The organism is Pseudomonas sp. F007, assembly GCF_057814275.1.
The window spans coordinates 1-57,671 of the sequence record NZ_JBVATA010000008.1; the positions used below are offsets into that span (position 1 = coordinate 1).

A 57,671-nucleotide genomic window follows, 5' to 3' on the forward strand; every position below is an offset into this window, starting at 1 on the left:
ACTCTCGGTCGACGCCCAGGCCGCCAGCGCCGATCCGGCGGACGTCGCAGCGCAGTTGAAGCTGCTGCGCGAGGACCTGACACAGCTGCAATCGCAAGTCCTGCTGCTCAGCGCGCCCAAGGGCATCACCCTCACCAGCGGCCAACACCTGCAACTGGCGGCCCAGCACAACCTCATGCTCAACGCCGGCGGTCAGACCGATCTGAGCGTGGTCAAGCGCCTGTTCATCGGCGTCGGCGAAGGCCTGAGCCTGTTCGTGCGCAAGCTCGGGATCAAGCTGATCGCCAACCAGGGCCCGGTGCAGATTCAGGCGCAAAACGACCGCCTGGAATTGATCGCCCGCCATGGCCTGGAGATCAGCAGCAGCGAGGATGAAATCCGCATCACCGCGAAGAAAAAAATCACCCTGAATGCCGGCGGTAGCTACATCACGTTGGATGAGTGCGGTATCGAGTCGGGGACGGTGGGGGATTATCGGGTCAAGTCGGCGATGTACTTCTATCTACCGGGCAAAGCCACCCAGGTCGCGCACATACCCAAGCTGCCGACCCTGATCAGCCCGCCACTCAAGTTCGACGAGCAATTTCGCATCTTCACCAGCGACGGTGAGCACCCCTGGGCCAATGTGCCCTACAAGATCACCGCCGCCTCCGGCAAGGTCTGGAAAGGCGCCACCGACAGCCAGGGTTTTACCGAACGGGTATACACCGCCGAGCCCGAGGAATTGTCCCTGAGCTATGACATGGAAGAAGAGGACGAGGAAGAAGAGTTCGAAGGCATCACCTTGCGTATTGGTCTGTTCTTCGACGGCACCGGTAACAGCCAGGCCAACTCCGCGACCACCGAACAATGCCGGCGTGACGACCTGGCGCTGTTTGACCAGAGCGAGCTGGCGAGCATTGTCTCCCACTGCACGCAATACGGCTTTGACCAGTTTGACGGTGAGGGCTTCAATCGTGCGCCGGATAACAGTTACGGGAATGCGCCGAGTAATGTGGTGCGTTTGCACGAACTTTATCCGGATCATGCGACCGATGGGATTCCGTCGGGTGCTGATATTGGTTACATCAAAATCTATCTGGAAGGCATTGGCACCCGCGATGGCGGCAAAGATTCGTTGGTTGGTATGGGGTTGGGGTTGGGTGAAACAGGGGTCGTGGCGCGAATCAAACAAACGCCTGCGGCTATCACAGAACAGCTTCGGGATTTTGTTTCGGCCAACCCTGGCATCTACATTCGCCGGGTTGAATTCGACATCTTCGGCTTCAGTCGCGGCGCTGCCGCAGCCCGGCACTGTGCCAATGAATTGCTCAAGCCGGGGCGCGGGGTCTTTGCTGAGCTGCTCCAGGCTGGGCGCTTTACCCTGCTGACCACCTTCGATCCCGCCGTGGACGTCGGCCTCAACCTGATTGGCCTGTTCGATACCGTGGCAGCGGTTGCTGATATCGCCCGCGGCGACATAAGCGTTGCCAATGAGCATAACCCCGGGGTCAACCTGTACTTGCCGCCTGATTGCGCGCGGCAGGTGATCCAGCTGCAGGCCCGTGACGAGTGCCGGCATAACTTCGCCCTCAATAGCGTACAGCGTGGCCATCGCCAGATTGTCCTGCCCGGCGCGCATTCCGACATTGGTGGAGGGTACCTGCCGCGCGCCCGCGAGCGGGTCTGGCTAAGCAAACCGCAGCGGATCAATGTTTCAAAAAAGGAAACGGTGCAGCTCCATGCGCAGTGGACATTGGCTGTCGAACGGATCAACGCCCTGCGCGCCACTGGCCTGGCGGGCGACGGCACCATAGAGGTCACTGCCTGGCCGATTGCCCAAGCGGCCCCTGGCAAAAACGACCTTTACGGCCACGAACCGTACTTTCTGACCCAAGTGCTGGAACGTACGGTGCGTGGGGAACTGGCCTTGATCGCGCTGCGGGTCATGCGCGAGCTGGGTGTGCGTCATGGTGTGCCGTTTAAAGATATCGAGGCCCGGCCAGATCTAGCCTTGCCCGAAGACTTACAGCCCATCGGGGCGCAGATTCTTGATCAGGTGTTGGCCGGTAACGAAGTCAGTCTTGACGCGGATCAGGAACGCCTGTTGTTGGGCCGATACATCCATCGCTCGGCACATTGGACGCCTGTAGCGTCGTTATTGGTCAACAAACCCGCGGCCGACAACAAACGCAAGGTCCATCCGAACGAGCCACAGCAGGGCTATCCCCAATGAAGCGTCTGACGTTTTTGATGGGGCTGGTACTCAGCCTAAGCGCCTGCGCCAGCGGCCCTAAATCAGTGCCGGCCCCAAAACTACCCTATGACAGCTGGTACGTTGGCTTTGCGGCGCCGCGTCACATGGAAGTCTGGGTGGAAACGGTGGATGTGCTCGATCAACGCGGGTTGCCGTTCTTCCGAGTGTCGGCGGGGGTGGCCGGTTATACCCGCAAACCGGAAGGTTGGCACAAAGGCGGCGGGTCAATGAAGCCGGTGCTCAACGTCGACCTGCCTGAGCGGATCTTCCTGCGCTGGCAATCCCTGGTGGAGCTGCAGGCCTACAAGATCCGGATTCCGATTCCGCAGTGGGTGCGTGATGAGATGGTCAGGCCACAGCGAGTGTTTTGTGAAGCGGATCAGCGGGACGTGACGCTTTATCGCAACAGAATAACGCTGGGCATGGCGCCCGGTGGCATCGTCAAGGTCTGGGTCGGAGCGGGTTGCCTGGGATTCACCGAAGTCGGCCGCTACCAGGCGGAGATCGAGCCGCTGGGTCCCTATAGAGGCAAGAGCAACGGTAAATACATTCCTCTGGAACCCGAGAACAAAGCATACGTAGACCAGCACGGTATCCCCTATGGCACCTGGTAAAGAGTTACTCAGCGTGGGACGCCTGACGCTGTTGGCCTGCCTGCTATTCAGCCTTGGCGCATGCGCCAGCGGCCCCCAATCCGTGCCGGCCCCAAAACTACCCTATGACAGCTGGTACGTTGGCTTTGCGGCTCCCCGACATATGGAGGTCTGGGTGGAAACGGTAGATGTGCTCGATCAGCGTGGGTTGCCGTTCTTTCGTGTGTCGGCAGGGGTGGCCAGTTACACCGGAAGAGTGGAGGGCTGGCACAAAGGTGGCGGGAAAATGATGCCGGTGATCGACGTCGACCTGCCCGAGCGCATCTTTCTGCGCTGGCAATCCCTGGTGGAGCCGCAGGCCTACAAGATCCGGATTCCGATTCCGCAGTGGGTGCGTGATGAGATGGTCAAGCCGGAGCTTGGATTTTGTCATTGGTCCAAGGCCTGGAAGGAGGACTATCGAGACTCCATTACCTTAGGTATGGCGCCAGGGGGCATTGTCAAAGTTTGGGTGGGAGGCGCTTGTCTTGATTACAAGGAAGTCGGCCGCTTCCAGGCAGAGGTCGAACCGCTGGGGCCCTATAGAGGCAAGAGCAACGGCAAATATATTCCTCTGGAGCCCGAGAACAAAGCATACATAGACCAGCACGGGATTCCATACGGCACCTGGTAAACGCAACTCAAAATTTATAGCTCGTCGGCGCTTACGCGGCTCGAAATCCGCACGCCTGCAACCTGGTAAGAAGGAGATGCCATGCAACACGTAAAACATGCAGGAAGCACCAATGGTACGGACGGCACCGTGACCAAGGTTGTGACTGCTAAAAGAACATTAAGCTGGATTGCGCCGGCCGAAAATTCTGTGTTCAACATTAGCCAGGACGGCGAACTTCCGGTTTTGTTTTTCGAGTTTCAAGGCCAGGTTGCAGGTGAGTATAAATGGACGTGGCGCATTACTTGGGAAGCGAAAGTCAGCGGATTGCGTGAGCGAGTTCGCACCGGCACAGCTCTGAAAACCTTTGATGAGTCAGGCTCTTTTGTCAGTGGCGAAACTCGTTGGCAGGTCAATTTTTCCGATAAGGTCCTGGGCGGCACGTTAACTGTGAACGTTACAGTCAATGGAAAGACCTTGACTCGCTCCGTGGTTATCAAGGGTCAGAATCCGGATGCCCAGAGCGTCAGTGACTATGTCGCGAGCCTGGAAGATATGGCGGGCTTCGAGAAGTTACTGGAGCAGGAAACAAACTCCAGGCATTTCATCAATTTCGATGGCGAGCCAATAGTTGCCTTTGACAGTGGCTATGGCATTACGCAAATGACCAATCCGGCACCGTCATATGAGCAAGCCTGGAACTGGAAAGCCAATATTCTGGCCGGTTCAGAGCTTTATCAGGAAAAAGTACGACAGGCCAAGGGGTTTCTTGGGCAGGAGGGGCGCGCCTATACCGACGATCAACTGCAGCACGAAGTCTTCAGCCGGTGGAATGGTGGTTCCTACCATCAGTGGGATGCCGCGCTTGGGGCATGGGTCAGGAAGAAAAATATTCTGTGCGACTCCAACACTGGAAACATAGGTTGGTCGATGGACAAAGAGAAGAACAAGGAAAAAACCGAAGCGCAGTTGCGTGAACGTGACAAAGACACTTATTCAAAAGGTTCCAAGGGACAATCGGATGATCACCCATGGGCTTATAAAGGAGTGTGTTATGCCGATCACGTACTGGGTCAATAAGCTGCCCATGATGGGGGTGTCCGTGTTGCTTTTTTTTGCAGGGTTTAGCTTTGCTTATGACGAAGTCGAACTCACACCTGTGAATAGCAGAGAGGGAATGCTGTGGCTGCCAATGACGGATGGGACTGAGTTTAAGGTTGCTCCCTTCGCCGACAGAGATACCGTTTTGTATGACAGGAACAAGCACGCTGTCGACGGCGCCGAGTTTATTTCTTTATTTCGAATTTCACCCGCAAATCCGAACAAGCCTATGGGCTTCTGTGGCGCGGGTAACGAGGCTTGGTTGCATGTCTATCGTGTGGCCGGTGTAACGCTAACAGAGGTTATAAATACCTTGATTAGTAGTTGTTTGCATTCTATCTCAATGGCCAGCCAGAACTCCGGGGCAGACACGCAGGATGATGATTTCTCGTCGGTGCGTTGGAGTAGTCGTGGCTTTTCCATTGACTGGTTTGAGCGTGTTGATGCTGCGGGTAATTCGTTAAAGCGATCGGACTTTTTCCTGCATGAAGGTGTTTTCTTGCAGCAGGATATTTTCACTAAGACCGATCGACGAACGGCAACTACCGATCAATAAAAAAGGAGCTGGATATGCAAGGCATCATGCGTGAGGGAGACAAAAATACTGGCGGCGGAACGGTTGTTTCCGGGGCTGTGAAAATGCAGTTTGATTGCATCGGCGTGCCGGTCGCTTGTGCCGTTCAACTCTATTCGTGCGGTTGTATGTTGAGGTCCTCATTGCCTGTCGCGGGGGCAAATTAGTCATGGCGGTCAGACTGGATCGCATTCCGGCCGTGGCGTTGCGCCCCGGGCGTCCGCGCGCCTGGCTGTGGCTTGGCCTGTTGGCATTGTTCCTGTTGATGGGGATGGCGCTTGCGTGGGGGCTTTCGGCTCCAGCCATGAGCGAACAGCCGCAGACTTTCTGGAGCATGGCATTGGGCGCGCCTCTGGCGTGTTGGTGCCTGATGGGGTTCTGGCGAATGGCCTTTTACATCGGGCAGCATCGAGTGGCTGATGGCTGGGATGAAGCGCGACACGACGACTGGGTACGCAATACCCGTGCGGGGCGGCGCTCTCAGCAAGTGTTGGGCGTCAGTCTCTACACAGCGTTACGGGCTCCGGGGGAAACGCTTGCCAGTCAGCTTGAAAAGGTGCTGGAAGGGACGTCTGCGCTGGCAGTTCAACCGACGAGAGAGGGCGCAATTGCGCTGCGTCACAGTTATTTGCCGGGCGCCGCGCAAGAATCGGAGTTGCTGTTGTTGCAAGTGCTGCAGCAGGTGCTGGATGACCTCAAACAGACCCTGATAAAGGTGCCGGAGCACGCACCGCTGGCCTTGTTGCTACAGGTGGAGAGCGGTTTGTCCGAGAGTCTCTTGCGTCGCGTGTGGCGACACGCCTGGCAAACCTCTGGCATCCGCCAATCCACCGTCCCTGTCGAAGGCCAGGGCCTGGATGCGCTGGACCAATGGCTCGACCAACGTATCGACGATCAGGCCATGCTGCTGGTGGTGGCCGTGCAGTTTGCCCCGGAATATCCCGAGGGCACCGCAGAGGCTGCGGTCGCCGTCTTGCTCGGCAATCGTCTGACGCAAAACACCCTGGCACCGATTGCCTATCTCCATCGTCCGGAACAGGAGCGTGAGTCGAATCCTGACCCTCTGCTCTACGCCGCACGGCAGGCGCTGGATTGGGTGCCGCTGCCTTCGAGCGCAATCGAGCGGGTGTGGCGGGCCGGGGTCGACGGAGCGCGCAGCACCGACTTGGCGCAGGTGGCGACGCAACTGGAATTGCCCAGCAAAGACACACAAAACGTATGCAATCTCGATGAGCTGCTGGGGCATGCGGGGTCGGCCTCGCCCTGGCTGGCGATTGCCGCAGCGACGCAGACCATCGAGCGCGGCGCCGGCGCGCAACTCATTTTCAGCGGCGGTGAAGATTCCGCTGCTCTCTGGGGCACGGTATTGACGCCTGTGCCACCGCTTCCAAGGCAGGAATAACCCATGCAGGTTAGACGCACGACAGGATTTTTCGGGTTGCTGGGGGCGCTGTTGCTCACCGGTATGGGATTGGCAGCACTGGTGTGGCGGCATCCGCACGTACTGGATCTGGTGGCGGGTAGCGATCGGCAAGCCTTTTGGTTATGGGCGATCGCCGTCAGCACGTGTGTCCTGCTGGTGTTGCTCGTGGGCTATCACCTGCTGGGGCATAAAATGGGGCGTTCCCAATACCGCCAGCTCGACGCCGATGACGTCCCGGTTCCGGTACGAGCGCCGCGCACGTTGTCCATGGGTGAGCAGACAGTGAGCAAGCTCAAGGCAGACCTGCGCTTCCACCACGGCCCCCGCTGGCGCTCGAAAACCCGCCTCTACCTGGTCATCGGCGAACCCGAGCAAATCCAGGCCATCGCCCCGCACCTGTCCCAGGACCACTGGTTGCATGGCGAGTACAACGTGCTGCTGTGGGGCGGCAGCGTACAAGTACCACTGACCCCCTCGGTCACCGAACTGTGCCAACAGCTAACCCGCCGGCGGGCTCTGGACGGGGTGATCTGGGCCCTGACACCCGCGCAAAGCCTGGAACAACAGACCCTCAGTCATGGTGTGGCGCGCCTGAGTGAACTGGCCCACACCCTGGGCTGGTCGCTGCCGCTGCACGTGTGGCAGGTCTGCGACAGTCTGCGCCCAAAACAATCGCCTCTGACCCAACCTGTGGGCTGTGCGCTGGCGGAAAAAACCAGCGCACAAGCCCTGGAAGATGCGTTGCAGCCCCTGATCCAACCGTTGCGCCAGCAAGGCTGGGCAGCGCTGGCCAAGGGTACTGATCACGATTTCCTGCTGCGCCTGTCGCGGGACCTGAAGGTCGAAGGCATCGCCCGTTGGCGCCAGGCCCTGGCGCCGTTGTTCGGTCGGTACGCGGCCAGCGTTTCGTTGCGCGGCCTGTGGTTCAGCCTGCCGCTGCCCGGCGGCAAGAAAACCGATGACCACCACTGGCCCCATGAGCCGGCCTGGTCCGGGATTCTGGATGGACAGAGGCGGCGCAGTCGGCGTCTCGGCTGGCCGGCGACGCGGATGGCTTATCGGTTGGCCTTGGGTTTCGCCTTGGTCTGGGGGCTGGGCATGCTGCTCTCATTTACCAGCAACCGCACGCAAATCGCCCATCTGCAAAACACCCTCGCGACCCTGCAAACAGCGGAGCAGGGCGACCCACAACTACGGGCGTTTTCCGAATTGACCCGCGAACTCGACCGCCTGGACTACCGCGCCACCCACGGCACACCCTGGTACCAGCGCTTCGGTCTGAACCAGAACGACGCCTTGCTCAATGCCCTGTGGCCGCGCTACGTCGAGACCAATCAACGCCTGCTGCGCGATCCGGCCACCGCCAATCTCAAGGCTGCGCTGAACCGCCTGATCAAACTACCGGCTGACAGCCCGTTACGCACCCAACTGTCGGCCCAGGCCTACGACCAACTCAAGGCCTACCTGATGTTGTCGCGTCCGGACAAGGTCGACAGCGCCTTCCTCGCCAAGACCCTCATTGCTGCCGAAACCGAGCGCGAAGGTATTTCGACCGGCCTCTGGCAAGCGCTCACGCCTGATCTCTGGAAGTTCTACGCCGAGCAACTCCCCGCTCATCCAGACTGGCGCATCGAAGCCGACCCCAAGCTGGTCGCGCAAGCCCGGCTAGTGCTGCTCAGCCAACTCGGCCAGCGCAACGCCGAAGCCAGCCTCTATCAAAAACTCCTGGCCGACGCCGCCACCCAGGCCCCGGCCCTGCGCCTGGCGCAGATGGTCGGCGACACCGACGCTTCGGCCTTGTTCTCCAGCCGCGCGGAAGTGCCCGGGGTCTTCACCCGTCAGGCCTGGGAAGGCCAGGTGCGTCAGGCCATCAACGCCATCGCCGAGCAGCGTCGCGAAGAAATCGACTGGGTGCTCAGCGACCAGCATCACGAAATCGCCGCCGAGTTGACCCCCGAGCAACTGCGCCAGCGTCTCACCGAGCGCTATTTCCAGGACTACGCCAACGCCTGGCTGGATTTTCTCAACCGCCTGCGCTGGCGAGAAGTGAAGAGCCTGGGCGAGGTGATCGATCAGTTGGCGTTGATGAGCGACGCCCGGCAATCGCCGCTGATTGCGTTGATGAACACCTTGGCTTATCAGGGCCAGGCCGGTGCTCGTGGTCCGGCGTTCAGTGAATCGCTGGTCAAGTCGGCGCAAAAACTCATTGCTCAGGATGCGGTGGCGGGCATCGATCAAGCACTACCCGGAGCGACCAGCCCGCTGGACCCAACCTTCGGCCCCTTGCTCGCGCTGATCGGCAAAGAAAGCGAAAACCCCGACCGCCTGAGCCTCGCCGCCTTCCTCAATCGCGTCACCCGGGTACGCCTGAAACTGCAGCAAGTCAGCAACGCCACCAACCCGCAGGAAATGACCCAGGCGCTGGCGCAAAGCGTGTTCCAGGGCCAGAACATCGACCTCACCGACACCCAGTCCTACGGCAGCCTCCTTGCCGCCAGCCTAGGCGCCGAGTGGGACGGCATCGGCCAGACCCTGTTCGTGCAGCCGCTGGAACAAGCCTGGCAGCGAGTCCTGCAACCCTCGGCGGCCGGCCTCAACAGCCAGTGGCAACGCTCGATCGTCAACGAATGGCACGCCGCGTTCGCCGGCCGCTATCCCTTCGCCGCCACCACCAGCGACGCCTCGCTGCCGATGCTCGGGCAAATGATCCGTGCTGACTCCGGACGCCTCGAACAATTTCTCCAACAACAGTTGGGCGGCGTGCTGCGCAAGGAAGGCCAGCGCTGGGTCGCTGACACCCGCCACAGCCAGGGCCTGCGTTTCAATCCGCAATTTCTCGCGGCGATCAACCAGCTCAGCCAACTCGCCGACGTGCTGTTCACCGACGGCGGCCTGGGTGTGAGCTTCGAGCTGCGCGGCAAAGGCGTGCGCGACATCGTCGACACCACCTTCATCCTCAACGGCGAAAAGCACCACTACTTCAACCAGCGCGAACGCTGGCAGCGCTTCACCTGGCCCGGCACCAGCAGCCACCCCGGCAGCCGTTTGCTGTGGACCAGCGTCTACACCGGGGAACGGTTATTCGCCGACTACGAAGGCACCTGGGGCCTGATCCGCCTGCTGGAACACGCACGCATCACGCCGTTGAACGACAGCGACAGCCAGATGCGCGTGCAGATCAAGGCGCCGGACAATCTGGAGCTGACCTGGAATTTGCGTACCGAGCTGGGGACTGGGCCGTTGGAGTTGCTCAAGCTGCGGGGCTTCACGTTGCCGACTGAGGTGTTTCTACAGGAGGAAGCGAAAACCAAACCGGTGGTGAGGAAAAAGAAGACCGGCTGAACGGCTCAATGCCCCACCAACTCCTCCAACAACCGCTCTTTATACCCCTGCAACACCCCACACGCCCGATCCCTTGGATGGGGCAAATCCACGCGGATCTCATGTTTGATCCGCCCCGGGTGGGCATCCATGACGATCACCCGATCCCCCAGGTACAGCGCTTCTTCGATGTCGTGGGTGACCATGATCACGGTGCAGCGTTGTTGCACCCAGATGCGTTGCAGTTCGTGTTGCAGGCGCACGCGGGTGAGGGCGTCGAGGGCGCCGAGGGGTTCGTCGAGGAGCAGGACCTTGGGTTGGTTGATCAGGGCGCGGGCGATGGCGGCGCGTTGCGCCATACCGCCAGAGAGTTGGTGTGGGTAGGCGTTTTCGAAACCTTCTAGGTTGACCAGGGCGATGTGCTCGCTCACCAGGCGCTGTTTTTCCGCCGCCGATAGTGGATGGTTTTTCAGGGCCAGGGCGATGTTCTGGCTGAGGGTCATCCACGGGAACAGGCGGTGGTCCTGGAACACGATGCCGCGTTCCAGGCTGGTGCCGACTACCGGTTTTCCATCCAGCAGGATCTCGCCCTGATAGTCGGCTTCGAGGCCGACCAGCAGCCGCAGCAGGGTGGATTTGCCGCAGCCGCTGGCGCCGAGGATGCTGACGAATTCGCCGGGGCGCACCCTGAGGTTGATGTCGTGCAGCACTGGCAGGGGCTGGCCTTCGATGCGGTAGCTTTTGTTCAGGCCGCGAATGTCCAGCGCGCCGCGGTGCAAGGCAGGGCTATGAGGGGCAAAGGTATGGGCTATGGCGTTCATCTCGGGACCTTTCAACGGGTGTTGCGCCAGCGCAGCAGGTGGCGGCTGACAAGGGTAAACAGCAGGGTCATCAGGTAGCCGGCGAGGCCGATGCACAGCACGCTGAGAACGATGATTTCCATGCGCGCGCCGGCTTCGGCGTTCATCATCAGATTGCCCAGGCCGGCACCGGACGACAGGAACAGTTCGCTGCCGATGGCGGTGACCCAGGCAAAGGCCAGGGCCTGCAGCACGCCGGTGGCGATGCTCGGCAGGGCCGCCGGCAGCAGCACGTGGCGCAGCTGTTGCCCGCGACTCAGCACCAGTACCTGGCCGACTTCGCGGTAGCGCCGTTCGACATGGCTGAAGCCCTGGAAGGTGTTGATCACCATCGGGTAAAACGCCGCCAGGGTGACGATCAGCACCTTGGAAAACTCGCCATTGCCGAACCACATGGCAATCAATGGAATCCAGCCGAGCATCGGCACCTGGCGCACGGCATGGAACAGCGGGCCGACCAGCCGATTGGCGACGCTCGACAGCGCCATCAACATCCCCAGGGCGACGCCGAGCACGATGCCCAGGACCAGGCCGCTGCTGGTCCGCGCCAGGCTGGCCAGCAGGTTGACCAACAGCTCGCCATTGCCCAGCAGTTCCAGCAGGGCCTGGCCGATGGTCGCCAGCGGCACGAAGGCGTAAGCCCCGGCGGCGTCCTGGCGTGAGGCGTACTCCCAGGCGCCGATCAACAGCAGCGGCAACAGCAGGCCGCGAGATTTTCCGAGTAGTTGCTTCATGTCCGGCTCCTAGCGGGTTTGCCAGCGAAACAGGCGCTGTTCGAGGCGGCGAAAGGCAAAGTCCAGGGTGAAGCCGATCACGCCGGTGACCACCACGCCGACCATCACCACGTCGATGCGCAGCATCTGCCGGCTCATTTCGATCATCTGCCCCAGGCCGCTGTCGGCCGCCAGCAACTCGGTGGCCACCAGCACCACCCAGGCGCGGGTCAGGCTGATGCGAAAGCCGCTGATGATGGGCGGCGCGGCAGCGGGCAGGGCGATCTCGCGGACCAGGGTCGGCCAGCGCAGGCGATAGACGTCGGCGACTTCGAAGTAGCTGCGCGGGATCGCCTTGACCCCTTCGCAAGCCGCCAGCGCCACCGGGAAAAACGCGGTCTTGGCGACGATGATGATCTTGAAGGTTTCGTCGATGCCGAACAGCAGCACGAACATCGGGATCAGCGCGATGCTGGGGATCTGCCGCAGGGTGTGGAACAACGGCGCGCAGTAGGCCTCGACGGTTTTCGACAGGGCCAGCAGCACGCCGAAGGCCAGGCCGCTCAGCGAGCCAATGGCGAACCCCAGGCCCAGGCGCGACAGGCTGTTGCCCAGGTGCTCGAGCAACTCGCCGCTGGCCAGCAGCGCCTCGAAGGTCTGCAGCACTTGCAGCGGTGGTACCAGCAGGTTGCGTGGAAAGATCGCCGCCTCGGCCACCACCGCCCACAGCAGGAGCAGGGCGAGGGGCGAGATCAGCCAGGTGAAGGTGTTGAACAGCGGATGGTTGCGCATGGTGGGCCTTGGTTCGGCGAAGTACCCAGGGGCTATCGCAAGAGGTGTGCCATGTCGCACATGCTGGCCTGTTGTAGGAGCAGCCGGTCGTCGCTCGACTGCTCGCGAAAAACGTCAACGATAACGCGGGCATTCTGTATGTACGCGGCGCCCTGAAGTTTTTCGTCGGAACGCCGCCCGGAGCAAGCTCGCTCCTACAGGGGCCTCATTGGGACAGTGATAGTTGGAGGATTGATGCTGCATCAGCAACCCCTGCTGCCAGGGCAACACCCCGGCAGCAGTCGCCATCAGAACTCGTAGCTGACGCTGGTGTAGTAGAACGCGCCCTGGGCGCCTTCGGGGCTGGTGATCGAATACTTCGGCACGCCATACAACTGCGCGCCTTCGGCTTCGTCGGGGTGGGTGTCGAACAGGTTGATCGCGCCGATCGAGACCTTCAGCGCCTTGTCGAAGGTGTACGACAGGTCGAGGTCGGTGACCCATTGCGAGCTGTAGGTCTGGTCGAGATCCGGGTTGCTCGCGTTGCGGCTGGTCCATTCGCCGTAGCGCCGCTGGGACACGGTCACCCCCCAGTTGTCGTACAGCCAGTTGGCACTGAGCACCAGCTTGGTCTCCGGAGTGCCGTCCTCGATCAGGCCCTGGGTGGCGCGGCCGACGATCTGATCACCGCGAATAGTGCCGACATCGCGCAGCTGGGTGATCTCGGTGCGGTTTTTGGCAAAGCCGCTGCTCAGGTTCAGGCGGCCCCATTGCGCCAGGTCCAGTTGGTAGTTGCCGGCCAGCTCGATGCCGTCGGTGCGAGTGTCGGCGACGTTGGTGTAGAACGCCGCGCTCTGGATGTTGGCGTAGGGTGTGCCGGCGAAGATCGGCGCGACCACCGAGGCTGGCAGTTGGTCGGAGAGGGTGATGCGGTTGTCGATGTTGATCCGGTACGCATCGACCGTCACCGAAGCGTTGGCCAGCGGACGCCAGACCAGCCCCAGGGAGTAGTTGGTCGACTCCTCGGGCTTCAGCGACTTGCCGCCGAGCAACGCCGCTTCCGGGCTGTTGGCGCGCAAGGTGCGTTGCTGCACTTCAACGAAATTGCCACTGCCTGGCGGCTGCTCGACCACCTGCACACTGAACGACGACAGCCCGCTCTGCACCAGCGACGGCGCGCGATAACCGGTGCTGGCGGTGGCCCGCGCGGCGATTTGCGGGGTGAAGTCGTAGCGCAGCGACAGCTTGCCGTTGGTGGTGTCGCCGAAGTCCGAGTAATGCTCACTGCGCAGCGCCACGCCGGCCTGGAACTTCTCGGTGACTTGGCCTTCGACGTCGACATAGGCGCCGAACACCCGGCGATCCTGGGAGGCGGCGTCGACCTGGGTGATCCCCGAGTAGTAACCGGGAATCCGCCGCCCGCTGATGGGATCGACGGTATTGAACAGCGCACCGTTCTGCCAGCCCGCCGCTTCGCCGGCGCTTAGCTCGTAGTTTTCCTGGCGCCAGGCCAGGCCGGCGGACAGGGTCAGCGGCTTGAACAACAGGTCGGTGGGGAAGTCGCGCACCCAGTCCAGGGTCAGGTTGGTCTGGTCGGCATCGCGGCGGCCGGTGTAGATGTTCTGCGGGCTGCTGGCGCCCCAGCTCGGGTTGATCGCGTTGCGGTCGTCGGAGTCGAGACGGTTATCGCCGTAGTTCAGCGCCAGGTCGAATTTGCCCAGTTGCTCGTCTTCCAGGCGCAGGCCACCGGTGGCCGCGTAGTCTTCGAGGGAGTAGCGGGTCACCGGCAGGCGCCCATCGGGGAAGCGTGCCAGGGCATTGCTGCCGTAGTTGCTGCGCAGGGTTGTCGGTGGATCGAAGAAGCCTTCGGCATCGGTGTTCTTGTGCGAATAGGTGGCGAAACCGTAGGCGGTCAGGCCCTCGCCGATGCCGATTTCACTGTTGGCCACCAGGTTGTACTGGTCCGAGACATTGCCCGAGCCCCAGCGCCACGTGCGGTAACGGTTGTTCTGCTCCTTGGGCGTGTTGATGCTGGTCGATCCCGGATAGAAGATCCGGTTGTCCGGGTTGGTGTCGCTGGCCGGGTCCTGGTTGCCGGCGTCGAAACTCAAGGTCAGGAAGCCGTCGTTGGGCAGGGTAAAACCTTTCCAGCCTGCGAGCTTGCGCTGCAGGCCATCGCCCTTGTCGTAGCCGCCGAAGCGATAGCCGACATTGCCGCCGTCGTCTTTTTCCTTGAGCACGATGTTGATCACCCCGGCGATGGCGTCGGAGCCGTATTGGGCGGCGGCGCCGTCACGCAGGATCTCCACGCGCTGGATTGCGCTTAACGGAATCAGGCTGAGGTCGACCGCCGCCGCGCCCCGGCCATTGACCAGACCCTGGCGGGTGACGTTGGCACTGGTGTGGCGGCGCTTGCCGTTGACCAGCACCAGCACCTGGTCGGAGGCCAGGCCGCGCAGCGAAGCGCCCTGGGCGATGGAGCCTGCGAACGCGCCCTGGGGCGATTGCGGGTAACTGAAGGACGGCGACAGTGCCGTCAGCGCGGTGGACAGGTCGCTGGCGCCGGTGTCCAGCAATTGCTCGCTGGACAACACGTCCACCGGGGCCGCGCTTTGCAGGGCGGTGAGGTCGCTGCGGCGGGTGCCGAGCACGACCACGGTGTCGAGGGCGTCGCCGGTGGCGCCGGGCTGGGTGTCGGCGGCATAAATCGGCAGCGCAAGGCTGCCGATGACCAGCGCGACGGCGCTGGCCAAGGGAGTGTGGTGGAACATGAGCGGATTCCTTTCGGGTGCAGGCAAGGGCAAGGGATCAGAAGCGGCTGGTGACGCTGAGGCCGACGGTGCGCGGGTCGCCGTAGGTGATCACGTACTGGCCGAGGGTGCCGTTGGGCCGGCTGTGGACCTGGTAGCGACGGTCGGTAACGTTGTTGACGAAGCCGGTGACGCTCAGTTGCTCGTCCGGGCTGAACCAGGTCAGACGGGTGTTGGCCAGGGTGTAGTGGGGCTGGCTCATGGTCTTGTCGACGCTGCTCTGGCGGTCGGCGAGGAAGTATTCCTTGTCGCGGAAGGTCACGTCGCCACCGGCCACCAGCTTGCCGCCGATTTCCAGCGGGAAGGTGTAGTCGCCGCCCAGCGCGACCACGTTGCGTGGCGAGCGCACGAAGCTGTTGCCGCTGTAGTCGCCGGTCACCGCGCCGGTGGTGGGGTTGGTGTTCTTGAAGTCGGTGTACTCGGTGTCGAGGAACGAAATCGCTGCGCGCAGGTGCAGGTAGTCGGTCGGCTGGCCTTCGAGTTCCAGCTCCGCACCCTGGACCTTGCCCGAGGCGCCGTTGGTCAAGGCAGTGGTCAGCACGCCGTTGTTGACCGTCAGCAGGTTCACCTGAATGTCCGAATAGTCGTAGTAGAAGATGTTGGCGTTGGCGGTCAGGCGGCGATCGAACCACTCCGACTTGAGGCCGATTTCATAGGCGTCGAGCTTTTCCGGATCGACCGTGGTCAGTTGCGCCAGGCTGGTGGACAGGCCGGTGTTGAAACCGCCGGAACGGAAGCCGTGGGCGTAGCGGAAGAATACCCGCAGGTTGTCGTTGATCCGGTATTCCGGGGTCACGTCATAGGTCCAGGCTTCCCAGGTATTGGCTTCCTGGCGATTGCCGTTGGTGCCGACGCCGGGCAGCGGCACCAGCGGGCCGTTGGCGCTGGTGCGGGTCTGTTGCAGCAGGTCGAGGTCGATCTCCTTGCGTTCCTGGGTGTAGCGCAGGCCGCCGGTGACGGTGAAGTTGTCGGTGAAGTCGTAGGTCAGGTTGCCGAACAGCGCGTAGCTGTCGGTCTTGTGGTCGTAGTCGAGGTTGCGCACATCGGTCGCGCCGATCTGGTTCGAACCGCTGCCGTTGGGTGTCGGGCCCGGGGTAATGAAACGCGAGGCGGCGCTGTCGAGGGTTTCGTGGAAATAGTGGGCGCCGGCCAGCCAGCGCAGGGTTTCCTGCTGCGGCGAGGCCAGGCGAAATTCCTGGGAGTACTGGCTGTACTTGTTGTCGGCCTTGGCCGCGCCGTTGACTTCGTAAGGGGTGAAGTCGGCATCGCTGGTGGACTGGCCGCGAATGTAGTCGTAGGCGCTGATCGAGGTCAGGGTGTAGTCGCCCAGGTTCCAGTTGAAGGTCAGCGAGGTGCCGTCGTGGTCGAGCTTGGCATCTTCCTTGACGTTGAGTTCGATGTCGCGCCCGTTCGGCCGTTGGTAGCCGACGTTGTAGTAGCGACCCACCGGCAGCGAACCGTTGCTGCCGTCGCCATTGTGCTGGCGGGCGTGGATTTTCAGCAGCGCTTCGAGATCGGGGTTGAGCTGGGCGAGGAACTGCACGCGCACGGCTTTCTTGTTGACGTCGCCGTAGGTGTGGCCGTCGGTGAGGTTGTCGGCGAAACCGTCGCGCTCCTCGGAGTACAGCGCCACCCGTGCGGCCAGGCGCTCGTCCACCAGCACGCCCCCCAGCGCGCCGCTGACGATGCGCTCGTCCTTGCTGCCGACACCCACGGTGCCGTAGCCATTGGTAGGGGCATCGAGGCTCGGCTTGTTGGAGATGATGTTCACCGCGCCGGCGGTGGTGTTCTTGCCGTACAGCGTGCCTTGCGGGCCGCGCAGGATCTCGATGCGCTCCAGGTCATACAGCGGGCCGCCGCCGGCAATCGGCGCGTTGAGGTAGACGTCATCGGAATAGATGCCCACCGGGTAGACGGTGGCGGCGCCGGTGTCGCCGGTGCCGAGGCCACGAATGTACCAACGCGGTCGACCGTCGCCGTCGGGGTTCTTCGCCGAGGCGTTGGGCACGAAGGTGGTGATGTCGCCCATGGCGCGCACGCCATCGGTGGTGAGGGTGGTGCCCTGGATCGCCGACACTGCCACCGGAATTTCCTGCAGGGTTTCTTCGCGGTGTTGCGCAGTGACGGTGACGGTTTTCAGCGCCGGTTCGGTGCTGCTCGGTGGTGCCTGATTGTCGGTGCTGTCGGCCGCCAGTGCGACCTCGCTGGCGGTGCCCCCTGCCAGCAGTAAAGCGAGCCAGATGCCCTTGGTGATTGGATTCAGTGTGTGCATGGTTTTACTCCCCCGGAAAAGATTCACTGAGAGAGGTAGAGCAGAGATCGTGCCAAGGCTTTTGTGATGTTTTAACTGGTTGAAATATATGGATTTATTTGATTATTTTGGCGTTGGTTTCAGTGCTGGGCAGTGGCCGGTTGGAGGGGGTGTCGAGTATTCAGCAATGGCTGCTGTGGAGGTGCTGCTGGAGCAGCAGTTGGGGGGTATTTCCATTGTGCCTGGCTGATGAATCTGTAGGAGCTGGCTTGCCAGCGAAGGCGTTCTTGAAAACGCTAAAAGCTTCGCTGGCAAGCCAGCTCCTACAACAAGCCAGCTCCTACAACAAGCCAGCTCCTACAACAAGCCAGCTCCTACAACAAGCCGGGTGTGTCAGATAAATCGAAGTCGTTGCTCCTCACACCGCCAGGCGCGAAGTCGAGCCGATGACTTTTTCCAGCACACTGAAATCGATCCAGTCACGCACATCGAAGCGCCGCGGGATGAAATTCCAGCGGTGGAGGAAGTCGGTGAAATCCTGCAGCGCGGCGATCGAGCGCGCGTCCAGGGTGGTGCGCAGGCGCCGGTGGGCGTCTTCGCCGTAGGCGGCCGCGACCCAATACTCGCTGGTGTTCAGCTCGCGGGCGAGAAAGCGCCGGGTCTCGTCGGGATTGGCCCAGGCCCACTGCTCGGTGCGCAGCACCGTGTCGACGATGGTCACGCTGGCATCGAAATGCTCATGCAGCAGGTGGGTGTCGAGGGTCAGGGTGCGCGGCGTGCCGTTGTTCGAGCGGATCAGCGGATCGGGATGGGAGCCGGTATCGATCACCACCTTCAAGCCGAACTCGTCGGCCAGGTGCACGGCGTGGGCGCCCTTGAGGAAGATCGCGTCGATATCGCCGCGCAGCAGGCCGATCAACTCATTGTTGCGGCGGCTGAAACGGCTGGTGCCGAGGCTGACTTCCGAGCCGTAGACATGCTGCTTCTGGTCGTCGCTGTAGGTGCCGCCGTAGGGGTAGTCCACCAGCTCGACATCACTGACGTCGAGGCCTTCGAGCTTGAGCGCATTTTCCAGGCCGCGCAGGGCCTGGGCGCGGGTGAAATCGATCTGCACGTTGGCCCATTTCGGGATGCCGAAGCGTCGGTTCTTCAGGTCGCGCACGCTGTTGATCCCGCTTTCGGCGGTGGTCAGGATCAGCTGCACTTCGTCGCTCCAGGACAAGCCCACGACCCGGGTCTGCACGCCGCTGGCGTAGGCCCAGATCGCCGGGATGTTGCCACCGTGGCGCACCGAGTTCTTCAAGTGATGGTCGTAATGCGCTTCGCGAACTTCCCGTTCGCTGGATTCGCGCAACGATTGGATGTTGGTGCCAAACGGCAGGAACGCCTCGGCCAGGCGCCCGGATTGCACGGCGATGCCGAGGCCGGTGGGGACTGGGCTGTGGGTGTACCAGAGGGTATCGAGTGGTTTGCTCATGGGGATTCTTCGGTTGAATGGGTTGAGCCTGAATGGGTCGGCATGGGCCTTGTAGGAGCTGGCTTGCCAGCGAAGGCGTTCTTGAAAACGCCAAAAGCTTCGCTGGCAAGCCAGCTCCTACAGGGGGGAGGGGTGTTTATCCCGCCAGTGCCCGGTCCAATGCCGCCAACGGCCGAGGATCGATCCACTCGCGCACGTCGAACGCCTTGGGAATGAAGCGCCAGCGGTGCAGGAAATGGGTGAAGTCCTGCAGGGCGACGATGGCCTGTTCGTCGAGGGCGGTGCGCAGGCGCAGGTGGGCGTCGTCGCCATAGGCGCTGCTGACCCAGTACTCGCTGCTGTTGGTTTCCCGCGCCAGGTAGCGGCGGGTGTCGTCGGGGTGGGTGTGGGCCCATTGCTCGGCGCGCAGCACCGAATCGAGGATGCCGCTGGCGACGTCGAAATGGTGCTCCAGCAAATGCAGGTCGACCGCCAGGGTGCGCGGCGTGCCGTTGTTGCTGCGGATCAGCGGATCGGGATGGGCGCCGGTGTCGATCACCGTGCGCAAGCCGAAATCATGGGCGTACTGCGCGGCGCTGGCGCCCTTGAGAAAGATCGCGTCGACTTCGCCGCGCAGCAGGCCGATCAATTCCAGATTGCGCCCTTCGATCCGCTGCTGACTGACCGGCGTGCCATTCACCGTCTGCACCTGGCCATCGCTGAAGGTGCCGCCGTAGCGGAAGTTCACCAATTGCAGGTCGCCGACTTGCAGACCCTCCAGCTTCAAGGCGTTTTCCAGGCCGCGCAGGGCCTGGGCGCGGGTGAAGTCGATCTGCGCGCCGGCCCAGTCCGGCAGGCCGAAGGTCCGGCCCTTGAGGTCCTTGACGCTGTGGATGCCGCTGTCGGGACGGGTCAGGATCAACTGGCTTTCATCCGCCCAGGACAGGCCGATGACCCGGGTTTCCCGACCCTGGGCACGGGCCCAGATCGCCGGGATACTGCCGCCGTGGCGCACCGAGTTGCGCAGCGTGTGGTCGAAGTGCGATTCGCGCACCGCCTTGTCGCTGGACTCGCGCAGCGACTGCACGCCGGTGCCGAGGGCGCCGACCGCGTCCTGCAGCCAGCCTTTCTGCACGGCGATGCCAAGCCCGGTCGGCACCGGGCAACGGGTGTACCAGAGGGTGTCGAGTGCCTGGCTCATGAAGCTTTCTCCATCAGGGTTTTCTCGCGGTCGGTGGCGGGGCGCTGGTGCACCAGCGGCAGGACTTCCTGGCCGATGCGCAGGGCCTCTTCCAAATGCGGGTTGCCGGCAAGGATGAAAGTCGAGAAGCCAGCGTCGCGGTACTCCACCAGGCGCTCGGCGATGTTCTGGTGACTGCCCACCAGGCCCACGGTCGGCCCCGGCTTGGCCTTGGCAAAACCGGCCCACAGGTTGGGGCCGATGATCAGGTCATCGAAGCGATCGACGTTCTGGTGGTAGGCGGTTTGCCGCGCGCCCCCGACCGAGTCGGAGCCGCTGGTGAAATTCTTCGCCACCACACTGCTCTTGCCGTCGAGCTTGTCGAACTGGCGACGCAGATCGGCCCAGGCCTGCTCTTCGGTCTCCCGGGCGAACAGGTCGACCCGCAGCCCGAAGCGCACCGTGCGCCCCTGTTTGTCGGCCAATTCACGCACCCGCTCGATGTGCGGCTTGAGCTTGTCGATCGGCTCGGCCCAGTTCAGGTAGACGTCGGCATGTTTGGCGGCAACGTCCAGCGCGGCATCGGAGAAACCGGAGAAATACACCCCCGGTTTGCGCTCGTTGTGCAGGCCGTGGGGCAGGGCGCCGTTTTCCAGTTGGTAGATATCGCCCTCGTAGGAGAAACGTTCGTTGCGCCACAGGCCGTCGATGATGTCGAGGAATTCGCCGGTGCGCTTGTAGCGCAGGTCGTGTTCGAGGAAGTCGCCATTGGCGCGCTGGCTGGCCGGGTTGCCGCCGGTGATGATGTTCCAGTCCAGGCGTCCGCGGCTCAGGTGCTGGAGGATCGCGGCCTGTTGTGCGGCGTAGGCCGGCAGGGTCCAGGTGGCCTGGAAGGCGATCAAAAACTTGATGCGCCGGGTTTCCTGGGCCAGGGCGGCGGCGACTATCCACGGCTCCGGGCCGGTGGGCAGCAGGGCGCCTTCAAAGCCTGCCAGCTCGGCGGCCTTGGCCACCTGGGCGATGTAGTCGATGTAGGTGAAGTCGTCCGGCTCGCCATTGGCCAGGCGTCCCGGCGCGATATGCCCCGGGCGGAACTGGGGATTGCCGCGATTGTGTTTGTCGGTGGTCAACTGCGGGCCGTCGGTGCCCAGCGGCAGACGCCAGAAAAATTCCGTGGTCATGGCTGCTCCTGATTCGCTATTACCTTGTGCCGCATCGCTGCGCGCACGCCTTGCGAGAGGAGAGTGCAACGCCCATGCCATGCGCCGGGGAGGCTCTATTACGGGGTTTGGCGCCGCTGCGCACGAAGCACTGCGTCTGTAGCAGCACCTCGTCAGCAGTGGCTGTTGGCGCGGCAACAGGCTCAAGCCGTGGCGACGACCTGATCCTCGCTGGCGGCGCTGCGCAGGTAGGTCTGGTACAGCGCGGCATAGGCACCGCCCTGGGCGATCAGTTGGGTGTGCGGCCCTTGCTCCACCAGGCGTCCGCGCTGGATCACGGCAATGCGGTCGGCGTCGCGGATGGTCGCCAGGCGGTGGGCGATGATGATCGCCGTGCGGCCCTGGCACAGGCGGCGGAACGCACGCTGAATGCGCCGCTCGGTGTGGATGTCGACCGCCGAAGTGGCTTCGTCGAGCACCAGCACCGCCGGATCGGCAAGATAGGCGCGGACCAGGCACACCAGTTGCCGCTGCCCGTGACTGAGGTGCCCACCCAGCGGTCCGACTTCGGTGCGGTACTGATGGGGCAGGCGCTCCAGCACCTCATCGGCTCCCAGTTCGCGGGCGGCGGCGATCAGGCGCGCATCGTCGGCCTCGGGCGCGGCCAGGCGCAGGTTGTCGAGGATCGAGCCACTGAACAGCACATTGTCCTGCAGCACCACGCCGACATTGCGCCGCAGGTCGCGCTGGCTCAGATCGCGCACGTCGATGCCGTCGAGTTTCACCGCCCCGGATTGCGCCTCGTAGAACCGCGTGAGCAACTGCACCAGAGTGCTTTTGCCGTGGCCGGACGGGCCGACGATCGCCAGTACCTCGCCGGGATTGATCAGCAGATCCAGCTGGTCGATCACCGGCGTCGGACTCTGCGGCTCATAGGCGAATCGCACCTGCTGGAAACTCACCGCACCGCGGGCCCGGCCCAGCGGTTGCGGGGTAGGGCTGTCATTGATCTGCGGCTGGGTGTCGAGCAGCAGGAAGATTCGCTGCGCCGAGGCCGAGCCGGTGGCGTAGCGTTCGAACAGGTCCGAGAGCTCCTGCAGCGGGCCGAGGAACAGGAACACGTAGAACAGGCTTTCGGCGATCTGTCCCACCGTGACCTCGGCCTGGGCCAGGCCATAACCCCCCACCAGCAACAGCACCGCCATGCCGGCCGAACTGAGCAGCGCGGTGAACGGTGCGAACCAGCTGGAGCGCAGGCTGCCGCGAATCAGCGCCTGGTTGAAGTCCTCCAGCAGCCGGCGGTAGCGCTTGAGGTTGGGCGCTTCCTGGGCGCACTGCTGAAGCATCCGCGCACCGCTGACGCTTTCCACCAGGTGGGCGGTGAAGCGGCTGCGGTTCTCCGCGACCTTGGCCCAGTTGCGCTGGGAAATCCGCTTGAAACTCCAGGTCGCCAGCGCCAGCAGGGGCACGGTGGCCGCCAGGCTGAGGAAGAAACGCGGGTCGATGCGCCACAGCATCACGGCTGCCAGACCACATCGCAGCAGCGCTCCGAGCAGTTCTGGTGGGCCCTGGATCAGCAGCGGTTCGAGGCTGTCGACGTCGCGGTCGGCGCGGGAAATGATCCGCCCGGCGCGGGTCTTGTCGAAGTAGCCGACGCTCAGGCTCTGCACGTGGGCAAACACCCGCACCCGCAGTGCGTTGAGCACCTGGATCGCGGCGCTGCCGGCGATGAACTGCGAAATCCCGGCCAGCAGGAAGCGCCCCAGCCAACTGGCTGCCAGCCCAAGGCCGAGCCACAGCACCAGGCGCTCGTCGAGCAGCCAGTGATCGGCTTCGGCCACCAGGCCGCGGTCGAGCAGTTCACGGACGAACCAGGGCCGCAGGAACACGGTGAACACCAGCAGCAGCTCGATGCCGATCACCGCGACTATCGACCCGCGAATCGGCCGCAGCAACGGCAGCAGACGCGTGAACATGCTGCGGTCGAGGGCTTTTTTCGCGAGCATTTCTTCAATTTCGATATCGCTCAAGGCTTTGCCGGCGATTGGATTAGCCATGGTCGATCCCTAGCAGTTCGCGGTAGTCGGGGTGGGTGCGCAGCAGTTCGGCGTGACGGCCGCTGGCGCTGATGCGGCCGTCCTTGAGCAGCAGCACGCGGTCGGCAAGGAGAATGGTCGAGAGCTTGCTGGAGATCAGCAGCACAGTGGTTGCCCGGCCCTGGTCGCGGCGCAATTGGCGCAGGTTGTCCAGCACCTGGCGCTCGCTGATGGCGTCGAGGGCGCTAGTGGCGTCGTCCAGGCAGAGGATGTCCGGCTCGCCGAGCAGCGCCCGGGCCAGGCTCAGGCGCTGGCGCTGGCCGCCGGAGAGGGTCACGCCTCGGTCTCCCAATGGCGTGTCGAGGCCCTGGGGCAGGCGCTCCAGCACGTCTTCGGCAGCGGCCAGGCGCAGGCCCTGGCGCAGTTGCTCGTCGCTGGCACCGGGCGCGGTGAGGCGCAGGTTGGCGGCCAGGGTGTCGGAGAACAGGAAACTTTCCTGGGGCACCACGTGCACCCGACGGCGCAGTTGGCCCAGGTCGAGGTCGCGGATGTCTTGCCAACCGGCGCTGTCGGAGCCCAGCAGCAGGCGTCCGCCGCTGACCTCGGTGAGACGCGGCAGCAGACTGGCCAACAGGCTTTTGCCGGTGCCGGTGGCGCCCACCAGGGCGACGATTTCGCCGGGTTGCAGGGTCAGTGAACAGTCGTCGAGGATCGCTCGCCCGCCGCCTGGGGCGCTGACGCTGACCTGCTCCAGTTTCAGTCCCAGCGCAGAGTCAGGTAGCCGAGCCTCGGCGCTGCGGATGGCCGCCGGCTCGTCCAGCAGGTGCCAGATGCGTTCGGCGCTGGAGCGGGCGTCAGCGAAGGTCTGCATCACCCGGCCGATGCCTTCGATGCGAAACACCAGGGTCGTGGCGATGAGCAGCGAGGTCACCAGTTCACCAATGCCCAATTGCCCGTTGGCCACCAGTTGCGCGCCGTAGACCAGGATCCACACGTGGCCGAGGGCGACCACCGCTTGCGGCAGCGGGATGCGGGAGCTGGAGTAGGCGAGGGCGGCGCGCGCGTGGTCGGCGAACACCGCGACCTGCGTGGCGAAGCGCTGGATGCGGCTGTGTTCGAGGCCGAATGACTTGATCACCCGCACGCCGCCGATGCCTTCGCTGAGGTCCTGGTTGACCCGGTCGTAGGCGGCGCCGACGGCCCGGTCGAGGCTGACCAGGCGCTCGGTCTGGCGCACGAAAATCCACAGGCCGAGCACCGTCAGCAGCAATGGCACCAGCCCCAGCAGCGGGTGATACCAGGCCAGCAGACCGACGGTGGCGAGCACCACCAGCGGCGTCTCCACCAACTGGCGCCAGAAGCTGATCAGCGCGTCGCGGACCTTGTCGGCATCACGGGTGGTGCGGGTGATCATCTCGCCCATGCCGTGTTGCCAGTGATAGCCCAGGTGCAGGTTCTGCACCTGCTGCAGGATGCGCTCGCGCAGGCGCGTCAGCAGTTCCTGGCTGAGCACCAGCGACAGCACGCTGGCAGCGTATTGCAGCACGCCACGGCCCAGCGCCACGGCGAGCATCAGCCACAGCCAGTACCAGCCGAGGCTGGCATCCAGGCTGCCGTCAGCCTGGCGCACCACCGCCCGGCCAGCGCTGACATCGTTGACGGCATGGCCGATCAGCCATTGCTGCCAGACCAGGCCGAGGTTGATCGCGATATACAGCGCCGCCACCAGGGCAAAGCGCCAGGGCATCTCCCGGTAGATCGCCAGGCAGCGCAGAAGGGGGTGTTTTTCAATCATTGAAGGGCTCGGTTGGGGGGGAATGAGAGGGCTATCCGGTGGGCACCGGGAATGTTGTGACTGCCCCAGGTCTCCGTAGGAGCTGGCTTGCCAGCGAAGGCGTTAAATCAGACACACCGCCTTCGCCGGCAAGCCGGCTCCTACAGGTTCTGTGAGGGGACCGGCTGTTGTGAACGACCCGGATCCTTGTAGGAGCTGGCTTGTCGGGACGCCGCATCGCAGCGAACCAGTCACCGCGGTGTGTCAGGCCCACCGACTTCGCCGGCAAGCCGGCTCCTACAGGTTCTGTGAACGAAGGGGAGGGCCGGTGTCACCAAGGTCGTTGTGATAAGCCGTCAGCCCCGAGTCGCCCCCTGTTTTTCCTTGGCATTGAGAATCGCCGTGTACTCCCCCGGATCGACATCATTGAGGTAGTAGTTGCCGACGTGATGCAGGCGCCAGCGGATCGGGTCGTGGGTGGTGTGCACCCGGGCATTGCGCCAGAAGCGGTCGAGGTTCCATTTGCTCAGGGACGAACTGGCGCCAAGCAGGGAGAAAATATCGCTGGAGATCTTCAGTGAGGCGCCATCGGAATGGGCCCGGGCGGTGGCCACCGAGAGAATCAGCTCGTCCTGCAACGCCTTGTTCTCCGGGTCCAGTTCATGCTGGTCAAACACCCGCGCGGCGTCCCGCAGCAGCGACTCGGCCGCCCGCAGCGCCACCGCGTATTCGCCAATCTGCTTGATGATGTGCGGCTCTTCATTGGCGCGCTCGACAACGCTTTCCACCCAGGGCCGGGCGTGCTGCTTGAGGTAGTCGACCGCCGCGCCCAGCGCGCCGGCGGCGATGCCGGTATCGATGGCCGCGTGGAGGATCTGCGGGAAGGTCAGGCCAGTACGCTTCATCGGACCTTTGCGCTGGGAAACGAAACGCTCGTCGAGTTCGATGTTGTCGAAAATCACCGTGCCGCTGACCGAGTTGTTCTGCCCGAATGCCTCCCAGTCGTCCACCAGGGTCAGGCCCGGGGTGTTGCGATTGAGCAGCACCCCGGCACCGCCGTCATCGGACGCTGCGGTCAGGGAAATCCACTCGGCCAGGTACGAACCGGTGGAGTAGAACTTGCTGCCATTGAGGATCAGCTTGCCGTCGGCGCGCCGTTCGACCCGGGTCTTCAGGGCGAACTTGTTCTTGCCGCCGACCTCCGCCAGGGCGTTGCCGAAACGCTTGCCGGCCAGCACATCGCTGATCAGCCGGTCACGCACCTCGTCCGGGTAGCCGCTGAAAATTCCCCGCAGCATCACGTTGTGGATCTGCAGCAACTGGCCGACGCCGCCATCGGCTACCGAGATCAGGCGCACGGTTTCGACGATGGTCTGCACCGACGCGCCGAGGCCGCCAAAGGCCTTGGGCACGCCGATGGCGGTCAGGCCGCTTTCCGACAACAGCTGCGCCTGACGCCGCGGCAGTTGGTTGTTGTGCCTGGGGTCGGCGGCAATCTCGGCGATCTCCAGGGCAATTTCGCGGGCGGCGGCGATGGCTTCGTCTTCGCTGCGCAGTACACGGACGGGATGGGCAGGAAGGTGTTCAAGGGTGCTCATGGTGCTACCTCGGAAAAGGACAATCGGGCCGGGCGCGGGTCTGCGGCGCACCGGGGGTGAAGGGGCCTTGAGCAAGGACTGCGCCAAGGTCGCCCAGGCCAGGCCGGACGCGGGGTTGGGCGGGGTGCCCAGGGACCGACTGCTGCTGGGGCAGCAATGCGCTGTGCTCTGTTGCTGAGCCAGCAGCAGCGCCTGTGCAAAGCTGCTGGCAGGTCAGCAATGGTCAGCGGGCGATTTTCAGGCTCGTCGCTGCAGGCCCCGTAATCCGGGGCTTTGCGCGGTTGGCACGGGCGCTGCAATGGGCTTGGCAACTGTCTTGCCCAACCCGCTGGAGCTGCCCATGACGCTTGCTGCCCAAATTACCCAACCGCTTGTCGAAGCTGAACTCGAGCGGATCTGGTTCACCCGCTGCCCGGTGCCGACCGCTTCCGGCATCGCCTACAAACTCGGCTGGCTGGCGGACGAATTCGCCGCCGATGGCCTGCCGGTCTCGACCCTGCAGGAGGCTCGGCAACTGGGTCACCACCATTACGATCACCAACTGCCCGGGCTGTTTCGCGAGGGCGGTAATGTACCGGCGCTCGCAGCCCGCGCCGCCGGTGCGCCGAGCCGTTTGATCGGCCTGACCTGGATCGAGGAATGGCAAACCATTCTCGTGCGTCCGGACTCCGGCATCCGCAGCGCCGCCGACCTGAAAGGCAAGCGCCTGGCCCTGCCGGCCTGGGGCGACAGCCGTCCGGGGAGCATCGCTCGAGCCATGAGCCTGCACGGCTACAAGGGCGCGTTGAGCCTGGCCGGGCTGGGTTTCGACGACGTGCAACTGGTGGAAGTGGCGTTGCAGGACCAGCAGGCGGCGAATAATCCCAACGAAGGTTTGCAGCGCCTGTGGTCTGGCCTGGATTACCTGGTGCGTGGCGAAGTCGATGCGGTCTACGTCAAGGGCGCCTCCGCCGCCGACGCCGCGCGACGCCTGGGCCTGGTGGTGGGCATCGACCTGGACCTGATCGAAGACCCGCGCTATCGGGTCAATAACGGCACGCCGCGACCGATCACCGTGCACCAGAGCCTGCTCGACAATCACTTCGATCTGGTGGTGCGCTTCCTCGCGCAAACCCTCGGTGCCGCTGATTGGGCCGCGAACAACCGTGAGGCGCTGAACCAGATCCTCGAAGAAGAAACCCGCGCCGGCAGCGCCGGTGTCGCCGAGGCCTATCGCGGCGATTTCCATACCACCCTGGCGCCGGACCTGTCGACACAGCGCCTGGAATTCCTCGGCATCCAGAAAGATTTCCTCTACCTGCACGGCTTCCTCGAAGGCGATTTCAACATCGCCGACTGGGTCGACCCGCGCCCACTGCAAGCCGCCCATGAACTGTTGGCCAAGCGCCGCGCCTGAACCTGGAGAATCCCCATGACTGTGCTTATCCACGAACAATTGATCAGCGAGCAACTGCAAGCCTTCATCGACCAGGTGCTGCTGGAGGCCGAAGAGGCGTTCACGGTGTTCCGCGAAACCAACACCATCACCGCCAACGGCACGGTGGGCTTTATCGAGCGAGTGCCGGGTGAGGAACTGCTGGTATCGGTCAACTACGGCGGCCCGTGGAACTACCGCAAGCCGCTGCAGGCGACCGTCACCGACTTCGCCGGCAAGGTGATCTACGGCAAGGGCAAGGGTGGTTTGGGGCGTTACACCAAGCTGTTCCAGACCCATCCGGATATCACCACGGTGTCCCACGTGCATTCGCCGTACCTCGGCGCCTGGGCCCAGACCCACCGCACGCTGCCATTCCACTACGTGCCGGTGCAGCGTTACCAGTTGGCCCGCGAGCTGCCGGTGTACATCGACCGACGCCAGGCGGAAGTCGATTTCATCCTCGACAAGATCGCCGAAAACCCGTTCAACCTGGCGATCCTCGAAGCCAACGGCGGCTCCACGGTGTGGGGCAAGCAGGGGCTGCGGGCCACTGCGGAATTCATCCTGTTGCTGGAGGAGGGCGCCCAATTGCAGTTGCTGGCGGATGCCCTGGGTGGCTCGCGAGCCTATGGACCGGGGGTGCTGACGCAGCAGTGGAAGATGAGTGGGTTGTTCGAAAAGGCCACGGAGTTGGGCTTGGTGCCGGCGATTGATCGGCGGACGCCATGACCCCGTAGGAGCCGGTTTGCCGGCGAAGGCGTCGGATCTGGCGATGCATGGCTTGGGATTGTCTTCGCTGGCAAGCCAGCTCCTACACAGGCCTGCGGATGCATTGGATGTTTTGACTGACCCGTAACCCCGTAGGAGCCGGCTTGCCGGCGAAGGCGGCGGATCTGGCGATGCATGGCTTGGGATTGTCTTCGCTGGCAAGCCCGCTCCTACACAGGCTTGCGGATGCATTGGATGTTTTGACTGACCCGTAACCCTGTAGGAGCCGGCTTGCCGGCGAAGGCGGCGGATCTGGCGATGCATGGCTTGGGACTGTCTTCGCTGGCAAGCCCGCTCCTACACAGGCTTGCGGATGCATTGGATGTTTTGACTGACCCGTAACCCTGTAGGAGCCGGCTTGCCGGCGAAGGCGGTGGATCTGGCGATGCATGGCTTGGGATTGTCTTCGCTGGCAAGCCAGCTCCTACACAGGCTTGCGGATGCATTGGATGTTTTGACTGACCCGTAACCCCGTAGGAGCCGGCTTGCCGACGAAGGCGGTGGGTCTGGCGCACCGAGGTGGCAGGTTCGCTGCGATGCGGCGTCCCGACAAGCCAGCGCCTACATGAATTTTTTGAACAAGGAACCCACCCCATGGCAGTAAAGATTCTCTGGTACCTCACCACCCCCGACGGCCCTTATCCGTGGGAGCCCGAGGGCCGATGGAAAACCGATTTCGAGCACCTCAAGCAACTCGCCGTGGCCAGTGATCGCCTCGGCTATTACGGTTCGCTGCTGGGCTCCAGTCCCAACGAAAGCCTGGCGGTGTCTGCCGCGTTGATCGACGCCACCCAGCGCCTGCGCTTCCTGGTGGCGCAGCATCCGGGCGAGTTGTCGCCGGCGGTGTTGGCCAAGTGGGCGCTGACCTTCGACCAGTTTTCCAATGGCCGCCTGCTGTTCAACGTGGTCAACGGCAACGACGCGGGCCTCGCGACCCTGGGCGTGCACTACCCCCACGACGAGCGCTACGACTTCAGCCTCGAATACTGGCGCGCGTTCCAGGGTTTCTACGCCGGCGAAACTGCCGGCTACGACGGCCAATACGTCAAGCTCGCCCCCCGCTCGCCGGCTGCCGCGCAGCATCCACTGGGTGGCTGGCATCCGCCCAAACAGAAGCCCGGTATCCCGTTGTGGGGCGCCGGCACCTCCGGCCCAGGCGTGGCCCATTCGGTGCAACTGCTCGACGTCTACCTGAGCTTCGCCAACACCCCGCCGAAACTTGGCGAAAAATTCCGCAAGGTGGCTGCCGAAGCGGCGAAGATCGGCCGCGAGCTGACCTTCGGCACCCGTCTGCAGATCATCGTCCGCGAGACCGAGGAAGAGGCCTGGGCCCACGCCGAAAAACTCCTCCAGCGTACCTCGCTGCAGACCGCGCGCGCCGCCATCGAACGCCAGTTGCCGCCCGGCGAGACCTTCGACAGCTACCAGAGCGACGACCCGCAAACCCAGCGCAACCTCGACACCGTGCGCGCCGGACGTCTGCCCAAGGCCCGCGACCTGGAGATCTACCCCAACGTCTGGCTCGGCCCGAGCCTGTTCGGCTTCAACCTGCTGGGCCCCGCAGCCGGCACCTACCTGGTGGGCAGCGCCGAGCAGGTCGCCGAGCGCATTCGTGAGTACGAAGCTGAAGGCACCTCGGCGTTCATCCTCTCCGGTTTCCCATTGATCGACGAAGCCCATCGGGTCGCCGACCTGCTGTTCCCGTTGCTCGACCTCGACCACGGCTTCGATGTGCCGCGCCTGGGCGTCAGCGCGCAGCCGGCCCAGCGCCTCCGCGAACAGGCATAAGGACAGACGCGATGAGTGATGAATTTTCCCGCCGGGTGTTTCTCGGCAACAGCCTGGCGGTCGGCGGTGGCCTGCTGCTGGGTGGCAGCCTGCTCAGCGGCTGCGATGAGCGCGTCAGCGAGGCCCGGGTGCAATCAAGCACGCCGGCCTATGGCGGGCGCTTGCGCGTCGGCATTATCGACGGCGATCAGTCGGGCAACCTCGACGCGCACAAGCCGGTGGGCGGCGGGATCATTCGTGGCTGGGCGCTGTACAGCAAGTTCTGGGAGTGGAATGGCGACGTCAGCACGCGCCTGGCCCTCGCTGAATTCGCCGAGCCGAATGCCGACGCCAGCGCCTGGACCATCCGCATCAAACCGGGACTGGAGTTTCACCACGGCAAAAGCATCGGCGCCGACGACATGCTGTTTTCAATCCTGCGCCTGACCGATCCGAAACTGGCTTCGCCCTTTGCCGGGCTGGTCGGGGCTATCGACCGCAACGCCTTGCGCAAGCTCGATCCGCGCACCATCGAGATCCGCTTCAAGGAAGGGCAGAGCTTTTTCCCGCTGGACGAAACCCTGATCAGCTTCGGTGGGATAGTGCCCACCGACTACCACCCGATCAGCAATCCGGTGGGCGCCGGGCCCTACAAGCTCAAGAGTTTCATCCCCGGCCAGCGCTCGCTCTACAGCCGCTTCGAGAACTACTACAAGCCCAATCAGCCCTACGCCGATGAGTTGGAAATCATCGAATTCAAGGACCAGGTCTCGCGTTCGGCGGCCTTGCGCGCCGGGCAGATCGACGTCGCCAGCGGGGTCCAGGCCGAACACAGCGCGCTGCTCAAGGCCGACTCGCGGCTCCAGCTGTACGTGTCGCCGAGTACCTCGTTCACCGGCTTTAACCTGAACCTGGCCAAGGCGCCGTTCCAGGACGTGCGGGTGCGCCAGGCGTTCCGCCTGCTGGCGGATCGGCAGGAGCTGGTGGGCCGTGGCCTGAATGGTTTCGGCCGGGTCGCCAACGACCTGTACTCGCCCCACGACCCGACCTACAACCACGAAATTGCCCAGCGCCCCTACGACCTGGAGCAGGCGCGTTCGCTGTTGCGCCAGGCCGGCCAGGACGACCTGCGGGTCGAGCTGACCACCACACCGGGGCCGGGCGTCAACGCCGCGCTGGTGTTCGCCCAGCAGGCCAAGAAAGCCGGTGTGGAGATCAAGGTGACTCAGGTCGACGGCTCGGTGTTCAACGGCCCGCAGCGGGAAAACTGGCTGTTGTCGCCGGGCTCGACCCCGGCGCGCGGTTTCCTCGCTTCGGCCCTGCACAACGACGCGCCGCAGGCGATCTACAACCGCAGCAATTTCCACGACGAGCGCTTCAGCGCCCTGTACACCCAGGCCCTGGCCCAGCCCGATCTGGCTCAGCGCAAGCTGCTGGTGCATGAAGCCCAACGCATCCAGCACGAGCGTGGCGGGCTGTTGATCTGGGGCTTCAACGACGTGCTCGATGCTGCCTCGACCCGGGTCGGTGGCCTGACGCCCGAGCAAACCACCTTCGCCTCCTGGCGCTTCGACGAGCTGTGGTTGAACCATGCCTGAATCCTGCAAACCGCCACGTACTCCGGCCTGGCTGGCCTGGTTCATTGGCCGCCTCGGCTACGGCCTGCTGACCGCCTGGGTGATCAGTCTGGTGGTGTTTATCGCCACCCAGGCGCTGCCCTCCGACCCGGCACGGGTGATCCTCGGCCCGGATGCGCCGCTGGAAAGCATCCTCACCCTGCAACGTCAGTTGGGGCTGGATCGACCGATCCTCGAGCAATACCTGCGCTGGCTTGGCCAGGCCTTGAGTGGCGAACTGGGGGTGTCGCTGGACTCCAACGCGCCGGTCGGCAGCCTGCTGTTCGGGCGCTTCGGCTACACCCTGGCGCTGTTGGCCGGCGTGATCGCCGTCGTCGTACCGCTGGCGTTGCTGCTGGGGGTGACCCTGGCCCTGCGCCGCGACAGTCGCCTCGACCGCGGGTGCCTGTCGTTGCTGATTTTCCTCAAGGCCACCCCGGGTTTTCTCCTCGCCATTGGGCTGGTGCTGCTGTTTTCCATGCCGCACATGGACGTATTGCCGGCGGTCTCGCTGATCGACCCGGACACCTCAGTCTGGCGCCAGTTGCAGTTCCTCGTGCTGCCGATATTGGCCCTGAGCCTGTCGGCGCTGCCGTACCTGACGCGCATGGTGCGGGCGGCGATGATCGAGGCGCTGGAGTCGGACTACGTGATCGCCGCCCGGCTACGCGGGATTGCCGAGTGGCGCATCGTCTGGCGCCACACCTTGCCCAATGCCCTGGTGCCGGCTATCCAGGGCGTGGCCCTGACCCTGCGCACGATGATCGGCGGGGCGCTGCTGGCGGAGGTGATCTTCAGCTATCCGGGGATCGGCACCGCGCTCAATTCGGCGATCCAGATGCGCGACCTGCCGATGATCCAGGCCATCGTGCTGGTCATCACCCTCGGTGTGGTGCTGATCAATCTGCTGGCCGACCTGCTGACCGTATTGCTCACGCCAAAACTGCGCACCGCGCGGCGCGTGACCATGATCCAGCGCAACCGCCGGGGCATCCTGCCCTGGTGGCGACGCTCCACCCCCAAGGCTCCGTGAGAGGTGCTGCATGCGTGATTTATCCGCCACTCGCTGGCCCTGGCTGGCACAAGCACAAACCCGCAAGGGCGCCTGGATCACCGCGCTGGTGATAACCCTGGCGCTGTTCGGCCCGTGGCTGGCGCCCCATGCGCCGACCGACATGCTGGGCATGGTCTACGGCGCGCCCAGCGGTGCCGCCTGGCTGGGCTACGACTTTCTCGGCCACGACGTGGTCTCGCGTTTGCTCAGCGGCGGCGTGTCGGTGTTGTGGATGTCCGTGGCGGCGGCCGCCATTGCCTTGCTGGTGGGCGGCACCCTGGGGTTGCTCGCGGGGTTTTCCCGGCGTCGACTGGATCAGTTGATCACCTGGCTGGCGGATGTCTCGCTGGCGTTTCCCGACCTGATCCTGGTGCTGCTGATTGTCTCGATGCTCGGCCGCGCGCCGTGGCTGATCGTGCTGACGGTGGCGATCGCCTTTACGCCGGGCGTGATTCGTCTGGCCCGGGGCAGTGCGGTAGCGGTGGCCGGCCAGGAGTTCGTCGAGGCGGCGCAGATGATGGGTTATTCGCGACCGCGGATTCTGTTTCGCGAGATCCTGCCGAACATCCTCACGCCCTTGCTGGTGCACTTCGGCAACATGCTCACCTGGGCGGTGGGCATGCTCTCGGGCCTGAGTTTCCTCGGCTACGGGGTGGCGCCGCCGACCGCCGACTGGGGCCTGATGATCAATGAAAACCAGGCCGGCCTGCTGGTCCAGCCCTGGGCCGTGTTGGCCCCGGCGCTGCTGATCGGGATCTTTGCCTATGGCACCAATATTCTCGCTGAAGGCATTGGCCGCAGCAGTTCACGGATTGGAGAGAAGCAGCCATGAATGCGCTCGCAGGTTTGCCAGGGCACAGCCGTGTCGATACCCAGGTGCTGCAGGTCACCGATCTGCGGGTCGAGTTGCCGGGGCAGGTGGATGTGCTGTCCGGGGTGTCGTTCAGTGTCGCGGCCGGGGAGATCCTGGGGCTGGTGGGCGAGTCGGGCTCCGGCAAGACCACCCTGGCCACGGCGTTGCTGGCCCATGCCCGCAGCGGTGCACGGATTGTCCAGGGGCGGGTCGAGGTGGCGGGGCAGCCGTTGCTGGAACTGCAGGGCGAAGACTTGCGTCATGCGCGGGGCAGTTTGATCGGCTATGTGGCGCAGGATCCGGCGACGGCGTTGAACCCGGCGCTGCGGATTGGCGCGTTGTTGCGCGAGACCCTGGCGGCGCATCAGGCAGGGAACACCAGAAATTCCAAACCCGACGCAAATCCCCGTAGGAGCTGGCTTGCCAGCGATGCAGGCACCACCAATCGAATTGCCGAAACCCTCCACGACGTCGGCCTACCCACCGACCGCGACTTCCTCCGCCGCTTCCCCCATCAACTCTCCGGCGGCCAGCAGCAACGGGTGATGCTCGCGCTGGCCTTCGTCCTGCGGCCACGGCTGATCGTGCTCGACGAGCCGACCACCGCGCTCGACGTGACCACCCAGGCGCACATCCTCGCCACCTTGCGCCGCCTGTGCAAAAGCCAGGGGGTGGCGGCGGTGTACGTGTCCCATGATCTGGCGGTGATCAAGGATCTGGTGGATCGGGTGCTGGTGATGTACGCCGGGCGGATCGTCGAATCGGCGTCCCGCGAGGCGCTGTTCAGTCGTCCGGCCCATCCCTATACCCGCGGTTTGCTGGCGGCGATCCCGGATGTGGCGCAACGCCGCGAATTGCGGGCAATCGGCGGCCACGCCCCGGCCCCGGGCCAGCGTCCGCATGGCTGTGGTTTTGCGCCACGCTGCACACGGCGTAGTGTCGCTTGCTCGGCGACGGAACCGGCCCTACAGGAATTGGCGCCGGGGCAGCAGGTGGCGTGCCTGGAGCCCCATCGCCAGGCGTTGCAGTTGATCCCGGCGGCGCCATCGCGGCAGGTCGACGAAGTGGAGGAGCGTCCGGCCTTGCTCGAAGTCATCGACCTGAACGTGGCCTACGATCGCCAGGTGCTGTTCGACGTGTCGCTGCGCGTGGCGCCGGGGCAGTGCCTGGCCTTGGTCGGCGAGTCGGGCTCGGGCAAGACCAGCCTGGCGCGGGCGGTGGCGGGGCTGGGGGAGAACGCCGAGGGGCAACTGCGCTATGCCGGGCAGCCGTTGAGCCTGAGTGCACGCCAGCGCGAGGCGGGGCTGCGGCATCAGATCCAGTACATTTTCCAGAACCCTTACCGGGCGTTGAATCCGCGGCAGACGGTATTGCAGACCTTGAGCGGGCCCTTGGAACATTTCTTCGGGATCAAGGGCGCCGAGGCGCGGCGGCGGGTAGAGGCGGTGCTGCAACGGGTGTCGCTGCCGGCTTCGGTGGCTGATGCGTATCCCCATAGTCTGTCGGGGGGCGAACGGCAGCGGGTGGCGATTGCCCGTGCGCTGATCTGCGAGCCACGGCTGCTGATCTGCGACGAAATCACCTCGGCGCTGGACGTCTCGGTCCAGGCCTCGATCCTTGCCTTGCTGCGCCAGTTGCAGGACGAGGGATTGACCCTGTTGTTCGTCACCCACGACCTGGGCGTGGTCCGCGCCATCGCCGATCAGGTGCTGGTGCTCAAACAGGGGCGGGTGGTGGAGCAGGGGGCGGTGGATGGGGTGCTGGATCAGCCGCAGGCGGGGTATACGCGCACGTTGCTCGAGCATTCGCCGACGTTGATGGGGGGGGTGTAGGCGCCGATGTGGAGACATTCAGTCAGAATTTTTTGATCCAGGGTTTTTTACTGAAACTAACCTTTGCTCTTCACTCCTGATACTGGAGGGCAAAGGAATGCCCGCTCACCTACATGGCCGTCGCCTGCGTTCCGGCCGATTTTCACAATCCGGTCAGGTCTACCTGCTCACCGCCGTGACTCAAGGCCGTGACCCCTTGTTTGCTGATTGGCGGGTGGGCCGTCTGTTGGTTACCCAGTTCCGCCAGGCGCAGCTTGAGCAAAGGGCCGACCCCCTGGCCTGGGTGGTAATGCCGGATCATTTCCATTGGTTGGTCGAGCTGCAAGACAGCACTCTGGCGAAGCTGATGCTTGCGACAAAATCCCGCAGTGCGCGGGCCATCAATGTTCACTTCGGGCGCTCAGGACAACGTTGGCAAAAAGGCTTCCATGATCGTGCCATTCGTCGCGAGGAAGACCTGTTGACGGCGGCCCGCTACGTAGTCGCCAACCCGCTGCGCGCCGGGCTGGTCAGGCGGGTAGGGGATTATCCGCTGTGGGATGCCGTTTGGGTGTGAGGCAGTGTATCGGTTGTGCTGCGGGGACGGACGATGGATGTACGACGCACGACCCCGTAGGAGCCGGCTTGCCGGCGAAGGCGTTGGTTGTGGCGATGTATGGTTGGGGATTGCTTTCGCTGGCAAGCCAGCTCCTACGGGGTTTGTGGGCGCCCGGATGTTGTGACCGAACCATAATTGTAGGAGCCGGCTTGCCGGCGAAGGCGTCGGTTGTGGTGCTGTATGGGTGGGGATTGCTTTCGCTGGCAAGCCAGCTCCTACAGGTTTGTGGACGCCCGGATGTTGTGACCGAACCATAATCTTGTAGGAGCCGGCTTGCCGGCGAAGGCGTTGGTTGTGGTGCTGTATGGGTGGGGATTGCTTTCGCTGGCAAGCCAGCTCCTACAGGTTTGTGGGCGCCCGGATGTTGTGACCGAACCATAATCTTGTAGGAGCCGGCTTGCCGGCGAAGGCGTCGGTTGTGGCGATGTATGGGTGGGGATTGCTTTCGCTGGCAAGCCAGCTCCTACGGGGTTTGTGGGCGCCCGGATGTTGTGATCGAACCATAATCTTGTAGGAGCCGGCTTGCCGGCGAAGGCGTTGGTTGTGGCGATGTATGGTTGGGGATTGCTTCGCTGGCAAGCCAGCTCCTACGGACTTTCAGCTCCCGCGGCTAATTACCCTCAAACCTTGCCCCGCGCTTCTCGATAAACGCCTGCATCCCCTCTTTCTGATCCCGCGAAGCAAATAACAGCGCATTGGCCTTGCGCTCCAGGGCCAATCCGGTTTCCAGCGGCGCATCCATGCCGGCGAGGATCACCTCCTTGATCTGCTCGGCCGCCAACGCCGGCATTGCCGCGATCACCCGCGCCAACTCCAGCGCATGCGCTTGCACCTGATCATCGTCCACCAAATCGCTGACCAACCCGGCCACCCACGCCTCTTCAGCGCTGATCGGCTGCCCGGTCAGCGCCATGCGCATCGCCTTGACCTTGCCCACGGCACGCACCAGGCGTTGGGTGCCGCCGATGCCGGGCATGATGCCGATGCGGATTTCCGGTTGGCAGAAGCGCGCGCTGCGCCCGGCGACGATCAGGTCGGCGTGCATCGCCAGTTCGCAGCCGCCGCCATAGGCATAGCCGCAGACCGCCGCGATCACCGGTTTCGGACAGTGCTGGATCGGCCCCCAGACCCGTTCGGTGTGGCGCTTGTAGATATCGATGGCGCCCACACCGGCCATGCTGTTGATGTCGCCCCCGGCGGCGAACACCTGGTCGCCACCGGTGAGCACGATGCAACGCACCTGCGGATCGAGCGCCAGCTCGCTGAAATGCTGTGAGAGCAACGCCTGCAATTCCAGGCTCAGGGCGTTGGTCGCCTGGGGCCGATTGAGGCGTAGTAAAGCCACGCCGGGCAGGGGGTGTTCCAGCAGGACCGGTGCAGCGGAGACGTCGGACATGGGCAGCCTCTTAAGCCTGAAAAGCCGTAAATGGTCGCCAGTGTCCGGTTCGCGAGGGCGAAATTTCATCGTCCGTTCAGACGTAGTTTGGCCTGCTGTTCCTCCCTAGAGTGAGCCTTGTCAGTAGAAAAGGAGCACATGATGGAGCTGCACTCGGGTCTTGATTACAGCGCCAAGGTGATACTCATCACCGGTGGCACCAAAGGCATCGGCGCCGGTATCGCGCTGGGGTTCCTGGCGGCGAACGCCCGGGTGATCGTCTGTGCTCGGCGTGAGCCTGAGCAGCTGCCAAGCGTCGGCGACAAGCGCGCCACCTTCATCGCCGCGGATGTGCGCGACGCTGATTCGCTGCAGCGTTTGTTCGCCACCATCGAACGTGATTTCGGTCGCCTCGACGTGGTGATCAACAATGCTGGCGGCAGTCCGGCCGCCGATGCGGCCACCGCCTCGCCGCGCTTTCACGAAAGCATTATCAATCTGAACCTGATCGCCCCGTTCAACGTCGCCCAGCACGCCAACCGCCTGATGCAGGCCCAGGTGCAGGGCGGTTGCATCCTGTTCATCGGCAGCATCAGTGCACTGCGTTCATCGCCCGGCACCGCTGCCTATGGCGCGGCCAAGGCCGGGGTACTGGCGCTGGTGCAGTCGCTGGCGGTGGAGTGGGGGCCCAAGGTTCGGGTGGTCACGGTCAGTCCCGGGCTGGTGCTGACCGAACAGGCCCATCTGCACTACGGCACCGAAGCCGGGATTGCCGCTGTTGCCGCCGGGATTCCGGCAGCGCGCATGGCAGTGGCCGAAGACATCGCCAACGCCTGCCTGTACCTCGCATCGCCCCTGGCCAGTTACGCCAGCGGCTGCAACCTGCTGCTGCATGGTGGCGGTGAACGTCCGGCATTCCTCGGCGCCGCGCAAGTCTTGCCGACCTGATCGACCTACTGCGGCGACCGGGTTCCGGCGCCGCCTTCATTCTGAAGGAGACGACTTTGGCTGATCCACAATTGCTATCCAATGTGCGCGCCCTGGTGGGCCGCCAGTACGGCCGCGTGTACGCCTGGGACGAAATCAATGCGCCGATGATTCGCCAGTGGTGCGAAGTCATGGGCATCGACAACCCGCTGTACACCGACCCGCAGTTTGCCCTCGGCACCGCGCATGAAGGCCTGATTGCCCCGCCGGCGATGCTCCAGGTGTGGACCATGGAAGGCCTGCACGCCAACAACTATCCGCCTGGCTCCACCGACGAGAACCCCTACGAGGTGCTCAAGGAAATGGAAGCCTACGACTACAGCTCCACGGTGGCGGTCAACTCCGAACTGAGCTTCACCCGTCCGGTGCGCCTCGGCGAAAAGCTCTACTACACCACGCGCCTGGATGCGGTCAGCGACGAGAAAACCACCGCCCTCGGCACCGGTTTCTTCGTCACCCTGGTGATGAGCCACTTTGTCGAAAAGGCCAGCGGTGACGAGCCGGTCGGTGAGCTGCTGTTCCGCGTGTTCAAGTTCCGTCCGGCCAATGCCCAGCCTCCGGTCAAGGCCGACGCCGCACCAATCAAACCCAAGCGCCCGCTGCCGGGGATCAGCGATGACACGCGGTTCTTCTGGGAAGGCTGCGCCCAGGGTCAGTTGCTGATCCAGCGTTGCACGGCATGCCAGACCCTGCGCCACCCACCGGCCCCGGTGTGCATCGAGTGCCACAGCTTCGACTGGGACACCGTGCAAGCCAGCGGCCAGGCGACCCTGTATTCCTTCGTGGTGATGCATTACCCGGAGGTGCCGCCGTTCGACTATCCGAATCCGATCGGCCTGATCGAACTGGCCGAGGGCGTGCGCCTGATCGCCGGGCTGGTAGGCATCGAGCGCGAAGCGTTGAAGATCGGCCAGCGCCTGCAGGTCGAGTTCCAGACCTTCGATGACCAGCAGTCCCTGCCGCTGTTCCGGCCGGTAGAGGCATAGGAGCCCCCATGGATTTCGAATTGAGCGAAGACCAGCGCGCCATTGCCGAAATGGCCGACGGACTGTTTGTCGACCACTGCCATGACGACTACATGCGCCAGTGGGATGTCAGTGGCGAGCCGATGATGGCGCCGCTCTGGGCGTTGTGCATCGAGACCGGCCTGCAGGCCCTGGCCATTCCCGAGGAACACGGCGGCAGCGGCCTGGGCATGACCGAGCTGATGCTGGTGCTGCAGGCCCAGGGCAAGGCCCTGGCCCAGGTGCCGTTGTGGCGGCATCAACTCGCCGCGGCGACCCTGGCGCGTTTTGCCGCCAGCGAGCATGCCGACTGGATATCCCGGGCGGCATCCGGCGTAGCGCTGCTGAGCCTGTCCCTCGACGGTTTGAACAACGCCCTGGGCATCGAGTTGCAGGCGCAACCGACGGCAGAGGGTTGGACACTCAGTGGCCGAGTCGCGGCCCTGTCTTTGGGCGATCAGGCCGCAGCGGCGCTGCTGCTGGTGCAGGCCGAAGGGCAGCCACGGCTGGTCCTGGTCGACCTCTCGGCGCCGCAGATCAAACGGATTCCGGCGGTGTTGACCCATGGCGAGGCGGTCACCGACCTGCACATCGACGGGCTGACGGTGGACAGCGCAGCGTTGCTGCCAAGCGATGCGGTGGCCTGGCTGGAGCTGCGCAGTGTCGCGGCGTTGGCCGCCCTGCAACTGGGCAGCAGTGAAGAGCAGATCCGCCGCACCGTGGCCTATGTCAGCGAGCGCCGGCAGTTCGAGCGCAGCATCGGCAGCTTCCAGGCGGTGCAGATGACCATGGCCGACACCCATATCGCCGTCGAAGCCTTGCGCACCGCCTTGTGGCAGCTGGCCTACCGCATCGACGCCGACCTGCCGGCGCCGAGCGAAGCCTTGGCCACCGCCTGGCTGGCCTGTGAAGCCGGGCACCGGATCGGCCATGCCGCGCAGCATGTGCATGGCGGCATCGGCGTTGACCTGACCTATCCGATTCACCGTTTTCTCTACTGGAGCCGCGGCCTGAGCCTCGCCTTGGGCGGTTCGGCGGCAAACCTGGAACGCCTCGGCGACTGGCTCAACGATAACGACAAGCTGGGATGGAAATATGACCTCCAAGAACACCAAGCGCTTTGAAGACGTGCGCCCCGGCGAAACCCTGCCGGAACTGGCGGTGCCGATTACCGTGACCCTGATCAACGGCGGCGCGATCGCCACCCGCGACTACTTCCCCGGCCACCACGACGCCCAGGCGGCGCGGGAACTGGGCTCGCCGCACATCTTCATGAACATCCTCACCACCAACGGCCTGGTGCAGCGGTTCGTCGAGCAGTGGGCTGGTCCGCTGGCGCAGTTCACCGCGCTGAAAATCAAGCTTGGCGCACCGAATTACCCCGGCGACTGCATGACCTTCAGTGGCAGCGTCAGTGCTGTCGATGCGCAGACTCGCTCGGTGGAAATCACCTTGAGCGGCAAAAATTCCATGGGCAACCACGTGACCGGCACGGTCGCGCTGGTCCTGCCCTGATAGCCGGAGACACACAGATGACTGATTCATCGATTTCCGGGCGTGCCGCGATCGTTGGTCTGGGCGCGACCGAATTTTCCAAGAACTCCGGGCGCACCGAGTTGCGCCTGGCCATGGAGGCGACCCTGAGTGCGCTCAAGGACGCCGGCATCGACCCGAGCGAGGTCGAGGGCTTCAGTTCCTATTCGGTGGACAAGGTCCCGGAATACGAGATCGCCCGCCTGCTGGGCTGCAAGGACGTGAAGTTTTTCTCCCAGGTGCCCCATGGCGGTGGCGCGGCTTGCGGGCCGGTGATGCACGCGGCAATGGCCGTGGCCACAGGCGTGGCCAAGGTTGTCGTGGTGTATCGGGCGATGAACGAGCGTTCCTGGTATCGCTTCGGCACCGGCAGCTACGGTTTTGCCTCGACGCCGACCTTCGACAACGTCAACTACGGCTGGTACATGCCCCACGGCTTCCACACGCCGGCGGCCTGGGTCGGGATGTTCGCCCAGCGCTATATGCACACCTATGGCGCCACCAGCGAAGACTTCGGCCGAGTGGCGGTGGCGGCGCGGGATTTTGCCGCGACCAACCCCCAGGCGTTCTTCCACGGCAAGCCGATCACCCTCGAAGAGCACCAGGCCTCGCGCTGGATCTGCGAGCCGCTGCACCTGCTCGATTGCTGCCAGGAGTCCGACGGCGCGGTGGCCATGGTCATCACCTCGGCCGAGCGTGCCCGTGACCTGCGTCAGAAACCGGTGACCATCAAGGCCGGCTCCCAGGGCATCAGCCATGGCCAGCAGAGCATGACCTCGTTCTACCGCGATGACATCACCGGGCTGCCAGAAATGGGCGTGGTCGCCCGCGAGCTGTATCGCCAGTCGGGCCTCGGTCCTGAAGCGTTCCAGACCGCGGTGATCTACGACCACTTCACCCCGTTCGTGCTGCCGCAACTGGAAGAGTTCGGCTTCGTCAAGCGCGGCGAGGCCAAGGAATTCATCCGCGCCGGGCACCACGCCCGTGGCGGCAAGCTGCCGATCAACACCCACGGCGGGCAACTGGGCGAGGCCTATATCCACGGCATGAACGGCATCGCCGAGGCGGTGCGCCAGGTGCGTGGCACGGCGGTCAACCAGGTGGCGGATGTGCAGAACGTGCTGGTCACCGCCGGCACCGGCGTGCCCACCAGCGGCCTGATTCTCGGCGCAGCCTAAGGAGCAGCAGATGTTCGTTGACCTCACTCCCGAACAACACGCCCTGCGCCACAAGGTGCGGGACTATTTCCAGGCCCTGATGACCCCGGACATGCGCGACCAGCTGCGCGGCAAGGAAGGCGGCGAGCTGTTCCGCCAGACCATCCGCCAGATGGGGCGTGACGGCTGGCTGGCGGTGGGTTGGCCGAAGGCCCACGGCGGCCAGGGTTTCGCCGCTACCGAGCAGTTGATCTTCTTCGAAGAAGCGAACATCGCCGGCGCGCCGTTGCCATTTGTCACCATCAGCACCGTCGGCCCGTCCTTGATGACCCATGGCAGCGCGTTGCAGAAGGAACGCTTCCTGCCGGGCATCGCCGCCGGCGAGATCATGTTTGCCATCGGCTACTCGGAACCCGGTGCCGGCAGCGACCTTGCGGTGCTGAAAACCAGCGCCCGTCAGGACGCCGACGGCTTTGTGGTCAATGGCAACAAGCTGTGGACTTCGGGCGCCGAATCCGCCGACTTCATCTGGCTGGCGGCCCGTACCGACCCCGAGCAGGCGCGGCACAAGGGTATTTCCCTGCTGATCGTCGACACCACCACGCCGGGCTTCTCCCACACCCTGATCCCGACCACCAGCATCCCGACCACGGCCACCTACTACGACAACGTGCGGGTGCCCAACGAGATGCTGGTGGGCGAACTGCACGGCGGCTGGAAGCTGATCACCTCGCAGCTCAATCACGAGCGCCTGGGCCTGGGCACCTGGTCGGACAAGGTGGTGGCGCTGTTCCGTCGGGTCTACCTGTGGGCCCGGGCCCGCGACGAGCAGGGACGGCGGGCGATGGACAAGGCCTGGGTGCGCAGCTCGCTGGCCGAGTGTTATGCGCGGCTGGAGGCGATGCGCCTGATCAATATGCGCATTGCGGCCGACCTCGAGCACGAGCGCATGGACGTGGCCCTGAGTTCGACCACCAAGGTGTTCGGCTCGGAGTCGGCGATCGAGATCCTGCGCAAGCTGGCGGCCATCGTTGGCGCCAATGGTTCGATGCGCAGCGGCTCGGCGGCGACCTTGCTGCAGGGCGAGCTGGAATATGAATTGCGCAGCTCGGTGACCCTGACCTTTGGCGGCGGCACGAATGAAATCCAGCGTGAGCTGATCGCCCAGTTCGGCCTCGGCATGCCACGGGCGCAGCGCTGACGCTGGTCCCAACCCAACAAAAAGAACCGTACTCGCCCTGCATCCGGGGCGAGTCGAAGGGGACATTGATGAGCACTATCGAGCAATTCCGGCACGACACCCGTGCCTGGCTGGAGGCCAACTGTCCGCAGTCGATGCGTACCGCAATGGCCGAAGGCGATGTGGTGTGGGGCAGCCAGAACCCGGAGTTTCCCAGCGCAGACGCGCAACTGTGGTTCGAGCGCATGCGTGACAAGCGCTGGTTCTGTCCCGAGTGGCCCGAGGAGTACGGCGGCGCCGGCCTGAGCGAAGAGCAACTGGCGGTGCTGGAAAGCGAGATGCGCCGGATCAAGTGTCGGCCGCCGCAAATCAACCTCGGCATCTGGATGCTCGGCCCGGTGTTGCTGGCCTACGGCAGCGAACAACAGAAACGCGACCTGCTGCCGCCCATCGCCCGTGGCGAAGTGCGCTGGTGCCAGGGCTTCTCCGAGCCCAATGCCGGCTCCGACCTGGCCAGCCTGAAAATGGCTGCGCGCGATGCCGGCGATCACTTTGTGGTGGACGGCAGCAAGATCTGGACCTCCTACGGCGACAAGTCCGACTGGATGTACGCCCTGGTGCGCACCGATTTCAGCGCGCCGAAACACGAAGGCATCAGCCTGATTGTGCTGGACATGCGCAGCCCCGGGGTGAAGCCGCAGCCGATCGATCTGATCAGCGGCAAATCGGCCTTCTGCCAGGTGTTCTTCGATGCCGTGAAAGTGCCCAAGAGCCAGTTGATCGGCCCGTTGAACGGTGGCTGGAACCTGGCCAAGTACCTGCTGCAGCACGAGCGCAAGGCGATGTCGAAGTTCGGCGAATTCAGCCTGCCGTCCCATGTCGACCTGCTGGGTTTGATGCGCGAATACGTACCGGCGCCGCAAACGCAAAGCGAGCACGCCTTGCACGCCCGGGCCACGGCCTGCGCAATGAACGAGCAGGCCTACAACCTCACCGTGCAGCGCATGGGCGAGGAAGGGCGGGCCGGTGAGGACGTCAGTGGCCTGATATCGATCATGAAGCTGGTGCACACCGAGCAGGAGCGCGACAAGTTCGAAGTGCTGCTCGATGCCATGGGCGGCTCGGCGTTCGGTTGGCACAGCGAAGCCTTCAGTGAGCAACAGCTGTCGGTGACCCGCTCCTGGTTGAACAGCTACGCGCTGACCATTTCCGGCGGCGCCTCGGAGATCCAGTTGAACGTTATCGCCAAGCGCGTGCTGGGCCTGCCCGACGCGAAGAAAGGAGCCAACCCATGAGCCTGCGTTATAGCGATGAACAGCGTTTGCTGGCCGACAGTGCCAGGGATTTTCTCGCTGCCCGTAGCCCGGTCACGGCCCAGCGTCGACTGCGTGATGAGGCCACACCTTTGGGCTTCGATCCGCAGCTGTGGCGTGACGCGGTAGAGCTGGGGTGGAGCGCGATTCCGTTCCCCGAAGCCTTGGGTGGCCTGGATTTCGGTTGCAAGGGCCTGGGGCCGATCTTCGAGGCCATGGGCCGCAACCTGGCGCCGATGCCGTTGCTCTCCAGCGTGGTCCTCGGCGGTTCGCTGGTGCACCTGGCGGGCAACGCGCAGCAACAGGCGCAGTGGCTGCAGGCGGTAATCAGTGGCGAACAGCGCCTGGCCCTGGCAGTGGACGAGCAATCCCGTCATGAGCCACGGTGGATCGCGCTGCAGGCCGTGGCCGAGGGTGATGGCTTTCGCTTGCAGGGTGACAAGGTGGCGGTGGTCGATGGCCTGGGCGCCGACGCCTATGTGGTGGCGGCACGCACATCCGGGCAGCCGGGCGACACCCAGGGCATCAGCCTGTTTCTGCTGCCGGCGGATGCGCCGGGCTTGAGCGTCAGCGCGCTGTCGTTGATCGACTCGCGCAATGTCGCACGCCTGCAGCTGGATCAGGTGCAGCTCGGCAGTCAGGCCTTGCTGGGCGAGCTGGGGCAGGGCTGGGCGGTGCTTGAATCGGCGCTGGACCGTGGCCGTGTGTGCCTCGCGGCGGAGCTGCTGGGGATGGCCGAGCAGTTGTTCGCCACCACCCTGGAATACCTCAAGACCCGCGAGCAGTTCGAGACGCGCCTGGGCAGTTTCCAGGTCCTGCAGCATCGCGCGGCGCAGATGTACGTTGATCTGGCGTTGAGTCGCAGTGCGCTGATGGCGGCGCTGGCGAGCCTCGACGACAGCGGTGTCGAGGCGCGACAGCGCGCGCGCCTGGTCAGCCTGGCGAAATGGAAAACCGGCGACACCGCGATCAAGGTCGCCAACGAAGCGGTGCAGATGCACGGCGGGATTGGCGTCACCGATGAACTGGATGTCGGCCTGTACCTCAAGCATGTGCGTGTTGCCCAGGCGTGCCTGGGGGATCGGGATTTTCATTGTGAGCGGTATGCGGCCAATGCCTGAGCCCCGGCATTGAGCATCACCCAAATCCCCTGTAGGAGCTAGCTTGCTAGCGATGGCGGAGTGTCAGGCAATGCAGATGTTGAATCTGCTGGCCTCATCGCTAGCAGGGCTAGCTCCCACAGGGATCGCTGGGGCATTCGGCATTCGCGTACGACCCAATCCCACAGCCCCTTCAGCTGTTCTGGAGACAACAACAATGAACATAGAACCCTGGCAAACCGCCTGGCGGCAGTTGATTGCCCCCGGTGCGCCATTCGAGGTGGTGACCCCTGATGATGGCGCGCCACGCTACTTCCGGCATGCCGCGCAGAACCTGCTGCAGGTGCTCGACGCCGGGCGGGTTCACGGTGACCGTGAATTCCTGGTCTGGCAAACCCAGCGCCTGACCTTCAAGCAATACTTCGACCAGGCCGACCGCCTGGCCGGGCAGATGATTGCGCAGTTCGCCATTCGACCCGGCGAGCGCGTGGCGATTGCCATGCGCAACCAGCCCGCATGGCTGGTGGCGTTCGCCGCGATCCAGCGCTGCGGCGCGGTGGCGGTGCCGCTCAACAGCTGGGGCCTGCGCGACGAATTGCAATACGCCCTGCAGGACAGCGGCTCGCGCCTGCTGCTGTGCGACCAGGCGCGTCTCGACACCCTGCGCAGTGACCTCGACCGGGAGCAGCGCGCGACCATTGTGGTCGGCGCCGCAGAAGGGCCGCTGCCGGAATACTGCCGGCGTTATGAAGCACTGATCAGTGCCCCGGCAGAGCCTCTGCCCAGTCTGCAGATCGATCCTGATTCGGCCGCATTGATCCTCTACACCTCCGGCACCACCAGCCGTGCCAAGGGCGCGGTGTCCAGCCACCGGGCGATCTGCCAGGCGCTGTTTGCCCTGGAGTTCCAGGGCGCGTTTTGCGCCATGAGCTCCCCGGAGCGCATCAGCGTGGTGATCAACAGCGGTTTCGCCCCGACCACCCTGGCCGCCGTGCCGCTGTTCCATGTCAGTGGCCTGCACGCGCAGTTTCTGTCGGCCCTGCGCGGTGGCCGGCGTTTGCTGCTGATGTACAAGTGGGACGTGGAACAGGCGCTGGACCTGGTGCGTGACGAGCGCTGCACCCAGTTCAACGGCGCGCCGGTGATGATGCAGCAGTTGCTGGCTTCACCGCGCTTCGGCACCGAGCACACCGCCAGCCTGTTCGGCCTCGGCCTGGGCGGCGGTGCCTCGTCCGCCGGGGTGCTGGACAACATGCTCAGGCTCAAGCCCGACGTGATCGGCGGCGCCGGCTATGGCCTGACCGAAAGCAACGGCATCGGTGCGGCAATCGGTGGCGATCCCTTCGTCTACAAACCGGCGACGGCGGGCTGGGCCTTGCCCATCGTGGATATTCGTATCGGAGACGATCCGCAGCAGCCGCAACCGGCTGGCACCCGAGGGCTGATCTGGCTGCGTTCGCCGACCCTGATGAGTGCCTACTGGAACCTGCCCGAGGCCAGCGCGCAAACCCTGCGTGATGGCTGGCTCGACACCGGCGATATCGGTTATCTCGACGACGAAGGCTTCCTCAGCATCACCGGGCGAGTGAAAGAACTGATCAACCGCGGTGGCGAGAAGATCTCCGCGGCGGAAATCGAGACCTGCATCCTCGACATGCACGGCGTGCTTGAAGCGGCGGCCTTCGCCATTGCCGATCCATTGCTCGGTGAGGTGGTGGGGCTGGCGGTGCATGGCCAGTCAGGCTCGCTGCCCCATGAAGAACAGATCCGCGCTTTCATCGCCACACGCCTGGCGGCCTACAAGGTGCCGGCCCAGGTCTATCGCTCCCTCGAACCCTTGCCACGCAACGCCACCGGCAAGGTGCTCAAGGCACAACTGCAGGAAAAATTGGGCGTATGACGCCTGCTTAGTCTTTCCGGACGATGTTGGGGCCGGCAGAAGGCGAACAATGGCTGCATCCCACACAGCCTTATCAGCGAAGGAGGCAATACATGAAAATAACAAGAACAGGTCTCATGCTCGCGGTCGCCGTCACAGCCAATTCCGGGCTGCTGAGCGTCGCGCACGCCGAGGTATCTGCCCAGGAAGCCGCCAAGCTGGGCAAGGAGCTGACCTGCGTCGGCGCTGAGCAGGCGGGCAACGCGGCAGGCACCATCCCGCCCTACACCGGCAAGTACCTGGGCGAGGTGCCGGGCTGGAACCATGTGAAGTATTCCGGCGACCAACCGGTGGATCCCTATGCGGCGGAAAAGCCGATCCTGGTGATCACCGCGCAGAACATGGGCCAGTATGAGGCGAACCTGACCGAGGGCCAGAAAGCGCTGCTGAAGAAGTACCCGACCAGCTACAAGATGAACATTTATCCGGGGCACCGGGATTTCCGTTACCCCGATTACGTGTGCCAGCGCGCGATGAGCAACGCGCTGCACGCCAAGCTGGTGAATGACGGCGCCGGTTTCGAAGGCCTGGGGCAGGTGCCGTTCCCGATTCCGAAGAATGGCATGGAGCTGCTGTGGAACCATCAATTGCCGGCGCGCGCCTACACCGAGGAAAAGACCACCGACCTGGCGTCGGTCCTGCCCAATGGCAGCATCGGTTGGGGCCGTGCCTACGCGCGTAACCTGTCGCAGGCCAACTCGCCAACGGTTGAACCCAGGACCGAGGGCAAGATCCAGGCGATGAGCAACAACATGACCCTCAAGCCGGCGCGCGACAACGGCACCCTGAGCATCGCCCACGAGCCGTATAACTTCGTCACCGAGTCGCGCCAGGCCTGGTCCTACAGCCCCTCGACCCGGCGTGTGCGGCAGTTGCCGGGCTACGGTTACGACCAACCGATGATCGGCACCAACGGCACCATGACCGTCGACGAGGACCGGCTGTTCAACGGCTCGCCGGAGCGTTTCAGCTGGAAGCTGATCGGCAAGCGCGAGATCTACAGCCCGGCCAACGCCTTCAAACCCAACGCCGGCACCCTGAAGTACGCCGACATCCTCACGCCTAACCACCCCAATCCCGATGTAATGCGCTACGAGCTGCGGCGGGTCTGGGTGCTGGAAGCGACCTTGAAAGAGGGCTTCCGCCACGTCTATGGCAAGCGCGTGCTGTTCATCGACGAGGACACCTGGAACTCGGTGATGGCCGACAACTACGATGCCCGTGGGCAGCTGTGGAAACACGCCATGGTCAACTATTACTACCACCCGGACATGAGCGGCTGGCAGGCTGGGTCGCAGTTCTTCATGGACCTCAACTCCGGGCAGTACACCGGCTACGGCATGTCCAACGAAGCGAAAAAAGGCCCGATCCTCAACGAAGGCAAATTCACCCCCGACCAATACACCGCCGACGCCGCGCGGGCGATCGGTCGCTAACCGCAAGCCGCAGTAAAAAGGCCTCGCCGGGTGATCGGCGAGGCCTTTTTTTTGTCGTTGTCTGGATGTCCGGGGACACGTGGTGTCTGGGCGACCATCGCGAGCAGGCTCGCTCCTACAGTGGGTCTGTGGCGTGCGCAATTTCGGGGGAATATGCAGAACCTGTAGGAGCCAGCCAGCCTGCTGGCTTGCCGGCGAAGGCGGTGTGTCTGATGTACCGGGGTGTCCGGTTCGCTGGCAAGCCAGCTCCTACAGGTTATGTGTCGGTCACAGGTTTTGCGGAGCATGCACAAACCACTGTAGGAGCCGGCTTGCCGGCGAAGGCGGTGTGTCTGATGTACCGGGGTGTCCGGTTCGCTGGCAAGCCAGCTCCTGCAGGTTGTGTGTCGGTCACAGGTTCTGCGGAGCATGCACAACCCACTGTAGGAGCCGGCTTGCCGGCGAAGGCGGTGTGTCTGATGTACCGGGGTGTCCGGTTCGCTGGCAAGCCAGCTCCTACAGTGTGATCGGCGCTGAGGTGATGGTCCATTGCGGGTCCAGCGGTCCGATCATTTCCAGCAGGCGTTTGTAGCCGGTGCGCACGATGCGCCATTCGCCGTCGATCCTGGCGTAGCGGTCCTCGTAGATCGCGCTGCCGTTGAGCAGGGTCTGTTTGTCGAGGTTGATGAACACGTCATTGAGGTACCACAGCCCCGTGGCCTGGTCACCGTTGACCTCGATTTCCGGGGTGTGGCCGTTGTGCATGCCGAAACGGCGGTGGGTGAAGTTGCTGCGGTAGAACTCGATGGCCTCTTCCAGTCCGTTCAGTTCGAGCTGGTACGTCGGGCTTTGAAAGCGGATCTGTACCTCGGGTGCGAGGACATTGCGCAGAAGTTCGAGATTGCAGGTATCGATGCCGCGGAAATAGCGGGCTTTGAGTTGTTTGATCTGTTCGATGGCAACAAGGTCGAGCATGTCAGTAATCTCCAGGAATAGGACGGCGGCCACGGGGTGTCGGTGTGGCCGCCGAAGAACAGCGACGTTGTTGGGCCTAGCAGGGCAGGTAATGACCGCCGTTGACGTCCAGTTGCGCACCGGTGATCACCCTGGCGAAGTCACTTGCCAGATACAGGGCGGCCATCGCGCAATCACTGTCTTCGGGGATCTTGCGCAGTGGAATCTGCTGCGCGACCTGGTCGACCAGCGACTCCATGCTCACCCCCAGGCGCCGCGATTCGCTCTCGAAGTGGCCGATCACCGGCGCCCCCCACATCCAGCCCATGAAGGTCGAGTTGACGCGGATACCGTACGGACCAAGATCCTGGGCCAGATACTGCACGGCGGTTTTCAACGCGCCTTTGGACACGGCGTAACCGGATTCCAGCTGGTTGGGGGTGCGGGTGGCCATGGTGTTGATCATGACAATGCTGCCCGAGCGCTGCTTCTTCATCTGCGGCACGACGGCCTGGGTCATGTTCATGGTGCCGAACAGGTTGACGTCCATTGCGCTGCGCCAGTCGCTCATGGACGACTCGGAAGAACTGCCCCAGGCGCCATGGGCGTAGGCGGAGTTGATCAGTACATCGATCCGGCCGAAGTGTTCAAGGGTCAGATCGGCAAGGGTCTGGCACTGCTCGACTTGCGCAATGTCGGTGGGGACCTTGAGGATTGGCGTGTCGTAGCCGGCGTCGCGAATCGCTTGCTCGGCCAGGTCCAGCTTCGACGGCGTGCGCGCGGCCAGCACCACGGCGCGGGCCTGATACTCGGCGGCGCGCACGGCCAGCTTGATTCCGAGGCCCGGGCCGATTCCGGAAATAATCACGACTTTATCGTTGAGCAACATGGCAATTACCTTCTTATTGTTATGTCAGAAAAAAGCGCGGGGTCAGCCGCGACTGGCGTGCAGCGTTTCGGCACGCCGCTTGAGGTCCAGGGCCATCTGGTCGAAACCGGTTTTCACCCAGGCACCGTGTTCACGCATGATCGTGTCCTGGTTCAGGCCGAGGAAAATATCGGTGGTGAAATAACGGCAACGGTTGGCATCGATGGCCGTGATGTACTGGTCGCGGCGGGCGGCATCCATGTTTTCCGGAACCGGACGCTGCTCCCAGGACAACAGCTGCTCGGGGTCGCAGGCCACCAGGTATTCGAATACCGGGACGGTTTCGCCGGTATCGGGAGTGAGGACCTGCATGTGCACCTCGTCGCCGATCTGCAGGCCGCAGCGGATGCTCGGGCAGAAGCTGTTCCATTGGTGGTAGTTGTCCAGATCGACCAGTACCTCCCAGACCACCCGCGCAGGGGCGTTAATTTCCACGGTATGGGAGGTCACTATGTTTTCTGCTCTGGCCATGACGTTCTCCTTCGGTGCATTCAGTTGATGGGGCGAGAGGTGATCTGCAGCTGTTCGCTCAACGGCTGGACCGTCTCGAGCAGGGTTTCGTAGCCCGTCTGGGCGATCATCCAGCGCTCGCCGCGCTTGACGTAGCGATCCTGGTAGATCGCACTGCCATGCATATGGGTGTTGTCGTCGAGGTTGATGAACACGTAGCTCAGGTACCAGAGAGCAGTTGCCTGGTCGCCATCGACCTCGATTTCCGGGGTGTGGCCGTTGTGGGTCGCCAGCCGGGTCCTGGTGAATGAACTGCGGTAGAAGTCCAGGGCATCGTTCAGGCCGTTGACCTGGAACTGGTAGGCCGGACTGGTGAACGACAGGGCGATGTCTTCGGTGAGCATCCCTTCGAGCATCGCGATATTGCAGGTGTCGATGGCACGGAAGTACCGCGCCTTGAGCTGTTTGATCAGCTCGATGGCTTGCAGGTCCAACATGGCAAATCTCCTTGGGCACTCAGGCACTGAGCTGGTATTCGCTGGTGAGGATGCAGTCGATCTTCGCGAAGTCGATGAACTGGCGGGTGGATTCGTACATGGCCTGCTGGCGCTGCGCGCATTTTTCCGGGTCGCCCAGGGCGGCGAAAAATCCTTGCGGATTGCCGATGGCCTCGGGCGGGAAGTATTCTTCGACGATCGCGTGCAGCAGTGGCGCACCGAAGGTCAGCGCACGCACCACGGTGTTCTGCCGGTAGCCGAAGATCGACTGCAGCGCATAGGCCTTGGGCCCGTGTCCATCGCGCCAAATGGCGTACCACTGCTCGTAATTCAAGCCATCGGGCTTGTGCAGCAGCGCCACTTGATTCATCCCCGGGGTGCGTTCGCCCAGCGCCACCTGGTAGTGCTCGGCGCGGGGCCGGCGCTGTTCGGGATAAGGCTCGGACTCCAGCACCAGATAGGCTTCCAGGCGGTTGGTCAGGGGTGTGACCAGGGCCTTGATCGTCGGCCATTGCGAAGCACTGTCCAGCCACACCGAGAGCACTCCGTCCAGGGGCACGGCGCTGTTGGTGATGCGCTGTTTCGCCGCGTCGGCCACGGCTTCATCGACCACCATCACGCGGCTGCTGCGCGCGCCGGCGCTGGCCAGTTCGTCGCGCAAGCCGAGCAGGGCCTGGCGCCATTGCTGCGGGCTGTGCTGCGGCGGTCGCCATAAGGTCAGCATGAGTTTTTCCATGAATCCTCCGGCTCGCGATCAGGGGTGGGCGTTCAAGTGACGGGCGCGATATTCGCGGTAGTCCTCGATCATCTGCGCCTGGGTCAGGCCGAAACGCTCCAGGCTGTAGTCGTGGCTGGCACGTTTTTCCCGGCTGTTCTGCGCCAGCCAGGCTTGCGCGGCGGCGCGGGCCTGTTCGGTAAACGGCAGATGGGCGAAGGCATAGACCTGCTCCAGCACCTGCAGCGGCTGCTGCACGGTGTCGGCGAAGTGGATGTCGAGAAAACGCTCGGGCCCATGCTGCTCGCGCACCTGCAGGGTGTGGCGCATGCCCCGTGCCATGCGCGTGTTCCACTGTGCGCCGGCGGCTTTCGGGTCGGGGTTGTCGCTGTACATCTGCCACAGGGTGTGGGCCATGCTGGCCATCGATGGGATGGTCTGGGCCGGTTCGCGGTGGGTCAGAATCACCTGTGCCCTGGGGAACTGCTGCAGCAGCAGATCGAGGGTGTGCAGATGCTGGGGCGCCTTGAGCAACCAGCGTTGTCCCGCCGGCTCACCCCGTTGCTGTTTCTGCCACTGGAGGAACTGCAACATCTTTTTAAGCTGGCTGTAGACCGGCCGCTGATCCTGTCGGTCCAGCCAGCGGGTATAGCTGGGTACGTTGACGTAGGCGTCCATGGCGCACATGAAGGAATGCTCCATGAGCATGAACTCTTCATCGCAGAGCATGGCATCGAGTGGATGAATCGCGAGGATCTGCGGAATCACCTCGGCCATCAGCTCGACCTCGGCCCGGGCCTGGGCAATCCGTTTGATCGGCGCATCCAGCGCTTCGCCCGCCAGCGGTGCCGGAAAGCGGGTTTCCCACCAGGCGGCGCTGTAGAAGCGCGGATCGACCGCCAGGGTGCGCTGGAGCATGGTGGTACCGGTGCGCGGCAGGCCGACGATGACCAGTGGATCGTCGATTTCGATCCGGGCAATCTCCGGATAGCGGCGCAGGTAGTCCTCCATCACCAGGCGATTGACCAGTTGCCCGATCAGCCGCTCTTCCAGCAACTGCAGGCCGGTCGGCGACAGTCCGGCGTCGCTGGCCAGGGCGTCGAGCAGTGCCTGCAGCGAGGCACGGTAGTCGTCATCGCCGAAATGGCTGAGACCGTTGGTTCGGGCGATGGCGCTGGCCAGCAGCCGGTCGACCGTCAGCTCTTCAATACGGGTGAGGGCGTTCATAGGGCCTCCGCCACGGCAGCGACGTGGATGACGCGAGTGCTCGGGTGGCATTGCTCCTCGGCGCCGACCCAGCGCAGGCACAGCGTGCCCTGGCGGATGCCGGCGGTTTGCAGCCAGTTGCCGACCCCCGGATCCCGTTCACTGAGGACCAGGGTCACGCCGCCCTTGTCGTCGTAGCGCGCCTGGTGCTTGTTGACGCAGATCTGGTGGTAGCGGTAGTCCAGGGATTCCATCCAGTAATTGTTGATCTGCAGGTTCCAGAAGTCGCAGTCCGGCACTTTGTCGATGTGGATGACCAGTGCCTGGTCCTCGGCCAGCGCCCAGTGCGAGTGGTAGTAGAAAATATTCGGATCGCCGCCCACCGATTGGCAGAGCGCCTGGTTGGCCGGGGGCAGTTGGTTGCTGTGGGGCAGGTAACTTTGGCTCCAGTCGGCGAACAGCCGGGCGGTGTTCTCGACGAAACTGGAGACCCGCGCCAGGCCTTGCTGGAAGGTCGCCGGGTCGAGGGCCGCGGGTTTGCAGTCGCTGCCGATGCGCTCGATGCTCAGGCTGGCCGGCACTTCGCTGCGCCGATCGAGAAAGGTCTGGCGGACGATCAAGGCATTGGTCGCGTCCTCCATTTTCAGCCAGTTGCCGGCTTGCGGTTGGCGGCTGAGGATGATTTCAAAGTTGCCCTGGTCATCGACCTGCAACTGGCTGGCGTCGATGAAGCCGGTCTGGATCAGCGTGCCGTCGGTTTCATAGCCGCCTTTCTGGGTGCCGAAGCTCAGGTACGCAACACTGCCGCGCTGGCCTTTGATGCGGTACTCCAGGGTGCCGTCGAGGCGCGAGTACTCATAGAGGTTGTCCGGGTTGTCGGCACCGATTTTCGCGGTCTCGTGGGAGGTCTTGAAGAAACTCGGGAAGGCCGGGTCGGCAAACTCGATGTGCATCTCCAGGCCGATACGCAGCAGGCGCGTGAGGTAGCGGAAGCCTTCGGCGCGGGTGGCTGCATCGGCGGGGGCTTCGGGGCGCAGGATCTGCTCGCCGCAGCGCTTGAGGTGATCGCAGAAAGTGGCCCAGGTCTGGCCACTCACCAGCTGTTGCGGGTCAATAGAGCTGATTGTCATTGTTGTACTCTCTTGATGGGGCGAATGCCCGGCGGACCGGGCGTCGGGGCTAGAAGTCCTTGGCGATGAAGCCGCGCTCGATGAGCACCTCGATGATCCGGTCCACCGCACCTTCGGCGGTCAGCTTGGTGGTCTGGATGTGGATGTCCGGCTTGCCTGGCACCTCATACGGCGAGTCGATACCGGTGAAGTTTTTCAGCTCGCCACGCCGGACTTTCTTGTACAGGCCCTTGGGGTCGCGTTCCTCGGCCACGGCCAGCGGCGTGTCGACGAAGATCTCGATGAACTCGCCGTCCTGCAGCAGACCGCGGGCCATCTCGCGCTCGGAGCGGAACGGCGAGATAAAGGCGGTCAGCACGATCAGCCCGGCATCGACGAACAACTTCGACACCTCGGCGACTCGGCGGATGTTCTCCACGCGGTCGGCATCGGTGAAGCCCAGGTCGCGGTTCAAGCCATGACGCACGTTGTCGCCGTCGAGCAGGTAGGTATGCCGGCCGCGGGCGTACAGGCGGGTCTCCAGCAGGTTGGCGATGGCCGATTTGCCGGCACCCGACAGGCCGGTGAACCACAGCAGCACCGGTTGCTGGCCCATCTGTTCGGCGCGGGCCTTCTTGTTCACATCCACGTGCTGCATGTGGATGTTCTGCGAGCGGCGCAGCGAGAACTCCACCAGGCCGGCGCCGACCGTGGCGTTGCTCAGGCGGTCGATGAGGATGAAGCTGCCGGTCTCGCGGTTGTCCTGGTAGGGATCGAACGCAATCGGCTGGCTGGAGAACAGGTTGCACACGCCGATCTCGTTCAACGCCAGCTCCTTGGCCGCCAGGTGCTCCAGGGTGTTGACGTTGATCTTGTACTTGGGCACCGCCAGGGTCACCGGCAAGGTCTTGCCGCCGATTTTCATCAGGTAGGGACGACCGGCGAGCATCGGCTGCTCGTGCAGCCAGATCAGGCTGACCTGGAACTGGTCGGCGACGCTGGCTGGCTCTTCGGCAGTGGACAGCACGTCGCCCCGGCTGCAATCGACCTCGTCGGTCAGGGTCAGGGTGATGGACTGGCCAGCCACCGCTTGTTGCAGGTCGCCGTCGAGGGTCACGATGCGCGAGATACGGCTCTCTTGCCCGGCCGGCAGCACCCGTACCCGGTCGCCTGGGCGGACCACGCCGCTGGCGATGGTGCCGGTGAAGCCACGGAAATCCAGGTTGGGCCGGTTGACCCACTGCACCGGCATGCGGAACGCCAGTTTCTGCTGGCGGGCCTCGTCGATCTCGACGGTTTCCAGGTAGCCCATCAGCGTGGTACCGCGGTACCAGGGCATGTGCTCGCTCTGTTCGGTGATGTTCTCGCCACGCAGCGCCGACATCGGAATCGCCGTGACGTCCTCCAGATGAATCTGTTTGGCGAAGGCGCGGTAGTCGTCGACGATGGTGTTGAAGACTTTTTCCGAGTACTCCATCAAGTCCATTTTGTTGACGGCCAGGACCACCTTGCGGATGCCGATCAGCGAGGCCAGGTAGCTGTGTCGCCGGGACTGGGTGAGCACGCCGCGGCGGGCGTCGATCATCACCACCGCGACGTCGGCGGTGGAGGCACCGGTGACCATGTTGCGGGTGTACTGCTCATGGCCCGGGGTGTCGGCGACGATGAACTTGCGTTGTTCGGTGGAGAAAAAACGGTAGGCGACGTCGATGGTAATGCCCTGTTCGCGCTCGGCGGCCAGGCCATCCACCAGCAGCGCGAAGTCCAGGTCGCCACCCTGGGTGCCGTCCTTTTTCGAGTCGGCCTCCAACGCTTGCATCTGGTCCTCGAAGAGCATTTTCGAATCGTAGAGCAGGCGCCCGATCAACGTGCTCTTGCCGTCGTCGACACTGCCGCAGGTGATGAAGCGCAACAGGCTCTTGTGCTCGTGGGCCTTGAGGTATTGGCCGATGTCCTCGGCAATCAGGTTGGAAACGTGTGCCATCAGAAATACCCCTCTTGTTTTTTCTTCTCCATCGACGCGCTCGAATCGTGGTCGATCATTCGCCCCTGGCGCTCGGACGTTCGGGTCAGGAGCATTTCCTGAATGATCTTGGGCAGGGTGTCGGCTTCGGATTCGACGGCGCCGGTGAGCGGGTAGCAGCCCAGGGTGCGGAAGCGCACGTTGCGGATCATCGGTACTTCACCGGGGTTCAGCGGCATGCGTTCGTCATCGACCATGATCAGCATGCCGTCACGCTCGACCACCGGGCGCGGCGCGGCGAAATACAGCGGCACGATCGGGATGTTTTCCAGGTAGATGTATTGCCAGATGTCCAACTCGGTCCAGTTCGACAAAGGAAACACACGGATCGACTCACCCTTGTGTTTACGGGTGTTGTACAGGTGCCAGAGC

Annotated in this window: 47 protein-coding genes (1 of these 47 running past the window's edge); 26 read left to right on the forward strand and 21 right to left on the reverse strand. The window is 63.8% G+C overall.

All coding sequences use genetic code 11. From position 1 onward, the window contains the following. From ACZYR5_RS20240 to ACZYR5_RS20270, 7 genes are all read left to right on the forward strand, one after another. Positions 1 to 2,215 (forward strand): DUF2345 domain-containing protein (locus tag ACZYR5_RS20240; RefSeq protein WP_489092835.1); only part of this gene is annotated, 2,215 nt, incomplete at its 5' end. Further along, a complete protein-coding gene (locus tag ACZYR5_RS20245) occupies positions 2,212 to 2,850 on the forward strand; it encodes a DUF2931 family protein (protein WP_489092836.1) in 639 nt (212 codons plus the stop codon). The genes ACZYR5_RS20240 and ACZYR5_RS20245, both read left to right, overlap by 4 nt. After that, complete coding sequence (locus ACZYR5_RS20250) at positions 2,837 to 3,502, forward strand: DUF2931 family protein (RefSeq protein ID WP_489092837.1); 666 nt, start codon at positions 2,837 to 2,839, stop codon at positions 3,500 to 3,502. The genes ACZYR5_RS20245 and ACZYR5_RS20250 overlap by 14 nt, the downstream gene beginning before the upstream one ends. 81 nt (positions 3,503 to 3,583) lie before the next feature. Beyond that, the gene (locus ACZYR5_RS20255; RefSeq protein ID WP_489092838.1) at positions 3,584 to 4,561 is read left to right on the forward strand and encodes a hypothetical protein; all 978 of its coding nucleotides are present in this window, start codon (positions 3,584 to 3,586) and stop codon (positions 4,559 to 4,561) included. Beyond that, on the forward strand, positions 4,536 to 5,138 hold the full coding sequence (locus ACZYR5_RS20260) for a hypothetical protein (protein ID WP_489092839.1): 603 nt from the start codon (positions 4,536 to 4,538) through the stop codon (positions 5,136 to 5,138). Before ACZYR5_RS20255 ends, ACZYR5_RS20260 begins: the two co-directional genes overlap by 26 nt. A gap of 217 nt (positions 5,139 to 5,355) precedes the next feature. Further along, positions 5,356 to 6,558, forward strand: a complete 1,203-nt coding sequence (locus ACZYR5_RS20265) for a hypothetical protein (protein WP_489092840.1) — start codon at positions 5,356 to 5,358, stop codon at positions 6,556 to 6,558. A gap of 3 nt (positions 6,559 to 6,561) precedes the next feature. After that, the gene (locus tag ACZYR5_RS20270; protein ID WP_489092841.1) at positions 6,562 to 9,921 is read left to right on the forward strand and encodes an ImcF-related family protein; all 3,360 of its coding nucleotides are present in this window, start codon (positions 6,562 to 6,564) and stop codon (positions 9,919 to 9,921) included. A 5-nt stretch (positions 9,922 to 9,926) separates the two neighbouring features. Here ACZYR5_RS20270 and ACZYR5_RS20275 read toward each other — a convergent pair whose 3' ends face one another. The 5 genes from ACZYR5_RS20275 to ACZYR5_RS20295 all read right to left on the reverse strand — a co-directional run bounded on the left by ACZYR5_RS20275 (position 9,927) and on the right by ACZYR5_RS20295 (position 17,326). Then, positions 9,927 to 10,721: an ABC transporter ATP-binding protein gene (locus ACZYR5_RS20275; RefSeq protein ID WP_489092842.1), complete on the reverse strand. Its 795-nt coding sequence runs from the start codon at positions 10,719 to 10,721 to the stop codon at positions 9,927 to 9,929. Between the two features lie 11 nt (positions 10,722 to 10,732). After that, positions 10,733 to 11,494, reverse strand: a complete 762-nt coding sequence (locus ACZYR5_RS20280) for an ABC transporter permease (RefSeq protein ID WP_489092843.1) — start codon at positions 11,492 to 11,494, stop codon at positions 10,733 to 10,735. Positions 11,495 to 11,503: 9 nt separating this feature from the next. After that, the gene (locus tag ACZYR5_RS20285; protein ID WP_489092844.1) at positions 11,504 to 12,265 is read right to left on the reverse strand and encodes an ABC transporter permease; all 762 of its coding nucleotides are present in this window, start codon (positions 12,263 to 12,265) and stop codon (positions 11,504 to 11,506) included. Positions 12,266 to 12,552: 287 nt separating this feature from the next. Beyond that, positions 12,553 to 15,015 (reverse strand): TonB-dependent receptor plug domain-containing protein, encoded by a 2,463-nt coding sequence (locus ACZYR5_RS20290; protein ID WP_489092845.1) that lies wholly within the window; start codon positions 15,013 to 15,015, stop codon positions 12,553 to 12,555. 37 nt (positions 15,016 to 15,052) lie between these two features. Beyond that, complete coding sequence (locus ACZYR5_RS20295) at positions 15,053 to 17,326, reverse strand: TonB-dependent receptor (RefSeq protein WP_489092846.1); 2,274 nt, start codon at positions 17,324 to 17,326, stop codon at positions 15,053 to 15,055. A gap of 88 nt (positions 17,327 to 17,414) precedes the next feature. Between ACZYR5_RS20295 and ACZYR5_RS20300 the strand changes: the two genes are divergently transcribed. Next, on the forward strand, positions 17,415 to 17,555 hold the full coding sequence (locus tag ACZYR5_RS20300; RefSeq protein WP_489092847.1) for a hypothetical protein: 141 nt from the start codon (positions 17,415 to 17,417) through the stop codon (positions 17,553 to 17,555). A 168-nt stretch (positions 17,556 to 17,723) separates the two neighbouring features. On the opposite strand, the gene ACZYR5_RS20305 is transcribed toward ACZYR5_RS20300, so the two are convergent. The 6 genes from ACZYR5_RS20305 to ACZYR5_RS20330 all read right to left on the reverse strand — a co-directional run bounded on the left by ACZYR5_RS20305 (position 17,724) and on the right by ACZYR5_RS20330 (position 26,509). Beyond that, positions 17,724 to 18,782: an ABC transporter substrate-binding protein gene (locus tag ACZYR5_RS20305; protein WP_489092848.1), complete on the reverse strand. Its 1,059-nt coding sequence runs from the start codon at positions 18,780 to 18,782 to the stop codon at positions 17,724 to 17,726. 136 nt (positions 18,783 to 18,918) lie between these two features. Then, entirely contained in the window at positions 18,919 to 19,962 is a 1,044-nt protein-coding gene (locus tag ACZYR5_RS20310; RefSeq protein WP_489092849.1) for an ABC transporter substrate-binding protein, read from the reverse strand. Beyond that, the gene (locus ACZYR5_RS20315) at positions 19,959 to 21,122 is read right to left on the reverse strand and encodes an LLM class flavin-dependent oxidoreductase (RefSeq protein ID WP_489092850.1); all 1,164 of its coding nucleotides are present in this window, start codon (positions 21,120 to 21,122) and stop codon (positions 19,959 to 19,961) included. The genes ACZYR5_RS20310 and ACZYR5_RS20315 overlap by 4 nt, the downstream gene beginning before the upstream one ends. Positions 21,123 to 21,304: 182 nt before the next feature. Beyond that, positions 21,305 to 23,158 (reverse strand): ABC transporter ATP-binding protein, encoded by a 1,854-nt coding sequence (locus tag ACZYR5_RS20320; protein ID WP_489092851.1) that lies wholly within the window; start codon positions 23,156 to 23,158, stop codon positions 21,305 to 21,307. Next, complete coding sequence (locus tag ACZYR5_RS20325) at positions 23,151 to 24,932, reverse strand: ABC transporter ATP-binding protein (protein ID WP_489092852.1); 1,782 nt, start codon at positions 24,930 to 24,932, stop codon at positions 23,151 to 23,153. The genes ACZYR5_RS20320 and ACZYR5_RS20325 overlap by 8 nt, the downstream gene beginning before the upstream one ends. 335 nt (positions 24,933 to 25,267) lie before the next feature. Further along, positions 25,268 to 26,509, reverse strand: coding sequence for an acyl-CoA dehydrogenase family protein (locus ACZYR5_RS20330; protein ID WP_489092853.1), 1,242 nt, complete (start codon positions 26,507 to 26,509; stop codon positions 25,268 to 25,270). Between the two features lie 340 nt (positions 26,510 to 26,849). Here ACZYR5_RS20330 and ACZYR5_RS20335 point away from each other — a divergent pair, with 340 nt between their 5' ends. From ACZYR5_RS20335 to ACZYR5_RS20370, 8 genes are all read left to right on the forward strand, one after another. Then, positions 26,850 to 27,905 carry an ABC transporter substrate-binding protein gene (locus tag ACZYR5_RS20335; RefSeq protein ID WP_489092854.1) on the forward strand — a complete coding sequence of 352 codons (1,056 nt, stop codon included), beginning with the start codon at positions 26,850 to 26,852 and terminating at the stop codon, positions 27,903 to 27,905. Positions 27,906 to 27,920: 15 nt separating this feature from the next. Continuing rightward, positions 27,921 to 28,655: a class II aldolase/adducin family protein gene (locus tag ACZYR5_RS20340; protein WP_489092855.1), complete on the forward strand. Its 735-nt coding sequence runs from the start codon at positions 27,921 to 27,923 to the stop codon at positions 28,653 to 28,655. A 633-nt stretch (positions 28,656 to 29,288) separates the two neighbouring features. Next, positions 29,289 to 30,482: an LLM class flavin-dependent oxidoreductase gene (locus ACZYR5_RS20345; protein WP_489091236.1), complete on the forward strand. Its 1,194-nt coding sequence runs from the start codon at positions 29,289 to 29,291 to the stop codon at positions 30,480 to 30,482. Positions 30,483 to 30,493: 11 nt separating this feature from the next. Beyond that, the gene (locus tag ACZYR5_RS20350; protein WP_489091237.1) at positions 30,494 to 32,059 is read left to right on the forward strand and encodes an ABC transporter substrate-binding protein; all 1,566 of its coding nucleotides are present in this window, start codon (positions 30,494 to 30,496) and stop codon (positions 32,057 to 32,059) included. Beyond that, positions 32,052 to 33,110 (forward strand): ABC transporter permease, encoded by a 1,059-nt coding sequence (locus tag ACZYR5_RS20355; protein ID WP_489091238.1) that lies wholly within the window; start codon positions 32,052 to 32,054, stop codon positions 33,108 to 33,110. The genes ACZYR5_RS20350 and ACZYR5_RS20355 overlap by 8 nt, the downstream gene beginning before the upstream one ends. A gap of 10 nt (positions 33,111 to 33,120) precedes the next feature. Continuing rightward, positions 33,121 to 33,963, forward strand: a complete 843-nt coding sequence (locus tag ACZYR5_RS20360) for an ABC transporter permease (RefSeq protein WP_489091239.1) — start codon at positions 33,121 to 33,123, stop codon at positions 33,961 to 33,963. Further along, on the forward strand, positions 33,960 to 35,816 hold the full coding sequence (locus tag ACZYR5_RS20365; protein WP_489091240.1) for a dipeptide ABC transporter ATP-binding protein: 1,857 nt from the start codon (positions 33,960 to 33,962) through the stop codon (positions 35,814 to 35,816). Before ACZYR5_RS20360 ends, ACZYR5_RS20365 begins: the two co-directional genes overlap by 4 nt. 97 nt (positions 35,817 to 35,913) lie before the next feature. Beyond that, positions 35,914 to 36,372, forward strand: a complete 459-nt coding sequence (locus ACZYR5_RS20370; protein WP_489091241.1) for an REP-associated tyrosine transposase — start codon at positions 35,914 to 35,916, stop codon at positions 36,370 to 36,372. A 652-nt stretch (positions 36,373 to 37,024) separates the two neighbouring features. On the opposite strand, the gene ACZYR5_RS20375 is transcribed toward ACZYR5_RS20370, so the two are convergent. Then, a complete protein-coding gene (locus ACZYR5_RS20375) occupies positions 37,025 to 37,810 on the reverse strand; it encodes an enoyl-CoA hydratase (RefSeq protein WP_489091242.1) in 786 nt (261 codons plus the stop codon). Positions 37,811 to 37,951: 141 nt separating this feature from the next. Here ACZYR5_RS20375 and ACZYR5_RS20380 point away from each other — a divergent pair, with 141 nt between their 5' ends. From ACZYR5_RS20380 to ACZYR5_RS20425, 10 genes are all read left to right on the forward strand, one after another. Further along, positions 37,952 to 38,737: an SDR family oxidoreductase gene (locus ACZYR5_RS20380; RefSeq protein WP_489091243.1), complete on the forward strand. Its 786-nt coding sequence runs from the start codon at positions 37,952 to 37,954 to the stop codon at positions 38,735 to 38,737. Between the two features lie 56 nt (positions 38,738 to 38,793). Next, positions 38,794 to 39,762 carry a bifunctional MaoC family dehydratase N-terminal/OB-fold nucleic acid binding domain-containing protein gene (locus ACZYR5_RS20385; protein ID WP_489091244.1) on the forward strand — a complete coding sequence of 323 codons (969 nt, stop codon included), beginning with the start codon at positions 38,794 to 38,796 and terminating at the stop codon, positions 39,760 to 39,762. Positions 39,763 to 39,770: 8 nt separating this feature from the next. Continuing rightward, positions 39,771 to 40,904, forward strand: a complete 1,134-nt coding sequence (locus ACZYR5_RS20390; RefSeq protein WP_489091245.1) for an acyl-CoA dehydrogenase family protein — start codon at positions 39,771 to 39,773, stop codon at positions 40,902 to 40,904. Further along, positions 40,876 to 41,295 (forward strand): MaoC family dehydratase, encoded by a 420-nt coding sequence (locus ACZYR5_RS20395; protein ID WP_489091246.1) that lies wholly within the window; start codon positions 40,876 to 40,878, stop codon positions 41,293 to 41,295. The genes ACZYR5_RS20390 and ACZYR5_RS20395 overlap by 29 nt, the downstream gene beginning before the upstream one ends. Positions 41,296 to 41,312: 17 nt before the next feature. Beyond that, the gene (locus tag ACZYR5_RS20400) at positions 41,313 to 42,491 is read left to right on the forward strand and encodes a lipid-transfer protein (RefSeq protein WP_489091247.1); all 1,179 of its coding nucleotides are present in this window, start codon (positions 41,313 to 41,315) and stop codon (positions 42,489 to 42,491) included. A 10-nt stretch (positions 42,492 to 42,501) separates the two neighbouring features. Further along, positions 42,502 to 43,671, forward strand: coding sequence for an acyl-CoA dehydrogenase family protein (locus ACZYR5_RS20405; RefSeq protein ID WP_489091248.1), 1,170 nt, complete (start codon positions 42,502 to 42,504; stop codon positions 43,669 to 43,671). 68 nt (positions 43,672 to 43,739) lie between these two features. Next, positions 43,740 to 44,945, forward strand: a complete 1,206-nt coding sequence (locus ACZYR5_RS20410; protein WP_489091249.1) for an acyl-CoA dehydrogenase family protein — start codon at positions 43,740 to 43,742, stop codon at positions 44,943 to 44,945. Beyond that, positions 44,942 to 46,084, forward strand: a complete 1,143-nt coding sequence (locus ACZYR5_RS20415; protein WP_489091250.1) for an acyl-CoA dehydrogenase family protein — start codon at positions 44,942 to 44,944, stop codon at positions 46,082 to 46,084. The genes ACZYR5_RS20410 and ACZYR5_RS20415 overlap by 4 nt, the downstream gene beginning before the upstream one ends. A gap of 196 nt (positions 46,085 to 46,280) precedes the next feature. Beyond that, positions 46,281 to 47,963, forward strand: a complete 1,683-nt coding sequence (locus tag ACZYR5_RS20420; RefSeq protein ID WP_489091251.1) for a class I adenylate-forming enzyme family protein — start codon at positions 46,281 to 46,283, stop codon at positions 47,961 to 47,963. A 92-nt stretch (positions 47,964 to 48,055) separates the two neighbouring features. Continuing rightward, positions 48,056 to 49,438, forward strand: a complete 1,383-nt coding sequence (locus tag ACZYR5_RS20425; RefSeq protein WP_489091252.1) for a DUF1329 domain-containing protein — start codon at positions 48,056 to 48,058, stop codon at positions 49,436 to 49,438. Positions 49,439 to 49,933: 495 nt separating this feature from the next. Here ACZYR5_RS20425 and ACZYR5_RS20430 read toward each other — a convergent pair whose 3' ends face one another. From ACZYR5_RS20430 to cysD, 9 genes are all read right to left on the reverse strand, one after another. Continuing rightward, a complete protein-coding gene (locus ACZYR5_RS20430) occupies positions 49,934 to 50,392 on the reverse strand; it encodes a nuclear transport factor 2 family protein (protein ID WP_489091253.1) in 459 nt (152 codons plus the stop codon). 76 nt (positions 50,393 to 50,468) lie between these two features. After that, entirely contained in the window at positions 50,469 to 51,260 is a 792-nt protein-coding gene (locus ACZYR5_RS20435; RefSeq protein ID WP_489091254.1) for an SDR family oxidoreductase, read from the reverse strand. A gap of 42 nt (positions 51,261 to 51,302) precedes the next feature. Further along, positions 51,303 to 51,770 carry an SRPBCC domain-containing protein gene (locus ACZYR5_RS20440; RefSeq protein WP_489091255.1) on the reverse strand — a complete coding sequence of 156 codons (468 nt, stop codon included), beginning with the start codon at positions 51,768 to 51,770 and terminating at the stop codon, positions 51,303 to 51,305. Between the two features lie 20 nt (positions 51,771 to 51,790). Continuing rightward, the gene (locus ACZYR5_RS20445) at positions 51,791 to 52,246 is read right to left on the reverse strand and encodes a nuclear transport factor 2 family protein (protein WP_489091256.1); all 456 of its coding nucleotides are present in this window, start codon (positions 52,244 to 52,246) and stop codon (positions 51,791 to 51,793) included. Positions 52,247 to 52,265: 19 nt separating this feature from the next. After that, positions 52,266 to 52,970, reverse strand: a complete 705-nt coding sequence (locus tag ACZYR5_RS20450) for an EthD domain-containing protein (protein ID WP_489091257.1) — start codon at positions 52,968 to 52,970, stop codon at positions 52,266 to 52,268. Between the two features lie 30 nt (positions 52,971 to 53,000). Further along, on the reverse strand, positions 53,001 to 54,188 hold the full coding sequence (locus ACZYR5_RS20455) for a sulfotransferase family protein (RefSeq protein WP_489091258.1): 1,188 nt from the start codon (positions 54,186 to 54,188) through the stop codon (positions 53,001 to 53,003). Further along, positions 54,185 to 55,297 carry a DUF1214 domain-containing protein gene (locus ACZYR5_RS20460; protein ID WP_489091259.1) on the reverse strand — a complete coding sequence of 371 codons (1,113 nt, stop codon included), beginning with the start codon at positions 55,295 to 55,297 and terminating at the stop codon, positions 54,185 to 54,187. Before ACZYR5_RS20460 ends, ACZYR5_RS20455 begins: the two co-directional genes overlap by 4 nt. A 49-nt stretch (positions 55,298 to 55,346) precedes the next feature. Further along, positions 55,347 to 57,260, reverse strand: coding sequence for a sulfate adenylyltransferase subunit CysN (cysN, locus tag ACZYR5_RS20465; RefSeq protein ID WP_489091260.1), 1,914 nt, complete (start codon positions 57,258 to 57,260; stop codon positions 55,347 to 55,349). Continuing rightward, positions 57,260 to 57,671, reverse strand: partial view of a sulfate adenylyltransferase subunit CysD gene (gene cysD, locus ACZYR5_RS20470; RefSeq protein WP_489091261.1) — the end only. 1,592 nt of this gene lie beyond the right edge of the window; 412 of the gene's 2,004 nt are visible here — the last part of the coding sequence; its start codon lies off the right edge, out of view; it ends in the stop codon at positions 57,260 to 57,262. Before cysD ends, cysN begins: the two co-directional genes overlap by 1 nt.

Coding starts and splice junctions, on each gene's coding strand:
- ACZYR5_RS20250 (WP_489092837.1), top strand. CDS start 2,837: ATGGCACCTGGTAAAGAGTTACTCAGCGTGGGACGCCTGACGCTGTTG.
- ACZYR5_RS20455 (WP_489091258.1), bottom strand. CDS start 54,188: ATGAACGCCCTCACCCGTATTGAAGAGCTGACGGTCGACCGGCTGCTG.
- ACZYR5_RS20405 (WP_489091248.1), top strand. CDS start 42,502: ATGTTCGTTGACCTCACTCCCGAACAACACGCCCTGCGCCACAAGGTG.
- ACZYR5_RS20355 (WP_489091238.1), top strand. CDS start 32,052: ATGCCTGAATCCTGCAAACCGCCACGTACTCCGGCCTGGCTGGCCTGG.
- ACZYR5_RS20270 (WP_489092841.1), top strand. CDS start 6,562: ATGCAGGTTAGACGCACGACAGGATTTTTCGGGTTGCTGGGGGCGCTG.
- ACZYR5_RS20370 (WP_489091241.1), top strand. CDS start 35,914: ATGCCCGCTCACCTACATGGCCGTCGCCTGCGTTCCGGCCGATTTTCA.
- ACZYR5_RS20330 (WP_489092853.1), bottom strand. CDS start 26,509: ATGAGCACCCTTGAACACCTTCCTGCCCATCCCGTCCGTGTACTGCGC.
- ACZYR5_RS20420 (WP_489091251.1), top strand. CDS start 46,281: ATGAACATAGAACCCTGGCAAACCGCCTGGCGGCAGTTGATTGCCCCC.
- ACZYR5_RS20410 (WP_489091249.1), top strand. CDS start 43,740: ATGAGCACTATCGAGCAATTCCGGCACGACACCCGTGCCTGGCTGGAG.
- ACZYR5_RS20280 (WP_489092843.1), bottom strand. CDS start 11,494: ATGAAGCAACTACTCGGAAAATCTCGCGGCCTGCTGTTGCCGCTGCTG.
- ACZYR5_RS20400 (WP_489091247.1), top strand. CDS start 41,313: ATGACTGATTCATCGATTTCCGGGCGTGCCGCGATCGTTGGTCTGGGC.
- ACZYR5_RS20395 (WP_489091246.1), top strand. CDS start 40,876: ATGACCTCCAAGAACACCAAGCGCTTTGAAGACGTGCGCCCCGGCGAA.
- ACZYR5_RS20275 (WP_489092842.1), bottom strand. CDS start 10,721: ATGAACGCCATAGCCCATACCTTTGCCCCTCATAGCCCTGCCTTGCAC.
- ACZYR5_RS20325 (WP_489092852.1), bottom strand. CDS start 24,932: ATGATTGAAAAACACCCCCTTCTGCGCTGCCTGGCGATCTACCGGGAG.
- ACZYR5_RS20335 (WP_489092854.1), top strand. CDS start 26,850: ATGACGCTTGCTGCCCAAATTACCCAACCGCTTGTCGAAGCTGAACTC.
- ACZYR5_RS20290 (WP_489092845.1), bottom strand. CDS start 15,015: ATGTTCCACCACACTCCCTTGGCCAGCGCCGTCGCGCTGGTCATCGGC.
- ACZYR5_RS20285 (WP_489092844.1), bottom strand. CDS start 12,265: ATGCGCAACCATCCGCTGTTCAACACCTTCACCTGGCTGATCTCGCCC.
- ACZYR5_RS20430 (WP_489091253.1), bottom strand. CDS start 50,392: ATGCTCGACCTTGTTGCCATCGAACAGATCAAACAACTCAAAGCCCGC.
- ACZYR5_RS20320 (WP_489092851.1), bottom strand. CDS start 23,158: ATGGCTAATCCAATCGCCGGCAAAGCCTTGAGCGATATCGAAATTGAA.
- ACZYR5_RS20305 (WP_489092848.1), bottom strand. CDS start 18,782: ATGAGCAAACCACTCGATACCCTCTGGTACACCCACAGCCCAGTCCCC.
- ACZYR5_RS20375 (WP_489091242.1), bottom strand. CDS start 37,810: ATGTCCGACGTCTCCGCTGCACCGGTCCTGCTGGAACACCCCCTGCCC.
- ACZYR5_RS20350 (WP_489091237.1), top strand. CDS start 30,494: ATGAGTGATGAATTTTCCCGCCGGGTGTTTCTCGGCAACAGCCTGGCG.
- ACZYR5_RS20310 (WP_489092849.1), bottom strand. CDS start 19,962: ATGAGCCAGGCACTCGACACCCTCTGGTACACCCGTTGCCCGGTGCCG.
- ACZYR5_RS20425 (WP_489091252.1), top strand. CDS start 48,056: ATGAAAATAACAAGAACAGGTCTCATGCTCGCGGTCGCCGTCACAGCC.
- ACZYR5_RS20440 (WP_489091255.1), bottom strand. CDS start 51,770: ATGGCCAGAGCAGAAAACATAGTGACCTCCCATACCGTGGAAATTAAC.
- ACZYR5_RS20445 (WP_489091256.1), bottom strand. CDS start 52,246: ATGTTGGACCTGCAAGCCATCGAGCTGATCAAACAGCTCAAGGCGCGG.
- ACZYR5_RS20255 (WP_489092838.1), top strand. CDS start 3,584: ATGCAACACGTAAAACATGCAGGAAGCACCAATGGTACGGACGGCACC.
- ACZYR5_RS20460 (WP_489091259.1), bottom strand. CDS start 55,297: ATGACAATCAGCTCTATTGACCCGCAACAGCTGGTGAGTGGCCAGACC.
- ACZYR5_RS20390 (WP_489091245.1), top strand. CDS start 39,771: ATGGATTTCGAATTGAGCGAAGACCAGCGCGCCATTGCCGAAATGGCC.
- ACZYR5_RS20435 (WP_489091254.1), bottom strand. CDS start 51,260: ATGTTGCTCAACGATAAAGTCGTGATTATTTCCGGAATCGGCCCGGGC.
- ACZYR5_RS20315 (WP_489092850.1), bottom strand. CDS start 21,122: ATGACCACGGAATTTTTCTGGCGTCTGCCGCTGGGCACCGACGGCCCG.
- ACZYR5_RS20340 (WP_489092855.1), top strand. CDS start 27,921: ATGACTGTGCTTATCCACGAACAATTGATCAGCGAGCAACTGCAAGCC.
- ACZYR5_RS20415 (WP_489091250.1), top strand. CDS start 44,942: ATGAGCCTGCGTTATAGCGATGAACAGCGTTTGCTGGCCGACAGTGCC.
- ACZYR5_RS20360 (WP_489091239.1), top strand. CDS start 33,121: ATGCGTGATTTATCCGCCACTCGCTGGCCCTGGCTGGCACAAGCACAA.
- ACZYR5_RS20260 (WP_489092839.1), top strand. CDS start 4,536: ATGCCGATCACGTACTGGGTCAATAAGCTGCCCATGATGGGGGTGTCC.
- ACZYR5_RS20450 (WP_489091257.1), bottom strand. CDS start 52,970: ATGCTGACCTTATGGCGACCGCCGCAGCACAGCCCGCAGCAATGGCGC.
- ACZYR5_RS20245 (WP_489092836.1), top strand. CDS start 2,212: ATGAAGCGTCTGACGTTTTTGATGGGGCTGGTACTCAGCCTAAGCGCC.
- ACZYR5_RS20365 (WP_489091240.1), top strand. CDS start 33,960: ATGAATGCGCTCGCAGGTTTGCCAGGGCACAGCCGTGTCGATACCCAG.
- ACZYR5_RS20295 (WP_489092846.1), bottom strand. CDS start 17,326: ATGCACACACTGAATCCAATCACCAAGGGCATCTGGCTCGCTTTACTG.
- cysN (WP_489091260.1), bottom strand. CDS start 57,260: ATGGCACACGTTTCCAACCTGATTGCCGAGGACATCGGCCAATACCTC.
- ACZYR5_RS20345 (WP_489091236.1), top strand. CDS start 29,289: ATGGCAGTAAAGATTCTCTGGTACCTCACCACCCCCGACGGCCCTTAT.
- ACZYR5_RS20300 (WP_489092847.1), top strand. CDS start 17,415: ATGGATTTATTTGATTATTTTGGCGTTGGTTTCAGTGCTGGGCAGTGG.
- ACZYR5_RS20380 (WP_489091243.1), top strand. CDS start 37,952: ATGGAGCTGCACTCGGGTCTTGATTACAGCGCCAAGGTGATACTCATC.